Origin of the sequence: Kaistella faecalis, assembly GCF_019195395.1 — a bacterium.
In the GTDB taxonomy this organism is placed as follows: Bacteria; Bacteroidota; Bacteroidia; order Flavobacteriales; family Weeksellaceae; genus Kaistella; species Kaistella faecalis.
This window is the reverse complement of sequence record NZ_CP078067.1, coordinates 1131783-1189453: the sequence shown is the minus strand read 5'-3', so window position 1 is coordinate 1189453 and position 57671 is coordinate 1131783. Positions and strand designations below refer to the sequence as shown.

Here is a 57671-nt window from a genome sequence, read left to right as displayed (position 1 = left end):
CGAAGAAAAATGTATCCAATGTCGCGCAAGCCTTAACAGGTGAGGCCGCTGGTGTTAGAGTAATTACAACATCAGGCCAGCCAGGCTCAGAACCGTCAATCAGAATTAGAGGATTTGGTTCAGTAAGTGGTAACAGAGAACCATTGTATGTTTTAGACGGTATTCCTTTTAACGGTAACGTTTCTGCAATCAATCCCGATGACATCGAAAACATGACTGTACTGAAGGATGCAACTGCAACTGCTATTTACGGTTCCAGAGGTGCTAACGGTGTTGTATTGATCCAGACTAAAAAAGGAAGATCAGGAAGAGACGTGGTAACAATTGATACCAGAATCGGTTTCAATGCGCCGCTTATTCCTCGATATGACGTAATCCGTAGTCCAGAGCAATATATCGGTCTTTCCTGGGAAGCCCTTTATAACCAAGGGAAACTCAGCGGAAGTGCAGATCCAATTGCTTATGCAAACGCACGTTTGTTCTCTACCGCAGGTATTAGAACACAGTACAATATGTGGAATGCCAATGCAGCTCAACTTATTGACCCAACGACACGTACAGTAAGAGATGGAGTTTCCAGAAAATACAGTCCGGAAGACTGGAGAGATTACGGTTTCCAAACCTCAATGAGATCCGAAACCAACTTCAGCATCAGTGGTGGTGAGGGTAAAACTACGTACTATACAGGTATCGGTTATTTGAAAGATGAAGGATATACTATCAATTCTAAATATGAGCGTTACAGTGGTAGATTAAACCTTACTCATCAGGCAAAATCCTGGTTGAAAGGTGAATTCAACATGGGTTATGCCTATTCTGATACGGACAGAAACGGACAGACTGAAGACAGTGGAAGTATCTTCTGGTTCGTAGATAACATCCCATCAATCTATCCTTTATTCTTAAGAAATGCACAGGGAGGATTTGTTGCAGATCAATATTATGGCGGTAATCAGTTTGATTACGGTAATGGTAGAGGTTTCGGAGCTTTAACCAACTCTATTGCAGATGCGACGTACAATCTGGATAACAGAAAAAAACACGAAATCAACGCAAACTTTTTCTTGAAAGCTGATATTACCAAAAAATTGAGTTTCGAAACAAGACTTGGTGGTCAGTATTATAATAACTCCAGAAACGATTATAGTAACCCATATTATGGAAGCTCCGCATCGCAGTTTGGATCATTATATAAAGTGCGTACAGAGTTATTCTCTCATAACTTCTTACAATTGTTGCGTTATATGAACCGTTTCGGGAACCATGGTGTTCAGGCATTTGTGGCACACGAAAGTACAGACTGGAAGTACAACTACCTATCTGCATCTAAATACGGTCTTGTAATTCCGGACGGTGGCGAATTCAACAACGCTATTAACCAGAACCCGGCTTATTCTTACATGTATAACTATGCACTAGAAAGTTATTTTGGCCAGGCAATGTATGATTACGCAGGAAAATATTTAGTTTCTGCAAGTGTTAGAAGAGACGGTACTTCCAGATTCTTAAATGACAAATGGGATACGTTCTACTCCGTAGGCGCAGGTTGGGTTGTAAACAAAGAGAACTTTATGCAGGATAACAGCGTTTTCGATAAGCTTAAATTCAAAGCAAGCTACGGAACTGTCGGTGATCAGGCTGGTGTAGGTTATTACCCGGGATACAATGTATATAATCCTGGTAACTTTATGGGTATTCCAGGCGGTGCATTTGATAGAATTGGATATCCTGATTTAACTTGGGAAAAATCCAAAACTTTTGATGCCGGTATGGAATTCACCTTATTCAAAAGCAGAATCATTGAAGGTGCTGTAGATTATTATCACAAAACTACCGATAATTTGATTTTTGATAACAGACTTGCTCCTTCTACGGGTAATGCTATTATGAAAGTAAACGATGGTCTTTTGGTTAACCAGGGTATTGAATTTACTTTAACCGGTCACGTAGTTAATAAAGAAGACTTCTACGTAGATCTTTCATTAAACGGAGAATGGTTAAATAATAAACTTACCAGAATGCCGATTGATGCAACCACTGGTCAACAAAAAGTGATAGATTTAGCAGAATCAGGATTTGGTAGATCAATTGGGCACTCCCTGTATGATTTCTACATGAGAGAATGGGCTGGTGTAAATCCTGAAACAGGTGCGGCAATGTGGAACGTAAGCTATACAGATAACAACGGTAACGGTAAATTTGATTCAGGAGAGCAAATCCTTTCCCTGACTGAATTTTTGAACCAAAATCCAGGTGCAACTGTACTTAATGCTACTACTGAAAACTATACCCAGGCAACACAGAAGTATGTAGGTAAATCTGCAATCCCAGATCTAAGAGGTGCTTTTTCATTGAATGCTGGCTATAAAGCAGTATCTTTATCCGCACAGTTCCTTTACGGAATTGGTGGTTATTCATACGATGGTGCTTATGGTGCATTGATGCATAACAGTGTAATTGGCAATAATAACTGGCATACAGATATTATGGACAGATGGCAGAATCCTGGTGATGTAACCGATGTTCCTAGATTAACAAGTAACAGAACTGGTGATACCAACTATAACAGCATGTCAACCAGATTCTTAACAAAATCTGATTATCTTGTCCTTAACAACGTGAGGTTAGCATACAATATGCCAAACAAATATTTTACAGGACTAGGATTAAATGGACTTACTATTTCATTAACAGGTGATAACTTATGGATCCAAACGAAGAGAAAAGGATTCAACCCTACTACCTCTGAAACAGGAAACAGTAATACTTACAGATATTCACCACTTTCCACCATCACGTTTGGTGTAAAAACAAACTTCTAAATTTTACTCGAAAATGAAAAAAATACTTGTATTAAGTTCCCTAATGGGACTGCTTTTAACTACAACTGCATGTAGAGAAGAGTTTTTGCAAAGCGAGCCAACGGAGACATTGGCAAACCCACCAGCTCAGGCTAAACTGAACGGACTTTACCTAATGATGGTAAATACCGGTACAGGTGGTACTACAGGTCACGATGATTACGGACAAAAAGGTTACGACCTTGTATCCGATATGTTGTCAGCAGATATGGTACTTAGTGGCGTAACCTATGGTTGGTACAGAAATATCGCTAACCTTACAGCGACTACAGACTTTACCAATAATGCTAACTATCAGCCGTGGAGGTATTATTACCGAATTGCTTACGCTGCGAATGATGTTATCGCCGGCTTAGGTGGAAACGATTCTGTTCCGGCAACTGCTTCAGACAAATCTGCAATGGGTCAGGCTAAAGCAATGCGTGCTTATGCTTACTTTTACCTTACCCAGTATTTCACTACGAAATACGATCCGGCGGCTCCGGCGATTCCTTTGTATCTCGATGCAGGAGTACAGGCTCAGCCTAAGGCAAAACAGTCTGAAATTTATGCACAGATTGTAAAAGACCTTACAGAAGCGGTAACTTTACTAAATGGTTTTGGCCGCGCTAACAAAGGGGTGATCAATCAGGATGTAGCAAAAGGTTTATTGGCTTACACTTATGCGGCAATGGGCGAAAATGCGAAAGCAGCTACATTGTCCCAAGAGCTTATTACTAAGTTCCCAATGACAACTAAAGAGGGAACTGTTTATAACGAAGTGACGGCGTCCGGTGGTGGATTTAATGACCTTAGAACAAGCAGTTGGATGTGGGGCTTTGATCTGACAGAAGCTAATGATTTAGACTTAATTAGTTGGTGGGGTCAGCAAGACGTCTTCAGTTATTCTTACTCATGGGTGGGTGATGCAAAAGCAGTAGATTATGATCTTTATGATGCCATCAGATTGGATGATGTTCGTAAAAACCAATTTGCTACAGTTGTTGAATTTGACCCTACATTTGATCCCAAAAACCCTAATGCAGCAAGTTATTTGCTAAATTCCGATGGAACATTCGTTTTGAATGCAAGTGGAGAGAAAATTTTGTCCAGTACTAAATATCCAAAAGGATATGTGTTGGAACATGCAAAATTTGATCCTGTCAATAATACTGCTGATTACATGAAAGTTAGCAGAGGCGCAATTTCATATGAGGCAGTCCCTGTAAATAAATTTTATGCTCCAGAAAGAACGGTTGGAGGTCAACGAATTATAACTACAGACTACTTATTTATGCGTGCAGATGAGTTCCATTTGTTAGCAGCAGAAACGTTGGCTAAATCCGGAAACGCGGGTGAGGCAAAAACAATCCTTAAGAACTTCCTTACCCATAGAATTACTGACGTAAGTTACATTGATGACTTAAGTGGTACAGCATTGTTGAACGAAATTTATCTGCAGACAAAGATTGAACTTTGGGGTGAAGGTAAAAGTTACTTAGCAATGAAGAGAAATAAGGCAACCATTAAGAGAGGTCCTAACCACCTATTCTTTGCAGGTCAAACCTTTAGCTATGATGACGACAGATTGTCAATGGATATTCCACAAGCGGAGATCAATAACAATCCAAAACTTAAATAGTCAACCTTATTTGGTTAAATTTTTTCAAAGGAGCAGATTTATCTGCTCCTTTTCCTTTGAAATCATCACAGTTATAATTTATGAGCAATAGTATTTATAACATTTCTAAATTACTATATATGGAATAAAATTTCCTCAATAAAAACTAAACTTGAGCTTCGTAATTTATCAACAATACAAAAATATTATCAAATAAATGGGTTTTAGGTTTTTTAGCTACTATAATCCCATATTTTCACCTATTTTATTAGCAATATTAATTTAAACAGTTTGTAATGTTAAAAAAAATTAACATATTTGCCGCTATAATATTAAAAAAGTGTTAATATGAATGTGAAGTTAAGAGTATTAAGTATTGGGGCAATCTTTTTCGCGGCCCAGCACTTGTCGGCCCAGAGCGACACTACCAAAGTTCAGAATATTGATGAAGTAGTGGTAGTCGCTTATGGAACGCAAAAAAAATCAACATTAACAGGTTCTAACCTTCAAGTAGGTGCGAAACAAATTGAAAACAGGCCAGTTTCTAATGTCCTTCAGGCTCTGGACGGAGCGGGGGCAGGTATTCAGATTGCTGCATCCTCCGGTCAACCAGGCGATGCCCCTGCAATTAGAATCCGTGGCGCAGGTTCATTTTTAGCAAGCAACTCACCGCTGATTGTAGTAGATGGTGTACCGTTTTCAGGAAACTTAAATTCGATTAATCCCAATGATATTGAAAGTCTAAACGTTCTAAAAGATGCTGCTTCCACTTCATTATATGGTTCTTCGGCAGCTAACGGGGTAATCTTGGTAACTACTAAAAGAGGGAAGAAGAACTCCTCGCGGGTAACTCTCAATTCCAGTACTGGTATTATTGGTAGATTTGTACAGGAGTATGATCGTGTTGACCCGAAAGATTATTATTTGCTTACATGGGAAGCAATGCGAAATGGAAGATTACTGACTGCAGGGCAGACTTTGCCTACTGCTAATGCTTATGCGACAGCAAACCTTATTTCAGGTAATCTTAAAACTAATGTCTTCAATGTCCCGGATAACCAATTGATTGTTGATGGCGTTTTTAATCCAAATGCGCAACTGAAGTATGACGATTTTGATTGGGCTGATGCAATCATGGGAACAGGCTTGCGTAACGAACACAGCATCTCATACTCTGGAGGTAATGATAAAAGTACTTTTTACTCATCTCTAAATTACATGAAGGAAGAAGGTTATGTAATAAAATCCGACTTCGAAAGAATGACACTCCGTTTAAATGCTGATTCTCAAGTTAAACCATGGTTAAAATTGGGGACAAGTCTTAATGGATCTTTCTCTAGCGGTTCTAATGCAGTAGATGGCGAAAATAATAACGCAGCATTTGTAAACCCTTATAGATGGACACGTGGCATGGGCCCGATCTATAGCCCTTATAAACATGATCCTATTACAGGTCAAAGGATGTACGATGCTGATGGAAACGTAATGTACGATAACGGAGCTATGCGTGGACCTGATGCAGCATCCGGACGAAATGTTGTCTGGGAAACACTACTGAATGACAATATTACTGACGCCTACAATATTCAGGGTAATGTGTATGCAGAAGCACAGATTTTGGAAGGGCTAACTTTCCGTACTAACGGATCATACAATTATAGAGGAACTCTTAATAAGACCTACACCAATACTCTAATTGGTGACGCGATAGGAATTGGTTCTGCGGCCAGAACTGCCTATTTCCGCAGAGATTTTACATGGAACCAGATCTTGACTTACAACAAGTCTTTTGGAGATCACAACTTCACCTTAATGGGAGGTCATGAAAATTTTGAAGAAAAGTATGACTATTTATATGGCTACAAGAGGCAACAAATTCTTGAAGATCAATTCGAATTCGATAATTTCGTAGACAACTCATCACTAAGTTCATCATTCAACAGAAGAAGTAAGGAGGGTTATTTCGGGCGTGCGAATTATAATTATCAGGAGAAATACCTTCTTGAAGGATCTATCCGTTGGGACGGTTCCTCACGCTTCAGAGACGAGGTAAGATGGCAGTCTTTCTGGTCAGCAGGAGCAGGATGGGTAATTTCAAGGGAAAACTTCATGAACGGCATCGGTCAGATTAACTTCTTGAAGTTGAGAGGATCTTACGGCGAGGTTGGAAATGATACCCTGGCCAGCTGGTATGCATTTAAATCATTATACGGAATTGGTTATAATAACGGAACCGAAGCCGGAACCATACTTTCAACCGTAGCAGATCCAGATGTTCACTGGGAAACAAAAGCACAAAGCGACGTAGCGCTGGAGTTTGAATTATTCGACAGGAGAGTTACAGGTACTCTTGAGTACTACAACTCTGAAACACGTGATCTTCTTTTTGCAACGAAGAAACCGCTTAACGCAGGTGTACCTGGTAACGAAGTCGTGACAAATATTGGTGCAATGGTTAACAGAGGTTATGAAATTACACTTTCAGCAGACGTAATCCGTAATCAAAACTTAAAGTGGAATATTACCGCATTTGGTTCAACTTATGAAAATGAAGTAACCAAACTTGACGAATCCTTCATTAACGGATCGAAGAAAATTGAACAGGGGAAAGACATTTACGCATTCTATCTTAGAACCTGGGCTGGAGTAGATTCTTCTGACGGACAAGGACTTTTCGTGCTGGATCCTGCTAAATCTGTACTGAATGCTACTGATGAAAGAACAGTAAATGGACAGAAAGTTACTACCAACCAGAATAAAGCATTGCTGGAATACCAGGGATCAGCAATACCAGATTTCTTTGGAAATGTTTCTACAACAGTCAATTTCAGAAACTGGGAACTATCTGCAGCGCTTAATTATCAATTTGGCGGATTGATCTATGATACAAATTACGCAGCTCTGATGACAGCTTATCCTCAAGGTGGTGCGCTTCATGCGGATATGCTCGACAGATGGACGACCCCTGGTCAAATTACAAACGTGCCCGTAATGAACTCATCATATACTGCCGGTCCTGCTGCAGCTTCTTCAAGATGGCTGATCGATGCGAGCTATGTAATGTTGAGAAATGCAACGTTAGGGTATAACTTCAATAAAGATCTTGTAAAATCGGTTGGAATTTCGAATCTGAAACTTTTTGTAAGTGGTGAGAATATCTGGATGACAAGCAAGCGAAAAGGTTTGGAGCCTTATCAGTCATTCAACGGTACCACTACTAACAGATACTCCACTTCCAGAATTGTTACCTTTGGTCTTAGTACAACCTTCTAAATTTAAATTAAAATGAAATTTTTCAATAAAACATCAATTTTTGTAGCTGCCGCAACTGTAGTACTTTCCACGGCAGTATCCTGTGAGAGAGAGTATCTCGCAACAGATCCGACAGATTCGGTGAGTTCATCGACCGTATATTCCACCGTTGCTAATATGTCCACAGTGATTAACGGGATGCACCGTAATATGCACCTGCGTCAGAATGCAAGTCAGGGCCAAAATGGCGCAACCCATATCTTAATTTATATGGACGTAATGGGTGAAGATCTTATTTTTCCGGCAACTGGACCGAACTGGTTTGTAAGCACTATAAGATGGCTGGATAATGCGAACGCTAATTCTGCGAATGTCTTCTATCCTTATGATTTCTTCTATGAGCAAATCAGGATGGCTAACGACCTTATCAATTATGGTCCTGCAGCTGCAGGTGATGCTACCGAAAGAGAGCGAGTAATGGGTGAGGCTTACGCTTTCCGTGCATATTCTTACTTCATGCTGAATCAGATTTATGCTAAAAGATATATTCCAGGCAGTACAAACACTCACTTGGGGGTTCCTTTAAGATTGGATGATAGCATGGATGCTATTCCTCGTGCTACCTTGGAAGCTAATTATACCCAAATCAAAGCTGATCTTCAGCAGTCTATAACACTACTCAACGGTAAAGCAAGATCTAACAAATCACACTTTAATGTAAATGTGGTAAAGGGCCTTATGGCGAGAGTTGCGCTTACAACAGGAGACTACGCAAACGCTGCCACTTATGCAAATGAAGCAAGACAAGGCTTTGCACTAATGAACAACACTGTGTATAAATCTGGATTTAACAGCTATGCTGTAAGTGAATGGATGTGGGGCTATAAACCGGTTGCTGCAACTTCTGATTACTTCGGTAACTTCCATGCATATATGTCCAGAAATTACAACTCTTCTCAGATCCGTCAGGCACCGAAAGTTGTCAACAAACTTCTTTTCAATAGTTTCCCTGCAACGGACGTAAGAACACAGGTAATTGATCCTACGGGAGCGCATACTTCACTCAATTTGCCTTCAACTTATCTTAAGGTACCATACACCTCACAGAAATTTCTTTCTGTAAATGCAGAGGGTGCCATTGATGCAAATACAAGTTTAGGTGACATTCCTTTCATGAGATCAGCCGAGATGTATCTTATTGAGGCGGAAGCTTTGGCAAGAAACAATCAGGAAGCACAGTCAAAAGTGGTGTTCACACAGTTAGAGCAAAACAGGAACCCTGCCTATGTGACGAGCACAAAAACTGGTCAGGCATATATCGATGAAATTCTTACAAGCAGAAGACTTGAGCTTTGGGGTGAAGGTTTCAGATTCCTCGACTTAAAGAGGCTGAACTTGCCATTGGACAGAACAAATACGAACTACGCACCTGTTGTAGTGAATAACTTAATTACTGTTCCTGCAGCCGATAAGCTTTGGACATGGCTCATTCCTCAGGCGGAAATTGATGCATCGAAAGGACTTGTTGAGCAGAACGAACTTTAGAATAGATGTTAGGTAATATAATTTTCTCTTACCATCAATTGGTTAAAAGCATATGATAGTGAGAAAAATGTAAAAATCAATATCAAATGATTTTTCATCCGATAAAGCCACCCAAAAGGGTGGCTTTATCTTTTTATCGGCAAATAGCCAAAATTAATTATTTAACATTCGTTTTGCGTTAATAGTTGTCACTTCGAAAATTAAAAAGCAGTAAATTGGAAGTTATGTTAATAAAACAAAAAAATTATTAATGATATGGGAATTTTAATTTGGTTATGTTAAAATAAATTAACATATTTGCGAGATTAAATATTAAAATGTGTTAATATGAATGTAAAATTACGAGTTTTAACCATTGGTGTACTGTTCTTTAGCGGACATACTTTAATGGCTCAGAAAGCAAAGAAAGATACTGCTACAAAAACAAAGGATATTGAAGAAGTGGTACTGGTAGGGGGAGTAAAACTGGATCCTGCACAAAAAGTGGGTTCTTATAGTGTTGTAGGTAAAACCAATTTTGAATCTACACCATTTTCTACCGTTGACGAGGTATTGAATGGTAGAGTTGCAGGTCTTAACTTCTCTTCAGCCAGTGGTGATCCCGGATCTTCTAATATGGTAATTATTAGAGGTGTAAGTTCCTTAATTGGTACTCCAAATCCATTGTATGTGATCGATGGGATTGTAATCGGAAAAGGAGCAGATAATGCGCAGATGATGGAATCATGGAATCCATTAGCTGTTATCGATCCCAACTCAATTGAATCAGTTACAGTATTGAAAGATGCATCCTCTACCGCGCTTTATGGTTCCAGAGGTGCAAACGGTGTAATTATCGTGAAAACCAAGAAGGGGAAATTCAATCAAAAAACCAGATTCGAATTCTCAACTGAAACCGGTATACAAGACAGGGCCCATGATAAACTTGAGCTCATGACCGGAGATGAGTATATAAAATACGGCGGAATCCTTATGTGGAACAGCCAGCAGCAGCTGGGACAGACTTTTACCACGCTGGATCAGGCAACGCAGTATTATCTGGATACTTATATTCCCGATACTGAAAGTATAAAATATACAAGACAGTATACTGACTGGCAGAAAGTTGTTAACAGAGGGTCATCAATTGTTAATACCTACAATTTTGGTGCATCTGGTGGCGGCGAGAATACTTCATTCCGAATCGGCGGTTCTTATTACCAAAATGAGCCGTTGATTAAATCGTCTAAATTCGATAGAATCAGTGTAAACACAGCAGTAGATCATAAGGCTTCAGACAAACTGAGATTCGGTTTAAATGCCAACTATTCCAATGTGAAAAGAAATACGTACATGGGGGGTAGAGCTTCTGCAAACCCTGTGACCAACTCCATCATGTTGTCTCCTCTACGTTCTGTCTATAATCCCGACGGAACATTCAATCAGGAAGCATGGCCTGAAGCGACAGATATGACCTCGGGCTTCAACCCGGCATCTATCCTCGCCAATGCCTACCAGAATTCAACAATCAATACATTCCTGGCGTCCATTAATATGGATTACCAATTTGTCAAAAACGTAACGTTTAATTCATTGTTCGGTACTCAGTATCAACCAATGCGGGAGTTGCAGGTCATCGATAAGGGTCACCCGATTTATACCGCACAGACAGATTCCGATAATTTCGGAATGTTGCAGGATGCAAGGACTAATATTTGGGACTGGAACTGGTCAAACAGTATTTCTTACCGAAATACTTTTGCCGAAAGACATAATGTAGAATTACTCGGTGGAATGGAGTACCAGAATCACAAATATAATAACCTCACAAACTATTCATTCTTTATGACCGACGTGAGACCATACTTCCAGTTTGCACAGGAAGGATCGGTTCTTAGTTATGCTGATGATTATGACTGGACGCAGATTGGGTATTTTGGAAGGTTAAACTATATCCTCGATAATAAATATACCATTTCTGCACAGGTGAGACGGGACGGAAACTCAACATTGGGAACTGAAAAATGGGGTAATTTCTGGTCTTTAGGAGGTTCCTGGAATGTATTCAATGAGAATTTTCTGCCCAGTGCTTTCTCATCTTTCACACTTCGTGCAAGTTACGGAGTCCTAGGAAATATTCCTTACGCAGATCAATGGGGCTTGCAGTATAATGCCTATGCATTGATAGGTTATAACTCCAACACTGGCGGATGGGGTGGAAACGGTGGTTATGGAGGTATTGCTAATCCGGGTAACCCTGCGCTTATTTGGGAAGAAGCTAAACATCTGGACATCAACGCAGATATAGGATTTTTTAATGACCGCCTTAAACTTACACCTGCTTTTTACCATAAAATTACAGATAAAGCAATCGACAGCAGTTTTCCTGCTGTGGAGACTGGAGGTCCATCCTCTTTCTATGACAATATTGCCACAATTGATAACAAAGGATTTGAGTTAACTATTGAAGCTACACCGATCCAGTCGGAGAATTTCCGATGGACGATAAACGCAAATGGTGCATATTCAAAAACCATGTTGGACAAATATAATCTTACGTTGAGACAAAACGGATCTGAAGATCCGGGAGGAGCGGATAATGCTTTTGCAGCGTTGGCGCCAGGCCGAATATTTGGGGAATATTATGCCGTTCTATGGGCAGGTATCGCTCAGGCAGACGATCCTTCGAAAGGGATAAAAGCAGGAGATGCGTTGTTTTGGACAAATGGTGATAAGACTGACGTTACTAATAAAAGAGAGGAGGCTACCCCAGCGTGGATGGGCAAAAGCGCATTTCCGGTATACAACGTAGGTCTTACCAATGAATTGAAGTATAAAAACTGGTCTATGAGTTTCATGCTTTCAGGACAGTTCGATTATTACGTACAGAATGGGGTCCACTCCTATACCATCCACGATGGTGCTTTCCCTACACGTAATCAAATTAATGATGCGCTATACGATAGCTGGACTGATGCGCCTGGAGCAGAAAACTATGGGGCAGCTAATCCTAAAGCAATTGTAGGGAACCCAAGTACATCAAGACTAGAGTCCTCACGTTTCATCAACAAAGGAGATCATATACGTTTAAAGGAAATGAGGCTTGCATATACATTTGGCGAAAACTTCAAAGAAAGTACAGGACTTAATAACTTAACAATATATTTAAGAGGAACCAACCTGCTTACTTACGTCTTCGACAAAGATTTGGATTATGACCCGGAATCAAATTCCAATGCGTGGTCCTGGTTAGGAAAAGGAAGATACTGGTATGCTTCACCGGTACTAAGAACAATGTCGATGGGTATTCAAATTGGTTTTTAAAAGATAAATATTATAATAATGAAAAAGTTTTTAATAATAGTTTCGTCTCTATTGGTAATCTCAGCCAGTAACTCGTGTAGTAACAGGGAGTTGGAGCTGTTCCCGCCAAGCCAGGACGATATTCAGGATATAGATTCGGAGGATAAACTTCAGAAATTTGTAAATGCAGGCTATCTTACAATGGGTTCTGTTAGTGGGTTCGGAACAGATGCAATGGCTCTGGGAGATGTGCTTTCAGATAATTTATATGTAACAAGTGCCAAAGCATACACACTGACAGCGAACATGACTTACGGCCCGCTGAATAACGATACAGGAGGGCTTTACCGTACAATGTACGATGCGATCATGAACTGTAATATGGTGATCAACAACACCAAGGTTCCCAACTCCCCTAACGTAATCCGAATGAAGGCAGAAGCTAGAATTTTGCGGGCATTTGCATATTTTACTTTGGTGAATTATTTCTCGCCGGCACCTACCTCTGGCATCAATCAGGAATATGGTGTTCCTATTGTATTAGGGAATTACGATTCTTCAATACAACCGGCAAGAGCTACTGTGGCAGAGGTGTATACACAGATTATTGCGGATTTAAATGCAGGTTTGGCAGATGCTGATGAATCTCCTTCGTCTAAGGTATTCCTTAGCAAGACGGCAGCTAAACTGATCTTAACAAGAGTTTATCTTACCCGCAGAGCTGCAGGAGATGCTCAATTAGCCTTGCAGTATGCTACAGAAATCGTTAATAACGGCGGATCAGAGTTTGCACCAGTTGCTAAAGCCGATTATGTGAACTATTGGGCTGGAATTTCCGATGATTTTTCCGAAAATCATCCAGAGACCATCTGGGAACTGGATATGAACTCCAGTTCGAACTTAGTAACCGGTGTGGGTGCCAACCTTGCAATGCCAACACTTTATAACAGAGTAAGTGGGGACAGGCGTGCACTTCTTTTTACCAAGAGTTTCTTCGACAGTTTTCCGCATACTGATTTACCACCTCTGGCAAATGGAACTCCGCAAAGTACATCCCCGGATGTAAGAAGAGGAGATACCAAAACCAGTGCACCCGCTTTGCCCGCAGGACTTTTATCTACACTTACACTGCCGGCAACAGATAATCCTGCTGGAGCATGGACAAATAAGTATCCGAGGTTGACAAGCACTGGTAACTTCATGAGAAATATTAAAATATTCAGATTTGCTGAAGCGCAACTTAACAGAATTGAAGCGCTTCATCTTACAGGCCAGTCTGCTACAGCCCTTAACGAGCTTAACGCTTTCGCGCTGTCCAGAGGTGGCTATACCTATACAGGCGCTAATTTGTTGAATGATATTTTAACAGAAAAGGCTAAAGAATTTTATGGTGAAGGTCAAAGATTCCTTGATCTTAAGAGACATAATCTGCCTCTGATCAAGAACTCAAACTGTACTACGAACTGTAATGTTCCGGCAAATGATAAATTGTTTGTGATGCCATTGAGCCAAACATCGATTAACTTTAATGTGAACCTTAAGCAATATCCAGGATATTAAATTTAAGCTTTAAGCTTTCATAATAACCCCGTTTTTTACGGGGTTTTTTATTTCCCCATATTTCTTACATTTGTAACCTCAAGGAAATGAAACGGCTTCAGGTGACCAATGGTAAATTGAGTTTCATGCGGCTTAATCAACAATAAAAGCAAATAGATGAAATATCTTCTTCTCTGTATTCTGTTCTTCAGCTACGGTTTTAATGCGCAGGTGATCAATAAAACCGATTCCAACAGAGTGAAGCCGCAGGATACCCTCGTTATCGATTCCGGGCAGAAAGATTCACTTCAGATCTTTAAACCTAGCATTTACGATTATCAGTACCATACGCAGTTTTCCGAGAAGAAAATTTTCGATACCGTTTTTACCCACGACAAAACTTTTATTTTTTCGCAGTACAATAACCGCGATAATTTCGGGAGAATTCAGTTCGCGAATATAGGAGCGGGATTTCAGCCTTTGGTTTTTGAAGTGAATACAGAAAAGAATCTTTCGCTTCTGCCGACCAATAAATCATTCAATATTTTGGGCATCAACGATGTGAAATATTATGATGTAAAAACGCCGACTGCTGCTTTTATTTACCACAATTCAGTGAGCAGCGGGGCAGAACTTCAGTCAACTTACACTCAAAATATTGGTAAGAATTTTAATTTCGCAGTAGAGTATCTCGGATTGCGTTCCCTTGGGATGTACCAGAATTCACTGGCATCCAATAATAATGTTGTTTTCTCAGGGCATTATACATCGAAGAACAATAAATATGAAGCGTTCGCACACTTCCTTCATCAGAATGTCAACAATCAGGAGAATGGTGGAATCGCTGATACAGAACTCTTTTTAAGCGGCAACAGCAATTTCGACAACCGCCTGAATATTCCTGTGAATCTCACCTCTTCAGATACCCGTTTTGGTTACCGACGGTATTATTTCAGTCAGCAGTTCCGGCCGTTTGCCTCGGAAAAGTTTCCGTTCAAGATCCGCCATACTATTTTCCATCAGGGCAACAAATATTATTATAACCAACAGTCTCCGGAACCGTATTATTTTGACGAAGCTGCGGGTTTAATCGATTATCCGCTTTCTTCAAAAAAATATTCAAAGAATCTGAGCAACACGGTAAGTGTGCTTTTCGATAAAGAAAACTTCAAGCTCGATGCGGGCGTACGTCACCAACTTATCAAGTTGGGAATTGGAACGGCCTTACCGGCATCTTTAAATATTCCGCAGGAACTTTCAGAAAACAGAATCGGCGCTGTAGGAAATCTGCAGATCAGACTTTGGGATAAAATTGCATTGAATTCTAATCTTGAATTTTCCAACGGAAGTGAGTTCGGAACATTTCTCCGCTCCCAGAATTTAATGAAATTCGAACCTATTGAAGGTTATTTCGTGAATGCAAAGGTTAATTTTCAAAGTGCGTCACCCACTTTCAATCTGCTGATGAACCCTTCAGTTTACCGCCAATTCAACTATTATCTGGAAAACCCGAACAACGAAACAGTTACAGAAATCGGGGGTGATGTGAACCTGAGATGGTTTCAGAGTAAAGTTTTTGCGAATTACTTCAGAATTGATAATTATACTTATCTGGATTCTGCTGCACAACCTCAGCAAAGCGTTTCAGGACTCAATATTTCACAGATCGGTGGCGAGGCTACTTTTTCTTACGGTGATTTCCATCTCAACCCTAAAGTGTTGTTCCAAAGCGCAATCGGTAACAAAGATCTGTTGCCCATGCCGAATTTTATAGGACGTGCCAATCTTTTCTGGCAGGCAAAAGCATTTAAAAAAGCCGCCGAAATTCAGGCCGGGATCAAAGTCTATTATTTTACAAAATTTGCCTCCCGCGAGTATTTTCCGGTCCTGAATGAATTTATTCTTCCGGGTGCAAATTACCAAATGATCGGCGGGCAGCCGATTGCTGACGTATATTTCAATATGAAAGTGAAGCGCATGTTTTTCTTTATTGAAGCGCAGCACCTCAACACTACGTTTATGCAGAACAGGTCGTTTACCGCGCCCAATTATCCGATTTATGATTTCCGTCTGAACCTAGGAATCGTGTGGTATCTTTTCAGTTAAAATTATGGCCAAAAAGCACAGCAGCATATCTTTTCTGGATATTGAGAGCATCCCGTTGCTTATCAAGGATTTCCTGACACAGAAAATTGAAGGTTTCGAAAATCTGCTTTTTAATGACGGGAATATTGACAATCAGTTCAGCGTAAAAGCCAGGGAATTTACTTCCGAAAAAAGGACTTTGCTTTTCGATGTTTTAAAAGATCAGTATTCGGGAATTCAGCTGGCTGAAAAACAGAAGGAAAATTTAAATTCACTCCTTCTCGAAAACACTTTCACTGTGACAACAGGTCATCAGCTCAACCTTTTCACAGGGCCTGCTTTTTTCATTTATAAAATTCTGCAGACGATAAAACTGGCCAATTCGCTGAATGAGAAATTTCCAAACCGCAATACAGTTCCCATTTTTTGGATGGCGACTGAAGATCACGATTTCGAGGAGATTAATCATTTTAAAACAGAATCGAATTACTACGAAACCAAAGCGAAATCTGGTGGGCCGGTAGGCAGAATTTTGGTGGAAGATGATTTTTTCATTTCTGAATTTGAGCGTGAATTTAAAGATGCTGTTTATGGCACAGAGCTCGTTCTTCTGATGAAGAAGGCTTATAAAAAAGGAAATTCTCTTGCCCAGGCTACGCGTATTTTGGTTCAGGAACTTTTCGCAGATTACGGTTTGCTGGTGATTGATGGTGATGACCGGAAGCTGAAAAACCAGATGAAAGAAGTTTTCAAAAATGAAATGCTTCATCAGGAACTTTATCATTCTACCAAAAATACGGTGGAAGTTTTAGCTGAAACCTACGGAAAAGTGCAGGTAAATCCGCGTGAAATCAATTTGTTTTATCTCAGCGAAACAAGAAACCGAATCGAATTTGACGGTAGAAAGTACATCGTTGTTGATACTGATATTTCTTTTAGTGAAACAGAACTTCTGGAAGAGCTTGAAAACTATCCGGAAAATTTCAGTCCGAACGCTTTAATAAGGCCAGTTTATCAGGAAACCGTTTTGCCGAATCTGGCTTATATCGGTGGGAATGCCGAAATCATGTACTGGCTGGAACTGCAGGATTATTATACCAAAATCGGACTCGTATTTCCTGTTCTGATTCCCCGTGTTTCCCTCCTTTTTGTCACTGAAAAAACCTTGAACAAGACAGAGAAATCAGGACTGAAAATGAATGATTTCTTTAAAAACTTTGCAACCGTAACCAAAGATATTTTGCTTGAGAATAATGAGATTCTTCAGCTGTTAGATCAGCAAGAGCATGAATTAAAGAAGGGTTTCGATGATATTTCTGCCCAAGCGGCTCAAACCGATAAAAGCTTCGGAAGCCTCGTGAATGCAGAGAAAACAAGGCAGTTAAAATCATTTGAAAGGATGAGAAAACGTCTTTTGCGCGCAGAAAAAATTAAGCAGAACGAAAAGCTTGAGAGGCTGGAGAAAATGTTTTTAACTGTTCATCCCGGCAAAAACTGGCAGGAACGCGTGTATAACTTCTCTGTTTTTTATGCAGACTACGGTCACGAATGGCTTCAAAGTTGTTATGAGGAGATAGAGGTCCGGAAATCCGAATTAATTATTCTCAGCATTTAATTTTAAAGCAGTATTTTTGTAAATATTTATCATAACAGATGATCAGAAAACTTTTCTTACTATCAAGTCTCATCGCCTTTTCTGGGTTTTACGCCCAAAAGACACATACCGTTGTTAAAGGCGATAATCCGTATAATATTTCTAAAAAATACGGGATTTCCGTTGATGAATTATATAAACTGAATCCCAATGTAAAAGAAGGTAAAATCTCCATTGGCGAAGTACTGGTAGTTAATAAAACGGGTGGTGTAAAAAGTGCGGTTGCCGAGAAAACGGGAACTTCAGCATTAGGAAAAATTATTCTGCAGCCCAAACAGACTGTTTATGGGATTACCAAGCAATATAATATATCGGAAGCCGACTTGAGGAAACTGAATCCAAATCTGGATTCTCACATGAAAATAGGCGACGAAGTTATATTGCCGTTAGATAAAATAAATAAATTTGGTGGTACCCAACCTGTTGCTGCAACAACAACAGAAGTGAAAATCCCAGCCGCTACTGTAGAAGTGAAAAACACGGAAAACACTACTCCAGATGATTCTTATACCGTTCAGGAAAAAGACAATTACTATAAGCTGACCCGTAAATTTAATCTTACCCAAAAGGAACTTTTCGCTCTGAATCCAGGTTTGGAAGCAAAAGGACTTCAGCCGGGTGAAATGATTAAAGTGAAGGGGAATATTGCGACAACTACTACAACTGCTGAAGAACCAAAAGCGGTTCCGGCAGCTCAAACAGTTTCTACCAACACTTATGAGACCACGTCGGTAAGTGATGATTATGTAACTTATACCGTTCAGGCGGGCGATACGGTTTTCGGGATTTTAAATAAATTCAGCGTAAGTTTAGATCAACTCCTGAGCCTGAATCCGAACCTTTCACAAGGTCTGAAAACCGGAATGGTTCTCAAAATTAAAAAACTTGACGCCGGTTATGTGAAAAAATCCGGTGATGCACTGAATGTAGTTCTGATGTTGCCTTTCGGCTTTGATACCGATGATTCAAGAGCCAGAACACTTTCTCTTGATTTTCTTGCGGGCGCGAAATTAGCCATCGAAAGAAATGCCGCCAAAGGTCAAAAACTGGATGTAAAAGTAATCGATGCGGGAAATGAAAGCAGTTTCAAGAATTCTTTAACCCAGATCAATTCCGACAATACCGATTTAATAATCGGGCCGTTTTTCAAATCAAGTGTTCTTCAGGTTCTGGATTATGTGAAATCGAACAAAATTCCTGTAGTAGCACCATTTGCCAATACTGAAGATCTTTTGAAGTACGATAATCTGATTCTTATTGAAACCAACGAAATGGTTTATGCAGACAGAATTGTGAAGGAAGTGAAAAGTGCCTACTCGGATCAGAAAATATTTATCGTAGCCGATGAAGACCGATCCAAAGCCAATTATCTGAAATCAAATATTGAAAAGGAGATCAAAAATGCTTCGGTCGTGATTGTAAACTCTCCGCTCGATATTCAACTCGATAAAAATATGATGACGGGCCAGTCAGCACCTGTTATAGCCGTTTTGGCAAACGATAAAGACTCTGTTGGCGATTCATTTGCGAGCCAGATGATTGCGCTTTCTAAGGAAGTTGCTAATGTGCGGGCTTTCAGTATGTATTATTCGCCGGTATTCGAAAAGAAAGTTGATGATCTCAGCGCTGCGAATCTTGTTTATTTAATGGACAGAAAGATTGATACTGAAGGTGATTTTGAAAAACAAATTCTGGCAGCCTATAAAGCTAAATATTGCAAAACTCCGTCTAAATATGCGGTGATCGGCTTCGATGTTGTAAACGATATGCTGAGCCGCGAAAACAAAAAAGGAGAAATCTTCAAACAGATGAATAAAGTGCAGACTCAACTTGCCACTAAATTCGAGTTTGAAAAGACCAGAAATGGCGCATACGTGAACAAAGGGTACAGAGTTGTACGTTTGGTTCCCAACTAAAACACAAACAGTCTTTCTGAAGATCAGGAAAATAAAATCTAAAGAAGACGATGATTTTTAAATATTCGGTTGATGAGGTTCACCTGTCAGCTGATACAATTTTTTTCTAAATTATATATATGAAAGCACTTGTATTTCCGGGGCAGGGTTCACAGTTTGTGGGTATGGGCAAGGAACTGTACGATTCCCGCAAAGACATTAAAGATCTTATGGAATCCGCCAATGATATTCTGGGTTTCGATATCCTGTCGATTATGTTCAAAGGAACTGAAGAGGATTTAAAGAAAACAGAAGTCACACAACCCTCCATTTTTATTCATTCAGTTGCAGCACTTAAAACGATCAACGGGATCGGTCCAGAGATGGTTGCCGGCCACTCCCTGGGCGAATTTTCCGCTTTGGTTGCCAATGGTGTTCTGTCATTTGATGACGGTTTGAAACTTGTGGCTGCCCGCGCGAACGCGATGCAGGAAGCCTGTGATGCAAATCCCAGTTCTATGGCAGCCATTCTTGGTCTTGCGGACGACAAAGTAGAAGAAATCTGCGCATCCATTGATGGAATTGTAGTTCCTGCGAATTATAACTGTCCGGGGCAGCTCGTTATTTCCGGCGAAACCGCCGCGGTAGAATTGGCGTGCGAAAAAATGAAGGAAGCCGGTGCAAAGCGTGCACTGATGTTGTCTGTGAATGGTGCATTCCATTCCCCATTAATGCAGCCTGCACAGGAAAAATTAGCGGCAGCAATCGAACAGACTAAATTCAGAACAGCTATGATTCCTGTGTACCAGAATATTTCTACAAAAGCTGTAACTGACCAGGAGGAAATAAAGCAGAATCTTATTAAGCAGCTTACCGGTCCGGTAAAGTGGACCCAATCTGTACAGAATATGATTAAAGACGGTGCTGATAATTTTATTGAGGTAGGTCCGGGCAAAACGCTGCAGGGTCTTATAAAGAAAATCAACAGCGAGGTTACTTTTTCATCAGCAGTTTAGCAATGACGGGTAAAATATTCTCACCGGGAAAATTATTGCTCACCTCAGAATATGTCGTCCTCGATGGCGCTTTAGCTCTTGCCGTACCTACAAAATGGGGGCAGGAGTTTTTTTTTGAGGAAATTGAAAATGGAAATCCCGTTGTTTATTGGGAAGCTTTTCATCAGGGGCAACTTTGGTTAAAAGCAGCGATCAATTATAAAACCTGGGAAATCGTAAACGCCAATCTTCAGAAACCAGCGGACTTTGTTTTAAAGGTTCTTAAGCATGTGCAGCAACTTTCCTCCACTCAATTTCAGAGAGATTCCACTTACCATATAAAAACAAATCTTCAGTTTCCTGCTGATTACGGTTTAGGGAGCAGTTCTACTTTAATGAACAATCTTGCAGAATGGGCCGGGATTGATGCTTTTGTACTGAATGAACTCAGTTTAGGCGGAAGCGGGTACGATGTGGCAGTTGCGAAAGAAAAATCAGCGATACTTTATCAGAATACGGCCGAAAGCAGAATCATTCATCCCATACTTTTCAGTCCTAAATTTAAGGATGAACTTATTTTCATCCACCTCAATCAGAAGCAGGACAGCCGGGAGGGCATCAACCTCTACCGGTCAAAGGCAAAATCACCTCAATTAATAGAAATTTTTTCATCATTGACTTCTGAAATTATGAAAGCTGAGGATATCGGTTTATTCTCCGAATTAATGGAAGTTCATGAGCGAAAGCTTTCGGAATTTCTAGGAATTAAAAAGGTGAAAGAACACTATTTTGAACAATGCCCCGTATTCGTGAAAAGTTTGGGTGCATGGGGCGGCGATTTTGTAATGAGCAGAAAATTTCCAGGTTTTGAAGACTATTTTTCGGGAAAAGGTTTTCACCGTTTTTTTTCGTGGGAGGATTTAATAAGTTGATTGTAAGCAAGTTGCGTATTTTTAAATTTCTTGTGAATTCTGACGAATATCAGTAGTTTTAAAACCATTTTAATAACCTATAATAGGTAAATTTGTTTTATTAAAAAGAATCAGAAATATTAAGTCATTATGAAGAACATCAAGATTATCCAGCAATTACATGATTTAGGAATCACCGGTTATGAAGAAGTAGTTTACAACCCAAGTTACGAAGAGCTTTATAAAGCTGAAATGTCTGCTAAAAACCAGGGGTTTGAAAAAGGAGCATTGACAGAATCGGGTGCTGTTGCCGTAAAAACCGGAATTTTCACAGGACGTTCACCGAAAGACAGGTTTATTGTTAAAGATGAAGTTACAGAAAATACAATTCACTGGGATGGCAATGTAAATCTTCCTACGACACCGGAAATTTTCGAAAGCTGCAAACAGTTGGTTCTGAAACAGCTTTCTTCCTCCAAAAAAATATATGTTGTTGATGCTTTTTGCGGCACCAATCCAGATACCAGACTTAAAGTAAGATTTATTATGGAAGTGGCCTGGCAGGCGCATTTCGTAACGAATATGTTCATCCGTCCTTCCAATTTTGAACTTGAAACTTTTGGCGAGCCGGATTTCATCGTGATGAACGGTTCCAAAACTACCAATCCAGACTGGAAAGAGCAGGGACTGAATTCTGAAAACTTCGTGATGTTCAACCTGACGCAGAAGATTCAGATTATCGGCGGAACCTGGTATGGCGGTGAAATGAAGAAAGGAATGTTTGCCATGATGAATTATTACCTTCCACTGAAAGGAATGGCATCTATGCACTGCTCAGCCAACGTAGGTGAAGACGGAGATGTTGCTTTGTTCTTCGGTCTTTCCGGAACAGGAAAAACCACACTTTCTGCCGATCCTAAAAGATATCTTATCGGTGATGACGAGCACGGTTGGGATAACAACGGCGTTTTCAATTATGAAGGCGGATGTTATGCAAAAGTGATCGACTTAACTGAAGAAAAAGAACCGGATATTTATAAAGCCATCAGAAGAGATTCACTTTTAGAGAATGTTGTGGTGAACGAGTACGGTGAAGCGGATTACACTGATAATTCAATTACCGAAAACACGAGAGTTTCTTATCCGATCTATCATATCAGCAAAATCGTATTGCCTTCAAAAGCCGGACACGCAAAGAAAATCGTATATCTTTCTGCTGACGCATTCGGAGTATTGCCGCCGGTTTCCATCCTGAATGAAGATCAGGCACAATATCACTTCCTTTGCGGTTATACCTCAAAACTTGCAGGAACCGAAAGAGGTATTACAGAACCACAACCGTCCTTTTCACCGGCGTTTGGTGAAGCGTTTTTAACGCTGCATCCAACCATGTACTCTAAAACCCTCATCGGGAAAATGAAAGAGCACGGAGCAAAAGCTTATCTGGTAAATACAGGCTGGAACGGAACCGGAAAAAGAATTTCCCTGAAAGATACCAGAGCGATTATCGATGCGATTATCGACGGATCCATTGAAAAAGCTGATAAAACCATTATTCCGGTAATGAACCTTGAAATCCCAACCGCTTTGCCTAATGTTACCGACGGAATTCTTGATCCGAGAGCTACTTATGCTGAAGTTTCAGAATGGGAAGCGAAAGCAAAAGATCTTGGCGCACGTTACATCAAGAATTTTGAGCAGTATTGCGACACTGCAGAAGGTCAGAGACTGGTTGCTGCAGGACCGCAACTTTAGAATTAATTAATTGTTTTGTATTAGAAATTCCCCCGACCATACGGCTGGGGGAATTTTTTATACAAAAAAATAACCCACTTTTAATCAGTGAGTTATTATTGTTATGTGGAGTTGGAGGGACTATAAACCTTTAATCAGTCTAAATCAGGCTGATTTTTTTTATTCCTTATAAATAACACAAATGCCCTATTGATGAGGTTTTATAAATTGTTTCAATTTGATGAGGTGTTAAATGGATTAAAATAAATTAAATATTTGTGGACTAATTGCGGACTAACTGCGGACTAAGTTGTATATTTGTTATGTTCAAATCTTACAATTATGGCAACCGTTAAATTTATTCTGCAGTCTGCAAAAGACAACGCCCCTATTTATGCACGTTTTAAAGACGCTCGTATAATTGATGTTAAACGCAAAACCCGGGAAACCATAAACCCGGATCAGTGGAACCCAAAGACTGGGAAACCTAAAAACATTCAGTCTGCAGACAAAACCACCTTAAAACATATTGAGGACGTTAAAAAAAACCTCATCAAAATTGAATCTTTTATTTTGGAGCAGTACCGCAAACGGAATGAAACCGAAATAATTAACGGTATTTGGTTAGATGAGATTTTAACAGCCTATTATTCCGGTGGACGTCGTTTGGAGCAACTGGACTATTTAGATAACTATTTAGCCTATTACATTACCGACGTTTTACCATTCCGTAAAAACAGAGGGAAAAGGATAACCGACGCCACCACCAAAAAACAGATTACTGTAATTAATAAAATTAACGATTTTCTAAAATCACAAAACCAACGGTTAAAAGTATCTGACTGGGACGTATCAGTATCAAATAAATTTGAGATGTTTTTAGAGGGGCAGGGAATAGCCAAAGGAACAATAGGGCGTTATATCAAATATCCCAAAACCATTATAAACCACGCCAAAACCTTAAATATTGAAGTCAATAAAAATATTGATGAGATTAAAGGATATACCACGGAAACACCCACAATATTTATAACGGAAAAGGAACTGCAGGAAATACAGAAAATTACTTTTTTGGAACCTCAACTGCAGACCGCCAAAGACTGGTTAATTATTGGTTTTTATACCGGGCAAAGAGCGTCTGACTTACTTACAATGACGCCCAAAATGTTTACCAATATAGACGGGAATATATTTATTAATCTGCACCAACAAAAGACCAAAAACGGGGTTTTAATTCCTTTACATGATGAGGTTAAAAAGATAATTGATAAAAGAAACGGACAATTTCCCCCGGTATTTTCTGATAATATTGAGAGTGCAAAAACCATATTTAATAAACACCTACGGACAATAGCAAAAAAGGCAGAAATTAACCGTTTGGAATTTGGCAAAAAATATGATGACGAAACCAAAAGATTTATTTACGGGCAATATCCGTTACATGAAATAATTTCGTCGCACGTCTGCAGGCGGAGTTTTGCAACCCACAATTATATTAAAGTTCCCACCCCGATAATAATGGCAGTTACCGGACACAAAACGGAAAAGGAATTTCTTAATTATATTGGTAAGGATTTTAACGACCAATCAAAAGAAATACTGCAATACTGGAAAACAGCCCAACAGCAACCGGAGCCGGAAACCTCAACCCAAACCAAAACCGCAAATTAATTTTAAACCCTTACAGTTATGAACACGCCTAAACCAATTGATTTAAACGCTGAAACCCCAACACTTCCGGAAAATGTTAATTTTTTTAAAGTAATAACCTCCAAAATGCACAGTGGAAAGGCAGAGAGCATCTGTTTTAATGATGTTTTGTTTTGTAAAAAGTCAAAAATTGAAACACCCGGTTGTTTTGTCCTAACTAAAGACACAGGAAATAAATTAGGGATTATTCGGGATATTGACAAAGACGGGAATTTTGTTTTAGAAAGTAATCCCAAAGACAAACAGTTATTTCCTAATTATACCTATAATTTAGCAATGTTTGATGAGGTTTACTCCCTTAGTTCTTTATCTCGGGATAGACTGTTTTCTGTAGATCGAAATGAAAACGAAGACTGGGACAATTTCAATGAAGTAATAGAATGGCAACCGGAAACGATAGAAGACAGAATAACCTACAGGCATAATATTATAAAATATTTAGAAAATAATTAAGTTCAGCAACCGTTCAAACCTCGCAATTATGGAAATACCTATTTATGATAACCTTAAAAGTTTTTTAGAAAATTATGAAAATGATTTTTTTAATAATTATGCAAGTCAAAATATAACATACTTTAAGTATTTAACAGATTTGCACGATTTATATCATAATCACTATAAGAAATTAAAAAACAAACACGACCTTAATTATGACAATATTTTAAATATTGATTCCAACACTAAAACAGCATTAGCATTATTACAAAAAGAAACTGACGAATATGAAATTAAAAATCTTTCAGAGCAGATACTAAAGGGTAAATCATTTTTGAGTCAGCACGAAGCGTTATACTTTAAAACAGAACCGGAATTAAGGGAATTGACAGCAATTATTGAAAAAATAAAAACAGATGTTATTGTTCAAAAAGACAGGTTAAAAACCCCTTTTTATAACGGTCAGTTGCAAAGTCAGCCACCGGAAACCTCTGAAATTCCCGATAATGATTATTCCGGTAAAAACGAACTTAAACCGAAAGAGAAATTAATAGTACTGGACAAACTGGGAATTATTGATTTACTAATTAAAAAATTAGAATATTCAGATAATGCCACCCATTTAACCGAAATAATACAATCAATTACGGGAATAGATAACCAAAAAGGCACTTTAACGGGGTATTGTAATTATTTGATACGACCCGACCATGGTAACAAAAACAGTCCTTATTTCAGTGAAAACACAGTAAAAAAGGCAACCCAAATTTATAACACTTTTAGAATAAAGGATAAGACAGACTAAACAGTTTGTCTTTTTTATTTCAGTCGATTTAAAATAAGTATTACTTAACAATTACTTAGAAAATCTTTGTAGCGTTAAATTAAACACGCTACAAAATGGAAACAATTAATTTCGTCGGCATTACGCCCGATAATTTTCTAAACGAATTAGTAAGTAAAGTTAAAACTGCCTTATTAACTGATCTCGAAAAGTCTTTCAAAGACAATGAGCCGAACCGATACTATACTGCAGAGCAAATTTGCGAAAGGTTCAGCATTACCAAACCAACAATTCACGAATACCGGAAACGGAATATTATCAAAAGTTATAAACTGGGTTCCCGGGTTTATTACCGTTTAGATGAGATAGAGAACGCAATGATTATTAACGATTAATATTTATTGCGATGTTCTACCCTGACAATTATAAACTGGTTTACGGAATAGAAACCGTAAAAAAGACTTTCCGGCAATACCTTTTAAATTCTGCAGACATTCCCGGACTTTTGCCTGATCTGATCCGTACCGAAAAGAACAACGGTTTTAATTCTATTTCGGGAGCCGAAAACCTTTTAAGAATTCGGAACGCTACCAACTGGACTAAATGCACCTTAGCCGGGTTAAGACCAACGGGAACCCCTAATTTTTACTATTCAGATTTGCCCGTAAACGGTGTTAAATCTCTTATAGTGGTATTTGTACCCGATGACTGGGAAACGGTGGTTTTAAGGGTGTGCAAACAATTCTACCCAAAGGGAAACCCTGACTATAGAAACCGACTGATTAAACAGCTCATTAATAATTTTTAGAGCCAAAAAAAGGGATTGCAAAACTGCATTCCCTTAACGGTGTTCAAATCCTAACAACTGGTAAAACCATTGCTGTAACAAAGATAGATAAACAATGTTAGATTATATCAAATTTGAAATAAAAAATACTGATCTGATTAACAGAATTTGGAGCCATTCAGATTTGGTTTATAAGAGTGAACATAGTTTTGTAAACAAAAATACTGGTGAAATTAGAACGGTAGATAATAGACAGTTTGTAAATCTGATTTTGTCTAAACACCCAAATAAATTGGAGGTTTCCGGGAGTTTGCACAAACTTTTTAATAACGGTTTGCATAATGCTAACGATTTTACAGTTTCTGACTGCATTAGAACGCTCGAAAACCTTATTACCCGGTTCGGTTTGGTTCCTGATGACTGTTATATTAATAACCTCGAATTTGGAGTTAATTTTGAGACGCCAGGCAATGTTTCAGAGGTGGTGAAATGGTTAAGGTTTCACAATAAAAACCAATTTATAAAATATCCGGATTTGGCAGAATGTTATTTTGCAGGAACTTCTTATTTCGGAGTAAAGGCATATAACAAAACTTTAAATTTTCCTGACTATGCACAGCCTAATTTAATGAGATTTGAGGGCAAAACCCGACAAAGTAAATACTTGTTATCAAAAGGTATTAAAACCCTTTCAGATTTGCTAAAACCGACCACCTACAGCCTATTATCAAAAGTATTAATATCAGAATGGAATAACGTTTTAATCTTTGATAAACGGAGCAAAAAAGGGAAACGGTTTTGTAATACCGATTTTTGGTTAGAAATACTGGAAAATAACCACCGGAACACCTTTGTAAATACTAAAAAGAAATACTACAAAATATTAGGTGAAAAAGGACTGCAGAACCTCATCTATAAAAGGATTTCGGATAAATTAGATCAGTTAAAACTTTGTGCAGTTTCCACGATTTCAGCAACGGTAACACCGGAACACACCAAACCGCAAACCGCCCCAATTTCCACCAAAACCCTTGTGCAGTTTCCACCTATAGTAAAGATGGAATCTAACACACCCACCCACCGGGAAACCTTACGAGTTTGTGAAGTAACAAGTCTTAATATTTCGATGCAAAAACCTAACTCTAAATATTTGTGTTTCGCGGGTCTGAAATACTACAGTGAAACGGAGCCTGAAACATACCAAAGACTAAAGGAAAAATATTTGACCCCGAAAAAATGGAGTTTAGATTTACCCGATCAGTTTTATTACATAGCGCATAATGTACGGAATGAGTTTTTTAATGAAATACATAACCGGAAAAGATTTGAGCAAAGAAATTACCCAAAACACCAACTGCAATTTAGTTTCTGTTAAATAGAAATAAGATGATACAAAACGAAAAAACCGACGTAATCCGGGAAAGGTTACAAAGTATCTTAACTGATAATTTAGAGCAATTAACAAAGGATTTGCAGGAACTGGAACCCAAAGACCGCATAAAATGTTTACTGGAAATTTCCCGTTTTGTTTTACCTACCTTAAAAAGTATTGAGAGCAAAGAAAGTCTGACAGTAGAACAGCCGTTATTTGATATAACAACACTTTACAGGGGCAAAGATTAAAAAGTAATGTTCCCTAATAATTTAGGTTATTATTTCGGGAGCCGGGAAACTTTAGAACTTGAAAAAACTTGAAATTGATAAAATAATATAAAATCTAAAACATGATAAATTTAATTACAACCTCAGCGCCTGCAAACCCAAAGTACAGAGCAGAATACAAAAGTATTGACGGGGATTCAATTCGTTTGGATATTTGGGATAAAGATTACACCGGAGAAATTATTGAGATTCAGGGAAAGGCACGGCATGCATATTCCGAAAGGAAAGACATATTTCAACCGGTTGTACCCTCAACATTAGATATTTCCTTAGAGGCAAATGAGGATCTAACCCTTACTGATTTGTATTCAGAGAATGAAAGACAGTTTACCGTTAATTTTTACCGAAATAACCAAATAATCTTCCTGGGGTATTTGTTACCGGATGGCATTTGGGAGGATTTCGTGAGCAATAGATGGGAAATATCTTTAAATGCAATGGATGGTTTAAGTATCTTAAAAAACCTATCATTTGTAACTGATGAGGGGAATAAATACAAAGGGAAAATAACGCAATTTACAGCCCTCAGACAATGCCTAAAACGTATTGGATACGAATTGCCTATTAATATCAGTAATTCACTTCCAACGTATGAGGGATTTACGGGAATAGACACCGTTTTAAAGTCGGTTAAAATGAATGCCGATCGATTCTATCAGGATGACAACAGACGGGATTTAATGGACTGCGATGAGGTGTTAAAATCAATATTAGAACTTTATAACGCTACTATAATACAGATGCACGGGGAATGGTGGATATACCGTACTATTGATGTAAAAGGGGAAATGACTTTCTACAGATATGAAAACGGGGAAAAAACCGGGGATATAGTTTGGAATACTGAATTAAATATAGGCTCTCATATTGATCAGTACCCTATTTTCCATGTAAACGCAAATCAAAAAAAATCAATTATCCCGAGTAATCAGGCATTTAGAGTTCACTATAAGTACGGAACTGTTAGAAGTTTAATCGGAAATCCAGATATAAAAACTAACGGAGTATTAAGTGCTGATGGATTTTCAATATCAAGTCCAGAAGGTGCAGTTATAAATAATCCAAGTGGATCAGGATTAATAATAAATTCATTATTTACAGGTATTCAAGAAATTATAAGAGTAAATCCGTCGCCAACTGTTAAACTGAATGACTTATTAAATGTTTTAATAAACATAAGAAGCGGTGATAAGCCACTAACAGCTCATGTAAGATTAGAAACTGACAATTACTTTTTTAAATCTAATGAAGGTATTTGGAAGTCAAAAACAGCACCAGATGATGGATTTTATGGGTTTGTAGTTGTTGATTCTGTAAATATCAATGAAAATATTCAAATAAATATATCATTACCACCAATTTTAGAGGATTCTAACTTACTTGTTATTCTAAAAATTTATGGAGGTGCAGGAAATTTTACAAGTTCACCGACTGTTTATATAGATTCATTTGATATAGTTCCTAATGCAAACGGAAATTTAAAAGGTGAGTTCCACACCGCCCAAAGAATGACCCGTATTTCTTCAGTTACTAAAAACGATAAAGTAGTAAACAATGGGGATTCAATCTCTGATATTTATTACGGCACACTGTATAAAGAGAATGGAGAGCCTACCCAATTGTGGAGCCGACATGATGAGGTAACTGGTAAACCCTTATTGCGTATTATGGTAGAGGATATTTTAAGAATAGCGCCACGCCCGATGTACTATTTTGAGGGGGATTTATACGGTTATTACCCCTATTTGTCAAAGATTCAAATAAACAACATTCCGGGGGTGTTTCAGGTTGCTAAATACAGTTTTGATACCGTTAGGAATATTAATAAAAATACATTCATAGAATATGCCACAGAGTATTTAACAGAGGGAACAGATTTTACCTATGAACCAACTTTAGACCATGGAGCGGTTACAAAGGTTACAATTGTTAAGTAGAGTTTTTTTAACAACTACGCGCGCGCGAGGGGGCAACCTAACAAACCTCATCTTTCTAATCTATAGAACTGGGAACATGTTAGGAAATGTTAAGTATTTGAACCTTATAAAACCTGAGATTTTAAAAATATGGGACGCTGGGCAAACTATCCGACAACGGTAAACGATTTACGATGTATTGACATTTCGTTTTTATCAAAACACGAATATATCATACCAAACCAAAGTAAACTGGGGGCAATCATTTGGACTTCAGGAAACGGAACCAAAAATAGTATCAGTATTAGAACAGTAATAGGTGAAACCACCGGGGTTTTAACTGTAGATTACACTTTCAATAATACCGAAAAGATAAGATATGATATTCAACTGATAACGCGCCAGTCGAACTTGGGAACGGGTTTAATTTGGTTTTTTGTTTGCCCTTATACCGGTAAAGTCTGTAGGAAATTGCACCTAATAAAGGGGTATTTTAAACACCGTTCCGCCTTACCGGGGTTAATGTATCAAATTCAAATAGAATCTAAAAAATGGAGGGAATGGAACAGGATTTTCGCAAAGGATTTTAACGATAAACTTCATGCCGAATTATACAGTAAATATTTCAAACGGTATTATAACGGTAAGATGACAAAACGTTTTGCCCGTATCAGTAAGAAAATACAGGAAACGGAAAACAATTTTAATGCAGATGAGTATCTGAAATTATTTAAGAGTTATAAAAATTAACTGGGATCTGTTCCCGGTTTTTTTTGTGGAGTTTTCGGAAACCATAAAAGGGTAGAAAATGTTAAAATTTGAAGTTGCGGACTAACCGCGGACTAACAAAACAAAAACCGCCTTGAAAATCAGACGGTTATGTTTTAATTAGTGGAGTTGGAGGGATTCGAACCCTCGTCCAAACAAGCAACACATAAGACTTCTACATGCTTATTCTGCGTTTGATTTTCGACAGTAAACAGAGCACAGACACCCAATTTACTGCTTATCTTCTGAAGTTTTCGAGCTTTGGCCGAAGTATCCAAAACCTTATTTCCGCATTGCTATACCCCGGAATCAGACGTCGCGAAACAGAACTTCTGCGGGATATCTTACCTCCTTACTGTGCTTCGGGAGAGCGCTGAATCCTACTGTAATTCGGATTAAGCTGCAAGAGCAAACTCTTGGTCGCCAGTTAAAATTGTGTAGCAAGGGATTAAAGAGATCGCGCTACGGTTCTCTGCATGCTTACTTACCCATTGATCTTGCTGTCGAAACCAGTCAACCCCATGTTTTTGTAAGAGCACAAAGATAAGCAAAAATTATTCCTAATGGCAAACAAGTGGGGCGTGTCCTTCCGTCGGTCATTTTGCCGCGCCCGCTGGAGGCAGGCGCGGCATCATTTCCTCCTTCAGGCCGGGCTCTCCGCTTTATCTTTTTCTGTAGCGCCGGCGGAGCCGCCGCTACAGAAAAAGGATGCCTCTTCTATCCCTCACGCGGGAGCAGTGTTTCCCGATCACCCTGATTCCCAAAATCTTTAACGTTTACAGGAAGAGAAATTTCTAAAAAATTCATAAAAGCGTTAACGGAGGTTAAACTTTGAAAAGCGTAGTTAAAATAAAATTACTTTTAGTAAAAATTTTAAACCTTGAGAACAAAACTACTCCTGCTTTCCCTCCTTTTAACAGCCCTTTCTGCCTACTCTCAGGAATACATTTTCGGAAAAGTGCGTTCGGAATTTGGATCTGAACTGCCCAACGCGGTTATCATCAATACCCGGACGGACGAAAAGGTAAGTACCGATAAAGACGGTAATTATATGATTGGCGCAAAACCTTCAGACGAGCTCCGATTCGTAAAAAGCGGCTATGAAAGAGCCTCAACGAAGATTTCAATCGATAATTATTCCCAACCCCTTAATATTTCCCTCACGCAATCCGCTTATCTGATAGAAGAAGTTGAACTCGCCTTTCAGGCCACCGGTAATTTAAAGAAGGATGTAAAATCTCTGGATCCACCGAGAAAAGTTGTAGCGCTTAATTCTTCGATGGATTCTTATATGCGGACTTCTCCAACGGAACCCTCTCCTAAACTTTCCATTCCTTCTGCTTTTGCGCCGAAAGATTTCAATGCCGGACAGGTCGATGTAATAAAAGCGGTTTCTGCACTTGTAGGTCTTATAGGTAAAACGAGCAGTTCGCCAATCACCAAGGCAAATTATGCGGAAACGCAGGAGTTTTACAGAAGGGTAAAGAATGAAATCGATTTAAGTTTTTATACGTCGAGGGGCTGGACCGAAGAAGATCTTGACCGATTCCTGATTTATGCCGATAACAGTTATTCGCTTGCCAAAAAATACCGTAAAACTTTTAATATCGCTGCAATCAGTTCCGAGATGAAAATGGCCTATCAGGAATACATCAAGACGCATAAAGTTGGAACGTGATTTTATTAGATGAATTATAATTAATGAAGTTGCGTTTAATTTTTTCTTACCTTTAAAAATAAACCATTACCACCAATGAACAGAACTATTATTGCCATCGCCATTGCTGCCGCAGGTTTTATCATCGGTCTTGCATTTTTAGGAAGCGCGATCAAGAACCGCAACCAGTCGGAAAATACCATTTCTGTCACCGGTTTGGGAACCAAGAAATTCACTTCGGATCTTATTGCATGGAGCGGAAACTTTTCGCGCAACAGTTTTGAACTCAAAACCGCCTACGACGAACTGGCAAACGATAAAAAAGTAATTGAAAATTATCTGGCTTCCAAAGGGATCCCGAAAAACGAAATGGTGTTTTCTGCGGTAGACATCCAGAAACAGTTTAATTATGCTACTGATACTATGGGAAGAAGTCAGCAGACGTTTGCCGGTTATCAGCTTTCTCAGCGAGTTTCGATCGACAGTAAAGATGTTGCAAAAATTGAAAATCTTTCGCGAAACATCACCGAAATCATTAATCTTGGAATTGAATTTACATCATCTCCACCCAATTATTTCTATACCAAACTGGCCGATGTGAAACAGCAGATGATTGCCGACGCTACCAAGGACGCTAAAGAGCGCGCCGAAAAAATCGCTGAAAATGCAGGCTCAAAATTGGGTAATCTTAAGAAAGCAACGATGGGCGTGACCCAGATCACCGAACCCAATTCGACGGAAGAGTTCTCGTACGGCGGAACTTTCAACACTTCTTCAAAGGAAAAAGAAGCAAGTATTACGATAAAGCTGGAGTATCAGGTCGATTAGGTGGAGGTTAGCGCATGGCTTTTAGCCTATAGTTTCAGCGGATCATCTTTCCAACCACCTGTTTCTTTTTACTTTGTACCTTGGGTATGTGCTCAGCAGTACACGACGTCGTAAATTTCCTCCTTGATCCAGTCGGTTTTTTCCGGCTGCCAGTTGGCCAGAAGCCAAAGACTTAGTGAGTTTTTATCGGGTGCATAACATGGCTGAACGTAATTTTCATCAATCACCATAAATCCGTTTCTTTCATAAAAAGAAAGCCTTCTTGCGGCGGTTTCATCCTGATTTGCAGGTTCGGCTTCCAACACAATATGCGAGTAGTTTTTATAAAGATGACCAATGATTTCCGAGCCGTATTTCAAGCTGCGGAATTCTGAGAATATTTCGAAATGTTCGATGAACACAAAATTAGTGAGTTCCCAGGTAATGAGGTAACCGATGTTTTTTAAGTCTTCAAGTACGGAAAAAACTTTAACCCGCGGATGAGAAAAAAGCTGTCGGAACTGCTGTTCGCTCCGCCTTTCATCTTCAGGAAAAGTCTCACAATAGGACTTGTAAATTTCTTCAACGCGATAATCGTCGAAAGAGGTAATGTGTAAATATTCCATAAAAAATAAACGCTGTATCATTTATGCTCAATACAAGTTTCAAGCCGTTAAAAGATTACAATGATGCTGGTGCTGAAATATGTTTACAGATCGAAAACACTTGGCCGCCTGGTGATAAACATATCTTTAATCCACAGTGTAAAGGCGAGTCCGAGGTATATCAGAAAGAAAACACCTGCTGTTGCAAAAGTTGAGTAAATAAAGAATACGCGGAGTTTCGACACGGGGATCCCCAGTTTTGCGCCCATTCTTGTGAGGACGCCAAACCACTGCCTTTCCATGGTATGTCTGAAGTTTTTGAACATATCTGAATTTGGCAATAAAGATACAAATTTTCAGGGTTAAAACATTTACCCGCCTGCAGGTAAACCCTTTTAGTTTAGCGCAATTTTCTTTCTTGTGAAATGAAAAAATGTTTTGTCGGATCAATAAATATATTAACTTTGCAATTCAAAGTGCTTTTTTATGGAGTCAAAAAATTATCAGGAAGACCTTTCGCATATCCGCAGCATGATGGAGCGCAGTTCAAGATTCATCTCTCTCAGTGGGCTTTCCGGTGTTTTTGCCGGACTTGTCGCTTTACTGGGCGCAGGCTACGTCTATTATATTCTGAAACGTGAAGGCATTGATTATTTTGAAGGAAAGGCGAATCTCTACTCCGACGATCTGGTCTCTGAATTGATGCTTGCGGGTTTTGTTATTCTTGTACTTGCCATTTTATCCGGTTATATCTTCACTGCGAAAAAAAGCAAAGAGAAAAACCTGAAGATATGGGATCAGACTACCAAAAGACTGCTTTTTAACTTTGCAGTTCCGCTAGTAACCGGCGGTTTGTTTTGCCTGGGAATGGTGTATCATGAAATGTTTGTTTTTATTGCGCCGGCTACCTTAATTTTTTATGGACTTGCTTTAGTAAGTGCCTCAAAATATACATTTACGGATATTCAGAATTTAGGATATTGCCAGATCGCTCTCGGGCTTCTTTCTTTATTTTTCCTGGGTTGGGGATTGGTTTTTTGGGCTATCGGGTTTGGCGCTCTGCATATTGTTTATGGCCTGGTGATGCACAAGAAATATAAATAGCAGGGAACAAAATATTAGAACAGAAATCGGTAATAATCTATAATGATCAACATCAGTAAACTCAACAAAGAATTCGAAAGCCGTGTCAGGCTGGGCATTATGTCAGTTCTGATGGTAAATGAGTGGGTTGATTTTACCGAAATGAAAACTTTGCTGGAGATTACCGATGGTAACCTGGCAAGCCACAGCACTGCTCTGGAAAAGTCGAAATATATTGAAGTGAAGAAAGAATTTGTCGGTAAAAAACCGAAAACTTCTTACCATGTTACAGATGCCGGTAAAAACGCGTTTAAAGAACATCTTGCGGCTCTTGAAAAATTATTGGGTCGTTAAGCCTATATTTTTTTGTTTATTTGCTTTGTAATGCAAAGTACTTTGAAATTAGTAATTTTTAAAATAATATCATGAAAACACATCAGTTAATTCTTCTTACCACAGTTCTGTTTGTCACGCTCTTTTATGGTGAAGAAATGGGCGTTAATTTTGGACTTTTAGGCGTTGCGTATGCCTTACTTACCCTCATTCACACTCCGGAAGAAAACCGGACGCGTGCTTTTGTTATGGTTTTTGTTGCCGGTATTCTTTCCAGCGTAGCTTTTGCCTGGTACGGAGATTTTGCTTCGTTTCTGGCGGTATTCACTTCTCTCTTTCTGCTGTCTTTTAAATCGAAAAACCGCGATCTGAAGTCATTATTGGTGATTCCGGTGTTTGCGGTAAATTTCGGGACCTTTATTTACCGGTTTTTTAAGTTTGAAGACTGGCTTCCGAAAAGAAATATGCCGGAAACACTGAAGAAAGTAACCGCTCTTTTTTTGATTCCTTTATTTTTCGTGCTCGTATTTTTTGGCGTTTACGCTCTAGGAAGTGAACATTTCTCGGGCTTTTTCTCCGGTTGGAAATTCAGTTTCGATCTTTGGCAGTTTATTGTTCTCGGCACACTTGGATTCTTCGTTGCATTCAATTTCTGGAATTTTAAAATTGAAAAGTTCATCTTCAGTTTAAACCATCATTTCAAGAATGATTTTTTAAATGAGGATAAGGAGATTCCAGTCTCCGGCTCTTTTCTGGATATTGATTCTGAAAGAATGAGCGGCGTCATTTCCTTTGTCGCACTTAATATTTTGCTTTTGGTCTTTATTTTCACCTTTAATTATGAACAGTTTGTTGAGGTTCCCAAATCGCCCAGCGAACTTTCCGTTGAAATCCACGACAGGGTAAACGCCGTAATTTTATCGATTGTAATGGCAGTTTTGGTGATTATGTTTTATTTTAAAGGCAAGTTCAATTTCGACCGCAAAGCCGGAACCTTAAAACTTCTCGCTAAGATCTGGATATTCCTTAATGCGGTATTGGTGATTTCCGCCTTTGCTAAAAACTCTGAATATGTTCTCAGTTCAGGTATTACCTATAAAAGGCTGGGCGTTTATGCTTTTATGGTTCTTGCATTTATCGGGCTCATTTTTACTTTCATCAAAATCAAACATCAGAAAACCAATGCTTTTATGTTTAACCAAATGTCATGGTATTTTTATGGAACGGTTTTGGCCACGTCTTTCATCAATTGGGGAAATCTGGCGACGGTATATAATATCACCAATGATAAAGGCTCTTTTGATTTTTACAAAAGCCTGAATTACAATGATGAACTGCTTATTAAAACGTATCCTAATGAATTTGAAAAAACCACAAAACCAGCCGAAATCGCTAATGAGCAGAGCAAAACCTTCCTCTCTAAAATTATCTATTACCAAACATTAAAACCTCAGAAATAATGAAAAAACTGATCATGCTCATACCGATATTGCTTTTTTCCTGCAATAAGACGGAGTCTGTGAAGATCTCAACTTCTAAGGCTGATACTGTCGCACCAAACCCAATATCAGAGGACGATTCTGCGAAGGTCATTGGAACTGCCGGAGGAAGGCAGGGAATGATGAGAGAAGTTGAAGGAAATAAAATCATCAGAACCGCTGATGCGCAACAGATTCCTTTCAGTATCGGTGAAGAATTCACTAAGGAAGATCAGCAGTTTATTCTGAAGATTAAAAATTTCAAAGGCCAGAATATCACCGGAGAAATTACGCCTGAGAAACCTGAAATGAATATCCGTTTCAATCAGATCAAACTGCCTGATGGCTCATTCGACGGTCCCTTTGGAAGGCAGATTAATTATGCTATAAAAGGCGGTGGAGAATTGTGGCTCATCATCGGGCAAAGCAATATGGCTTCGGGAGATGTTAAAGGAAATTTTTCTGTAGAAATCAGGTAAATTATGAAAGCGAGCCATAGTTAATCTTCTGTTAATTCACTGAGTTGGTATAATTTCTGAATGAAAGACAGAAATCAAAATTTACTATTATGAAAAATTTATTTTTATCCGCGGTTGTTGCTACAGCTACTTTAGCGAGCTGTTCCACCGTTTCATCCATTTTACAGAACACATTTCCATACAATGCGACAGTTTTGGTAACTGCAGGTTCTCCGGCAAACACCACGTTGTCTAATGTGTCGCCGGCTCAGAGCATTAATCAGCTTACCGGCGCGGGAGCTAACGTAAGAGATATCAGAGTTTCCAGTGCTACGATGACGGTTCCGAATAATACAAGTATGGGAATTTTCAAGTCGGTACAGGTATATCTTTCGAATAACGGAAGCAATGAAGTTCTGGTTGCCTCCAGAGATGCGATCGGCGATAATGTTGGAAGTTCACTTTCACTAGATGTGAATACTTCTCAGGCTCTGGATAATATGATGAAATCGGGCGCGGTACAGGCAAGAGTCGTGTATGTTTTGAAACAGTCACCAACGTCTGATATTTCACTGAAAACTTCCATAGGGTTCAGCAGTGTTCCTGTTACCAATCCTTAAATTTAAGAGATTATAATATAAAAATGTCCGCTAAAAAAGCGGACATTTCTGTTTACATCTGTTATTTATTCTTTTTGAAGAATTCGATTCCACAGGTCAGGAAGTTTTTGAAATCTTCTTTCGGCATATAACCCGAAACCGGTGTATTAATCACTTTGCCGTCGGGCGAGACCAAAACATAATGCGGCTGCGAATTATTATTGAAATTTATCTGCTGGAAAAGGCTCCATTTGTCACCGATTGTCTTGATTTTTTTCTTCTGTCCGTTACCCATGTCTACAGAAGTCTGCTCGCTTTCAGGCAGTGCTTCCTTATCATCAACATAAAGAGAAGCCAGAACTACATCATTCTGAAGAATAGGTAAAATATCGGGTTCGCTCCACACGAATTCTTCCATTTTACGGCAGTTTTCGCAGCCGTAACCGGTAAAGTCAATCAGCAACGGCTTGTTTTCTTTTTTGGCAATTTCAATCGCTTCAAAATAATCATGGGAAGGATGCATTCCTAAAATACCGTCTTCTTCTTTGTGGAGATAACTCACATTAATCGGAGGCAAAATTCCACTCAGATGCTGAAGTGTTGGTCTTTCGGCAGGGAAGAGTCCCTGAACCAGATAAATGATAAAACCAATTCCGAGGAAGCCAAATATTTTTCGTGCTAAAGATATTTTCGGTTTTTTATCATCATGTGGGAAGCGGATCTTTCCAAATAAATAAAGAACCAATCCGATTGCGATTAAAATCCAGAGCGCAATGAACAGTTCTCTTTTCAGGAAGAATGTTTTGGAAACCAAATCTGCTTTAGATAAGAATTTCAACGCCAATCCGAGTTCGATAAAACCTAAAACCACTTTCACGGTGTTCATCCAACCGCCGGATTTCGGTAAACTCTGCAACGCTTGCGGGAACAATGCTAAAAGACCGAAAACGATCGCCCAGCTCAGTCCGAAACCTGCCAAAGCAAAAGTGAGCAACATCGGCACGTTGGCAGAACCTGTCACTGCGCTTCCGAGTAAACTTCCTAAAATAGGACCGGTACACGAAAAAGAGACGATAACCAGAGTTAATGCCATAAAGAATATTCCGATCAAACCTCCGGCATCTTCCGCCTTAGAGGATTTATTCGCAATGGAACTTGGCAGCGTGATGTCGTAATATCCGAAGAAACTTCCGGCAAAAAATATAAAGATGATGAAGAAGGTTACATTCAGCCATACACTTGTTGAAATCTGGTTGAAAATATTCCCGGCAATTCCGTCAATAATGTGGAACGGAACGCTCAGTAACACAAAAATCAGGAGAATAAAAAATCCGTAGATGAACGCATCGCGTTTTCCTTTCACCTTGTCTTTAGAACCTTTAGTGAAGAATGAAACCGTTAAAGGAATCATTGGGAATACGCATGGGGTAAGCAGAGCGATTAATCCGCCGAAGAATCCGAGAAGAAGATAAGTCCAGAAGTTTTCGGTGTTTTGCTGGGCTTCAATTCCGCAGTCGGTCTGTGGATTTTTAAAATCGATAGATTCTACCTTCAGACCTTTTTGCTCAGTTTTGATTGGCGAAACGGTAGTTGTATTCGCTGCAGTTACTAGAGCAGTTGAATCGGAAGCCGCAGAAATCTCTGCCGGAACTACTGTTTCTGCCGGAGTTTCAGTCTGTGTAATTGCAGACTCACCTGTAGAAGTTGGCGTTATTTTTTGGTCAAATTCTAAAGTATTCGGAGCAAGACAAACACGGTCGTTGCAGGTTTGATACGTTATTTCTGCTGTAACTGTTGCAGGTTTTGTATTGTCTTTAAGTTTAAATTTCTGTTTAAAGAGGACTAAATCCGAATAGTACACGATCTGAGCGCCAAAAGCCTCTGAGAATTCATCATGCTTTTTTCCGACTTCAATTACACTTCCTACCAGCTGAATTCCCTCTTTGGAGGAAAGAAGCATTTCTGTAGGAATTCCCGAATCCGGGGGCAAGTCCTTAGAGTAGATGTGCCAGTTTTTCTCGATCGTTGCTGTTAAAACAGCTTCATAAACACCGTTTGGTAAAGAATTAATATTGTATTTGAATTTTACGGGATCTTTGATCTGTGCAGAAATTCCCTGGATCAGAAAAACCAGGAACAGTACGAGCCAATTTTTAAATTTCATTTTTACTTTTTTGTTAAACCAGTTTTTGGTTAAAAGGTCATCGTTATTTTACTTTTTATATTTTCATCTGCAGAATATCTGCGGTCTTGTCGATAGGGAATGATTCCTAAAACGTTATCATTGCCGTCACAAAGGAGCCAGATTTTTTGCTGCGCTAAAATAGGGATTTTTTCATCCTTAAAAAATTTGCTGACGGTCTTTTTGCCCGTCATTCCGATTGGAAGAAACACATCACCGGGCTTTTTCTTCCTCATTTTTAAAGGAAACTGAAGTTTACGGGAATCATAAAACCAATTTAAATCAGATGAAGTTTTAAACTCCGGAGAAATAAACTTGGAAAGGCTGACAGTTTGGTTTTGGATATTCTCTACATTTTCTGCGATAATAATTTCATTTTCAGAATCATTTGACTCTGGTTTTTCGCCGGTTTTCTTAGTCAGAATAAAATTATCGCGGTCAACCGTCAACTGGAACTCCGGTGCGTGAAAAATCTTTCCTTTTTCTGCGCTGAATATTTTGGGAAATTCTTCAACATCATCGAAACCGAATTTTTGCAGGATTTCAAACTTTACAAAATCTGATTGTTTCTTGAATTCTGATTTCTGAATTTGAATAAAGTTTTCCTGTTCTGAAATAATTTTCCGTTCGATTTCTTTAATTTTTTCATCCGCGAAATCTTTAACCTGGTTCAGATAATTGAGGCTTTTAGCGAAGTTTTCCAGAAAATGGTCATTGGTCCCGAAAAGTTTCGGTGCAATTTCGTTTCGGATATAATTTCTGAGGTAATCATTTTTCTTATTGGAAAGATCTTCGCGGAAATTAATCTGATGTTCCTCCGCAAAAGCATAAATTTCATCTTTCGAAAACTGTAAAAGCGGACGCAGGATTTGGTTTTCGTTCGCAGGCATACCGCACAAACCCTTAATTCCCGATGCTTTTGAAAGATTGATAATGAAAGTTTCGAGCTGGTCGTTAAGATGATGAGCGGTTACTAAATATTGAAGTTTTCGCTCTTTCTGAATCTTCCGGAAAAATACGTAACGGAGATTTCGTGCCCAGTTTTGAATCGAATTTTCAGGCTGTTTGTCCTTTTCTGAGACTTCATACCCATGAAATTGTATCTGATTTTCCTTACAGAAATCTTCAACCGTTTTCTGATCCGCATCCGAATCTTTGCCACGAAGCTTATAGTTTACATGCGCTACTTCAAAATGCAATTCCGATTGGCTGAATAAGTGAAGAAGCACCATAGAATCTGCCCCGCCACTCACCGCAAGCAGATAATTGCCGGCGTCACAATTTTTGTGCAGACTGCTAAGTGTTTCTTCAAAAGTCTTTTGGGTAAGCAATTTTTAAGGAATATTTAGCAAAGATAATTCTTCTGTTTAAAATGAATTGGCTATTTTTGGCTTAAATAAACAGATTTTTATGAGAACAGGAACACTTTTGGCCATTGCAATCATGGCGCTTACGTTAACTTCTTGTGTAAGCAAGAAGCAGTTTGATGCTCTAAATTTAAACTACAACCAGTGTATTACCAATATTGGGGAGAGACAACGCGAAATTCAGGATCTGAAAGCGACGAATGCCGGACTCTCGAGCGAAAATAATCTTCTGAGAAGCCAGAACGATGCTTTGAAAACCTCTTTGGATGCATGTTTGGCTAACACAGGACAAGGTTCTAAAAATATCACAGAGCTTATCGGAGAGATTAATGCTTCCAACAAATACATTAAGCAGTTAATCTCAACCAATTCGAAAAATGACAGTTTAAACCTTGCGCTATCAAACAAACTGAAGAGATCGCTGGATAATATCGCGGATAACGATGTTCAGGTGAAAGTTCTAAAGGGTGTTGTAATGATTTCATTGTCTGATCAAATGCTCTACAAAACAGGTGATTACAACGTTTTACCGGCAGCTCAGGAAGTTTTGGGTAAAGTAGCTCAGGTGATCAATGATTACGATACTTATTCCGTATTAATTGAAGGAAACACAGATAATGTACCGTTAAATTCTGCAAATCTTCCGAAAGACAACTGGGATTTATCTGCATTGCGGGCGACTTCTATGGCGAAAATTCTTCAGACAAGATTCGGTGTGAATCCTGCAAGAATTACAGCGGGCGGACGAAGCGAATACAATCCTAAAACCACTAATGCGTCGGTTACCGGAAGAGCTGAAAACAGAAGAACTGAAATCATCATTATGCCTAAGTTAGATGAATTCATGAAGCTGATGGACATTGCTCCCGTTAAAAACTAAACCACCCGTTTACAAATAGTAAAATCCCGAATTTTCGGGATTTTTTATTTCATTAAATTTGAAAAAAAATTACAATGAGTTTTTTTGAAGAAAACTGTCCTGAAATGGACCGCTATCTGGAAAATCATGCTTCTTCTGAGCCTGAAATTCTAAAACGGCTGCGTAAAGAAACATTTCAGAAAACCACACAGCCTCACATGATTTCCGGCTATCAGCAGGGGAGATTACTATCCATCTTATCTAAAATGCTGCAGCCTGAAAAGATTCTGGAAATAGGAACTTTTACCGGTTATGCGGCACTTTGCCTGGCAGAAGGCCTGAAAAAAAACGGCAGGATTACCACGCTTGATGTGAACGAAGAACTGGCTTATCTGCCGAAAAAATATTTTGCAGAAAGCGAATTCAGTGAAAAGATTGATTTCATACTGCAGGATGCAAAAATATTTCTGAAGGAAACCGGTGAGGTTTTTGATCTCGTTTTCATCGATGCCGATAAGGAAAATTATGTGGAATATTTTAATCTCATTAAACCAAAAGTAAAATCCGGCTCAGTCATTATTTTCGATAATGTTTTGTGGTACGGGAAAGTGCTTGAAGAGAATCCGAAACAGCAATCCACAAAAAAAATCAAAGAACTCAACGATTTGGTGGCGCAGGATCAGGATTTTGAAAATCTTATTTTACCTTTGCGTGACGGGGTTAATTTGATCAGGAAAATTTAACAGTTTTCTCGCGGATCTAACTGATAGGGCTGATTTTGTTTAACGTAGAAAAATTAACAATCTATGACAGAGAATGAAATTTCATATCAGATAAGAAAAGCAATTTTTAATGTTTATAACGCATTAGGTCCTGGTTTGTTAGAATCAGTATATCAAAAAGTGCTGGTGTACGAACTTGAAGATCTTGGGCTACAGGTGAAATATGAAGTTCCGGTTCCAATAATTTATAATGATATCATTTTTGACTGTAATTTTAGCATTGATATTCTTGTTGAAAATTTGGTGATTGTTGAACTGAAATCTGTCAAAGGCTTAGAAGATATACACTATAAACAACTTTTAACTTATTTAAAACTAGCAGATAAAAGGTTGGGAATTTTGGTGAATTTTAATACGGATAATATTTTAGAATCTATTAAAAGAGTTGTTTATAAATTTGAGGATTGATTATCAGCAAAATTATTTAAATCAGCGAGAAATAATTTATGGAAAAAGGAATTTGTAATGTTTCAGTCGCTCCACTTCGGGCAGAGCCTGCGCATCAGTCGGAGATGGTTTCGCAGATTTTATACGGAGAGAGTGTTGATGTTTTAGAAATAAACGGAAGCTTTTCTAAAATCCGGATGCATTTTGATCAGTATGAAGGATGGGTAGATACAAAACAGATTTCTGAAATTAACGCCACTGATCTCGCAATCAGAAACACAATAATAATTACCGAGACTTTTAGATTTTATGATTTAGAGGTTGGGAAAACCTTACTTTCGGTGGGAAGCGAGATTTTTTCTGATGATGAGAATGTAATTGTTCCGGCCAGCCGGGAACGTATTTCAGAAACTGTATACATGTTTTTGAATGTTCCATACTTATGGAGCGGCCGCAGTTTTTTCGGAATCGATTGCAGCGGTTTAACACAGTTGGTTTACAAAATCAATGGTATTTCATTGCCTAGAGACGCTCATCAGCAGGCCGAGAACGGAAGAGTTTTAGATTTCATAGAAGAAAGTCAGCCGGGTGATCTTGCTTTTTTTGAAAACACTGACGGTAAGATTTCACATGTAGGAATAATGCTCGAAGATCAGAAAATAATTCACGCTTTTGGCAAGGTCCGTATTGATACTCTGGATTCCTCAGGGATTTTTAATCAGGAACTGAATAAGCACACGCACAAACTGAGGTTTGTAAAAAGCGTTTTGTAAAATGAAATTCTTCTATAACATATTCGTCTCGTTACTTATCTCCGGCATGAAAATCGGGGCAATTTTTAACTATAAACTTAAAAAGGGACTTGCCGGCAGGAGACAGAGCTGTGCTATCGTAAATTCAAAATTTTCTCCGGATGATAAAGTGATCTGGATGCATGCCGCGAGTTTAGGCGAGTACGAGCAGGGACTTCCTGTCCTAGAAAAACTTAAAGACAAATTTCCTTCTCATAAAATTTTAATTACCTTCTTTTCCCCCTCGGGTTACGAAAATGTTATTCACAAAACCCATATCGCCGACGCAGTTTGCTACCTTCCTTTCGATACCGAGAGATGGGTGAAAGAATTTACGTCTAATTTTACTGCGGATATTTTTATCACCGTAAAATATGAATACTGGTATAATCTTCTGACGGATTTAAAGGACAAAGGCGCCAAAATTTATGTCGTATCCGCCCTTTTTTACGAAACTCAGGTTTTCTTTAAAGCGTACGGAAGATGGTTTGTAGAAATGCTTTCGAAAAATGTAGACTGGTTTTTTCACCAGACCAAACACTCTACAGCTTTGGCAAAAAGCATTGGTCTTAAAAACTCTTCAACAGCAGGCGATACGCGTTTCGATCGTGTGAGACAGCTGCGGGAGCGTGATAATACTGTAGAATATATCGGGGATTTTAAGCAGAACCGTAAAACCATTGTTTTCGGAAGCTCCTGGGAATCGGAAGAAAGACTTGCAGAAATTGTTGCGTTAAAAAACAGAGCTGTGAAACTGATTATTGCCCCTCACGATTTAAAACGAGTTGAAAACCTGAAAAACCTTTTCCCCAATGCGGTTCTGTATTCAAGCGTTGTTAATGCGCAGATGCTTCATAATTCAAACGCACAGGTTTTGATTATTGACTGTATCGGTTTACTTTCCAAACTTTATTCTTATGCAGATATTGCTGTTGTTGGCGGCGGTTTTCATGCTAAAGGACTTCATAATATTCTGGAAGCTGCAACTTTCGGGATCCCAGTGCTGTTTGGAAACCAATACCTGAAGAATCCTGAAGCAGACGACTTAATAGCGCATCACGGAGGCAAATCTTTTGAAGACGAATTTTTTGCTGCTCCTTACATTTTAAACTTGCTTAATGACAGTGAACTGCTAAAAAAAATGAGCGAAAACGCCAGAAATTTCGTCGATTCCCAGCCGAACGCTTCAGAAATAATTTTGAGCAGAATATTATCTTACCAGGCTGCACCATAGTCTTTTCCGTTTCCAGGAATTGCAGCTTCTCGATATTTAAATTAAAATTTTGTAACCTTTTTGTTTCAGGTTGACTCTATTGTAATAGAAGTCAGAAATTTTAACTAAAAATCATTCAAAATGGAAGCAATTCATCAAGATTCAAGTATTCATTCCGTGTACAACACGCTGAAAGGCGTTTTCGTAATCGTTCCGATCGTTGCCGGACTTGATAAATTCACCAACATTCTTACAGACTGGAGCCAGTATCTTAACTCAACTCTTCTTCATATGCTGCCGTTCTCCGCAGGTACCTTTATGATGATTGTGGGAGTCATCGAGATCACGGCCGGTGTCCTGGTTTTTCTGAAACCCAGAATCGGCGGTATGGTGGTAGCAGCTTGGCTAACTTTAATTGCCGTAACTTTACTGATCGACTGGAAATTTGCAGATGTGGCCGTGCGCGATTTGGTGATGGCGATTTCTGCTTTTTCAATGGCTAAACTTGCCGGAGATTACGATCACAGATGATGGAAACCCAAGAAAAATACACCGACCGGGAGTTGGCAGATAGAATTCTTAATAACGAGACCGCCCTTTTTGAACTGGTGATCAGAAGAAATAATGCATCGCTTTACCGAATTGGTATGATGTACCGCTTTAGTCATGAAGACACCCAGGATTTGATGCAGGATACTTATATTGAAGCATTTAAACATCTCCACCAGTTCGAAAACCGGTCTTCTTTCCGAACATGGATTTCTAAAATCATGTTTAACCTTTGTTACCGGAAAACCCAGACATGGAGGTCGAAACATGTAGAAGCGATGACGGAAAAAACTCCAGTTTCAGACATTGAAACCAACGAAACGTCAGATATTGTGATGAATAAAGAACTGAATTCGGTGATCGAAAAAAGCCTGCTCAATATTCCTGAGAAGTACAGAATTGCTTTTGCCCTGAGAGAAATCAACGGTCTGAGTGTTGTGGAAACCGCCAATATTCTTGAGGTAAGTGAAGGCAATGTGAAAACCCGCGTAAACCGTGCAAAAACTTATCTGCGGAATGAGATCGAAAAATTTTATAATAAAGAAGAAATTTTCGAATTTAATCTTATTTACTGTGATCCAATGGTGGACCGGGTCATGCGGAAGATTTCAACGATGAGCAGAACACAGCAGCAGAAATAACAGTTTGAATTTTACCGAAGAAACCCCTGGCTTTTGATGTCTTTAATAATCAGATCTAAATGATCCGGGATGTATTCGCACTTCAGCCAGTTGAAATCAAAACTGTTGTTAATGCAGAGTTTTTCAAGATAAATGTTTTCATGGATCTGTAAATCGATAGCCTGTAGTAACTCATCAAACTCCATCCAGTAATCTTCGTCTGTTTTTTTGATGAGAATTAAGGCGCGGACTATTTTATTGATGAGATAGATGTAGAGTTTGTAGACATTATCAAACCTTTGCTGATTCAGTTTTTCATTACTTTCTAAAATCTTATTCACCAAAAGTAAATGCAGCGAAATTTCCCCGAATTTATCAGTCGTAATTTTGATGTGTTCCGTTATTTCGGCACTTATTTTCCGGATTAGCACCAAATAATATTTTGGATTTCCGATGTATCTGGAAGCTAATAGAACTTTCTCTGCTATATTTTCTTCCATCTGATTTCTTTTCTGATCAGTAGTTTCCGGATCAATCAGTTCGAAATACAGTTTTTTCGAGAGCAGCTTGTCCTTTTTCAGCAACCGGAAAATCAGTCTGTCTTTTTCAACGGACGAAAATTCACTTAAAGCCTGTTTAAATTCTTTAGAATATTCCATCAGTTAAACAGTTTTGAGTATTTCATAAATCCGTTCAACGCCCAGTTGGCGGTATAGTAAGCTGATTTCAGAGTAGAGAATTTCATATAATCTTTGTAAACAAGATATTGGTCTTTCATGATGTTGGTTTTCTTCCGCGAAATGCTTGCAGGGTGCATTCGGTATTTGGCCATGGTTTTGCGCAGCGGTTTTCCGGACGGGATTTTCTTTAATAAATTCAGCCACATCACATGATCCTCACGCTTGCTGCCCACGGGGAAATATTCTTTTCCAACTCTTGAGGAATCGTACATGGAACTTAACAGGGAAAGCCGGCAAGTTTTTAGTAAATTATTAAAAGTAACTTCTTTATCAGCGATGAAATCATCAATTTTTGGCTGTAAATTTTCGTTACAGCGTGCGTAATTGGAATAGGCGAGTTCTGCATTTTCTCTTTTCATGAAAGAAACCATTTCCTCCAGAAAAACAGGTTCCCAGAAATCGTCCGCATCCAGAAAAGTAATAAATCTTCCGCTTGCTTTTTCTAAGGCCAGATTTCGGGCATGTCCGGCACCGCCATTTTTTTCTGCTATAATTAATTTAATTCTGCGGTCATTAAGTTTTTGAATCATTTGCACCGAATCATCCGTCGATTTATCGTCCGTAATTACCCATTCCCAGTCAGAAAATGTCTGGCTAATGACCGAATCGATCGTCTGTTCTAAAAATTTTGATGAATTAAATACGGGAGTAATGATAGAAACTTCAGGCATTGACTTTTTTAAGTATAGTTTTCACAAATTTACAATTATTAGTTTGATTTAAAATTCATTGTAAAACCCTAAATTTGTGACTTACTTAAAAATAGAACATGTTTTACGACCATCAATCGATCGAAAAGAAGTGGCAGAAATTCTGGGAAGAAAATCAAACCTACAAAACCGAAAATAACACCGACAAACCGAAATTTTATGTTTTGGATATGTTTCCATACCCTTCGGGAGCGGGTTTACATGTTGGTCATCCGCTGGGTTACATTGCTTCTGATATTTATGCTAGATATAAAAGACATCAGGGATTTAATGTTCTGCATCCCGTTGGTTACGACTCTTTCGGGCTTCCGGCAGAACAGTATGCGATACAGACCGGAACGCATCCCGCAATTACCACCGAACAGAATATTACAAGATATGAGGAGCAACTCAGAAAAATCGGTTTCTCTTTTGACTGGAGCCGTGAAGTGAGAACATCTGATGCTTCCTATTATAAATGGACACAATGGATTTTCATTCAGCTTTTTAATTCATGGTATAACAAGTCGACCGATAAAGCAGAACCGATTGAAACGCTGATTCAGCATTTTGAAAAGCAAGGTACGGCAAACCTTTCAGCGGTGCAGAATGATGCTTTGAATTTCACAGCAGAGGAATGGAAATCAGCTTCTGAACTCGACAGGCAGGATATTCTGTTAAACTACCGTTTAGCTTATCGTGCAGAAACTACCGTAAACTGGTGTCCAGGTCTAGGAACAGTTCTCGCAAACGATGAGGTGAAAGACGGTAAATCTGAACGAGGTGGATTCCCCGTTTTCCAGAAGAAAATGATCCAGTGGAGTATGAGAATTACCGCTTATTCCGAAAGATTGTTGCAAGGTCTGAAAAAACTCGATTGGCCACAGCCACTGAAAGATTCCCAGGAATACTGGATCGGGAAATCACAGGGAGCACAGGTTTCATTTGAGGTGCTGAATTCTGATGAGAACATTTCTGTTTTTACCACACGACCTGATACCATTTTCGGAGCAACATTTATGGTTCTCGCTCCGGAAAATCCCTTGGTTGAAAAATTCACCACAGAAGAACAGAAAGCAGCAATCGATCAGTATATCGAAGATACTTCCAAAAAAACGGAGCGCGACCGCATGACGGACGTAAAAAATGTTTCCGGCGCTTTCACCGGAAGTTATGCTGTGAATCCTTTCAATGACGAAAAAATGCCCGTGTATATTTCGGATTATGTGCTGATGGGTTACGGAACTGGCGCTGTAATGGCGGTTCCGGCACATGATGAACGGGATCACCGTTTTGCTAAAAAGTTCGGATTGAACATTGTAAAAGTGGTGGAGACCGATGAAGATATTCAGGAGGCATCTTATGATTCAAAAGACAGTGTCTGTGTGAATTCAGATTTCCTGAACGGAATGAAGTATGATGAAGCCAAAGCCCGCATCATCGACGCGATTACCAACCGCGGGATCGGTCACGGGACCACCAATTACAAACAGCGCGACGCTATCTTTTCGCGTCAAAGATATTGGGGAGAGCCTGTACCGGTTTATTATAAAGAGGGAATGCCTTATGCGCTTCCGGTTTCTGCACTTCCTTTGGAATTGCCGGAAGTTGAGAAATATTTGCCTACTGAAGATGGAGATCCACCTTTGGGAAATGCGAAAAATTTTGCGTGGGACGAACTCAATGAAAAAGTTGTTGCAACAGATTTAATTGATCATCTCACCGTGTTTCCTCTGGAATTATCTACGATGCCTGGCTGGGCCGGCAGTTCATGGTATTTCCTGAGATATATGGATCCGCAAAACGAAGAAGTTTTCACTGATAAGAACCTTTCGGATTACTGGGGGCAGGTTGACTTATATATCGGCGGAAGTGAGCATGCAACGGGACATTTATTATATTCCCGTTTTTGGAATATGTTTTTAAAAGACCGAGGTTATATCAGTCATGATGAACCTTTTCAGAAACTCATCAATCAGGGAATGATTTTGGGGATGAGTGCATTTGTATATCGAATCGAGGGAACCAATCAGTTTGTTTCGAAAAATTTGGCTCCAAATTATGCTACTCAGAAAATTCACGTCGATGTTTCTTTATTAAAAGGAGCCACTGATGAACTTGACGTAGAAAAGTTCCGAAACTGGCGAGCTGAATATGCGGATGCTGAATTTATTCTGGAAGAAGGAAAATATATTACTGAAAGGGAAGTAGAAAAAATGTCCAAGTCCAAATACAACGTTGTCAATCCCGATGATATCTGTGAAGAATACGGCGCAGACTGTTTAAGGCTTTATGAAATGTTCCTCGGACCTTTGGAACAGTCAAAACCATGGAACACACAAGGGTTAAGCGGAGTTTACGGCTTTCTGAAGAAGTTCTATAACCTTTATTATAATGGTGACACTTTGGAAGTTACGGACGAAGAGCCGACGAAAGAAGAATATAAGGTGCTGCACACCTTGATCAAGAAAGTTGTTTCAGATATTGATAACTTCTCTTTTAACACCTCTGTATCGTCATTTATGATTGCAGTTAACGAATTCCAGAAACTCAAAACCAACAAAAGAAAAATCCTTGAACCATTGGCAATCGTGGTTTCGCCTTATGCTCCGCATATATCAGAAGAGCTTTGGCAGCAGTTGGGTCATGCATCTTCAGTTGAGTTTGAACCATTCCCGGTTTTTGAGGAAATGTATCTCGTAGAAGATGAGATTGAATATCCGGTGAGCTTTAACGGTAAAATGAGATTTAAACTTGCATTGCCGGCAGATTTAACTGTTGCAGAGATTCAGGAAATCATCTTGAAAGATTTACGTGTTTTAGATCAGCTTGCAGGAAATACTCCTAAAAAAGTAATTATAGTCCCAAAAAAAATCGTTAATATTGTGTGTTAAAAATAATTATGAAAAAAAATATCGTAGTGCAAATCGTAAAAAAAAGAGGGTAAATTGTACTAATTTTTAAAGGTATTTTTAAAATCAAAAATTATCATCAGTATTTAAATTAAAATTTACCAATTTGGTAATGTTAATGAATCTTAACACAAATGAAAATGTATTTCATTAAAGTCGAAACACTTGCAAGGTTAAATATTTTGACTTTATTTTACAGCTCGAAAATTTAAAATAACAATTATAATTTAGTTTAGTATGGAAATGAATGTTTCAAACAACGAGGAGCAAGTAGTTGCTAAAAAGTTAGGGGGATTAAATCCTGCATTAGTTATTCCTATTCTTATCGCGATAGGTATTGCTATTTATTTATTTGTTTTGGGTAACCCGGGAAACTTTAAGGCTGATCCAAGGCTGGAAGGTCTTTCCTCAGTAGGTTTCTCAGATTTGGAAACAAAAGAATTGCATCCTGATGGATTTATGGGGATTATCTATATGGGCGGACCAATTGTACCGATTCTTATTTCTTTCATGATTATCGTAATTGTATTTTCAATCGAGCGGGCTTTAGTACTTAGAAAAGCTTCAGGTAAAGGAAATGTAGATAATTTTGTATTGAATGTTAGAAGATTGCTTGATCAGAACAAAGTTGATGAGGCTATCGAAGAGTGCGACAGACAAGAAGGTTCTGTAGGTAATGTTGTAAAAGAAGGTCTTACTACTTATAAAGCATTATCTCATGATACTACAATGAACAAAGAGCAGAAAATGGTTGCGCTTAACAAATCTATTGAAGAAGCTACAACTCTCGAAATGCCAATGCTAGAGAAAAACATGATGATTCTTTCAACTCTTGGTACCGTTGCAACCCTTGTAGCACTACTAGGAACAGTAATCGGGATGATCAAGGCGTTTAGTGCACTAGGTGCAGGTGGTGGAACACCAGATTCTGCTGCGTTATCAATCGGTATTTCTGAAGCACTTGTAAATACTGCATTAGGTATTGGTACATCTGCTGTTGCGATTATCCTTTATAACTATTTTACTTCTAAGATTGACGGATTAACGTTCAAAATTGACGAAATCGCAATGTCAATCCAGCAGTCATTCGCAGAATTTCACTAAGAAATTTTCTGATGAACGCAGACCTTTTTTAACCTGATGGTTATTTGACGGTCTAAAAAAGTGAAGTATAATAAAAAAATTAAAATATAATGGCGAGAGTCAAACCAAAAAGACATAATATAAGGGTAGATATGACGGCGATGACCGATGTATCATTTCTACTCCTTACGTTCTTTATCCTCACGGCTCAGTTCAATGTTCCTGATGTCGAGACGGTAACCACGCCATCTTCTATATCTGAAAAGCTTCTTCCGGACGCCAGTTTGATGACTGTTCTCAGTACAACAGATGGTAAATTCTACTTTACACCAGTAGATAACGGAACCGAAAGAATGCAACTTCTTGATAAAATGGGAGAGAAGTATGGATTGAAATTTACGAATCAGGAAAAAGTGGAGTTCACCAAAGTGCAGTCCGTAGGAGTGCCGATGAACCAGCTTAAAGGTTATCTCAATCTTTCTGAAGAGGATAAAAAAGCATTTAAAAGCCAAACAGGAGTTCCGCTTGACAGCACAAACAAACAGTTAATCGACTGGGTACAGCAGAGTTTAGCAGTGAATCCTGGTTATAAATTGGCAATTAAGGGCGATGTTGAGACTAAATATCCTAAGGTTAAAGCACTGTTCGAAGGACTAAGAGATATTGATTTCTTGAAGTTCTGGTTAATAACAAGTCAGGAAGTAGCACAATAATAAAGAAATGGCAGAAGTACAAGTAAAAGACAGTAGCGGGAAAGGTGGAAAGGTGCGCTCGCAGAAGCAGCCGCCCCACGTAGATTTAACCCCAATGGTGGATTTGGCGTTCCTTTTGATCACGTTCTTTATGTTGGTTACAACTTTCAACAAACCGAATGTGATGGATTTAGGTCTTCCGGCAAAACCGAAAGATCCACAGCAACAGCCAGATACAGAGATTGATTTATCCAACTCAATATCATTGATTATAGGAAAAGACAACAGGATTTTTTATCACCAGGTAGCTGCGGCAGACCTTAATGAGCAAACGCTGCAGGAAACATCTTTTGATAGAGAAGGGATTACAAAAGTAATCGAGCAGGCAAAGGCAAGAGCGAAAGATCAAACGAAATTTACAGTGATCATTAAGCCGACTGACGATGCAGTATATAAGAACTTTGTAGACATTCTTGACGAAATGGCCATTACCAAAAATGAAATATACGGTATTACCGATGTTAAAAGTAATGAACAGGCTGTTTATGAGAAAAAAGTGGGTGCAACTTCAGCGCCGGCAGCTCCAGCAGCTGACACTAACTAGAATGTATTACTTTAATTTTTAAAGAAAGAATAAATGGCAGAAGACAATACATACAACAGTACTCCAACATTGGATGAAATTGTATTTGAAAACAGAAATAAAGCCTATGGAGCCTATGACTTGCGAACAAGTTACAGATCCATTTTAACAAAGTCTTTTATTTTTGGAACCATTCTGTTTTTGGTAGCTGCAATCACTCCGTTTGTCATCATGAAGATCAAGCAGATGAATGCAAAAGAAACTACCGAGGTAAATGCCAATTTAATTGACATTCTACCGGAAGAGCAGATCATTGAGGAAATAAAAGAAGAAGAACCGCCACCACCACCGCCACCACCAAAAGAAGAGCCTCAACAGGAGGTAATTCAGAACGTAGTTCCGGAACCGGTGAAAGCACCAAAAGTAGAAACTCCACCGCCGCCAATTACCAAGCAGCTTGAAACTACAACAGGTTTAGTAAATCAGGAAGGGGTTAAAACTCCAACGTATACACCTCCGCCGCCGCCGCCGGGACCAACCAAATCTACAACAGTAGAAGTTAAGCCACAGGTTTCTGAAACCCAGGTTTACACAGAAGTTGAGCAGTTAGCTGAATTCCCTGGAGGTATTAATTCATTCAGAAGTAAAGTAAACAGCAGTTTCGATACTTCGGTAATGGATGGTGATGAAGGAACAGTGAAAACTGAAGTTACATTTGTTGTTGAGAGAGACGGTAGCATTACTGATGTGAAAGCAAACGGATCTAATAAAGATTTTAATGCAGAAGCGATCAGAACTGTAAAATCAATCAAGAATAAATGGGCTCCTGCGAAAATAAACGGTCAGTCTGTTCGATACAGATTCAGAATGCCGCTTACCATGCAGTTCGAATAATTTATTAAAATTGAATTTAGTATAATGAAAGAGAAGCTGTTGCTTCTCTTTTTTTAATTTTTTGTATTTTTGCCCATGTTGTTTAACTGGTTATCATTAATAACGGGATTATTTTATATCGTTTTAGGGGTTGTTGTCATAATTTATAAATTTTTCATCATTTACCTTGAGCCTAATATCGCCTATTCTTTAGGTGGTTTATTAATCCTTTACGGAATTTTCAGAATCGTAAGAGCTGTTTACCGAATCCGACAGAATAGAGATGAAGAATAATTTTCAGATTTTAGTAATTCTCCTGCTTACCTTTTTCGTTTCCTGTAAAAAGACAGAGAAAGTTCTCGTCGATGACCCGCAGCAAGGTTCAATTACAATTGCTGCCGATGAATCTTTCCGAAGCGTTTCAGAGGCATTAACTCAACGATATATGGCGCTTAATCCTAAAACCAAAATTAATTTGGTGATTAAAAAGGAAGACCTGGCATTTCTCGATTTGCTTGAAAACAAAGTTAGGGTTATCGTGATGTCGAGAGAATTGAGTGACGAGGAAAAGCAGGCCTACAAAAATAAGATCGATATGGATCTGGTTCCCGCCAAATTTGCTGCAGACGCGGTGGTTTTTGTCGTATCAAAGAATTCGGTTCGTGAATCAATTTCTATCGGCGAAATTGATAAAGAATTAAATTCTGAGAATAAGAATATTATTTTTGATGGTACAAATTCCAGTAATTTAAATTTTGTAGCGCAGAAGCTCAACAAAAAACCATCTGAGTTGAAGTTTTCAATTATTAACGGGAACAGGAATATTATCGATGAGATTAACAAACATCCGGAAAAGATTGGAGCAATAAGTCTGAATACAATAAGCAGACCTTATGATAAGGAATCGCAGGATCTGCGAAATTCCATTAAAATTATTCCTGTAATTCAAAACCAAAAACCTGTGATGCCTGAATTGGCTAACATTAGAAATATGAATTATCCTTTTACAAGATTTTTATATTTTATTACCAACGAAGCATATTACGGTTTAGGAAACGGTTTAATACGGTTTTCATGTCAGCAGTTAGGACAGATCGTTGTGCAAAAAGAAGGTCTACAGCCCTATTATATTTTCAAGAGAGAGGTACAGATGCGTTAAAATTTACCAAAAAAAAGGCGGTATATTTTTATGGTATGAAAATTGGGTAATAGTAGTACAAAGTAGTTATATTATAAACAAATTAAAATGAAAGATAGAATGAATTTAACAAAAAAAGTTGCTTTAGGTGTTGCGGTAGGATTTTTCTCAAACTTTGCTTTTGCTCAAACACTGCAGGAAGGTGTTGCAAATGCCGACAGTCATAAATACGCAAAAGCTAAGACAGTTTTTACTGAGATGATCGCAAAATCTCCTACGGCAGAAAATTATTTTTATTTAGGTAACTCATATCTTACCCAGTTCGAACCTAATTTCGATATGGCGCAGGAAAACTTTAATAAAGGATTAGCTGCTGACAAAAAGAGTAATCTTAATAAGATTGGGTTAGCATCAGTTAAGTTAGGTAAAGGTGATAAATCTGCATTAACAGAAATTCAGAATATAGTAAAGGATGCTAAGGATAAAGATGCTGAAGTTTTATACAGAGCTGCTGAAGCTTTGACGATATTTGGCGGGGCTTCTCAAGCTGACCTTGCAATTGATTATTTGAACAGAGCTGTAGAGAAATCGCAGAAAGCAGGAACTCCTGCATATTATTACTATACTTTAGGAGATGCTTATCGTTTAAAACTAACGAATAGTCCGCAAGTTGCTGGATCAGCAATGACGGCTTACGATAAAGCTTTACCGGTTGCTAAGAACAAAGCCTCTGTGTATACCAGAATAGGTACACTGTGGATGCAGGCGCAGCAATGGCAGAAAGCAAAAGAAAGTATTGACCGTGCTATTGCGGCGGATGCTACTTATGCTCCGGCCTATAAAGCTAAGGCTGCTTATGATATCAGATATCAGCAGAACGCACTGGCGACTCAGGATCTGATGAATTATGCAAAATATGCTGATGAAGATCCGGATACCCAGTTAGAAATTTCAAAGTTATTCTTCACCAATGAAGATTATGCTAACTCAAAACTGTATCTTGATAAAGTATTCGATAAAGTGAATGATCCTATTAAGTATAAACTACGAGCTTATTTACTTTATGCTGATGGTAGTTATTCTGAAGCGAAAAGCAGTATGGATCAGTTTGTATCAAAAGCAGAGAAGTCAAGAGTTCAGCCTGCTGATCAGGGATTATTAGGTCTGATTTCGGCAGGATTGGCGCAGACAGAAACAGATGCAGCTAAGAAGACTGCTTTGAATGCAGATGCACAGCAAAAAATTGCGATTGCAAAAGCTGCTAAAGATGAAACAATGAACTGGGACTTAGAATTGGTTAAGATTAAAGGTGGCGGCGGTGTTAACCAAGCTGCGGTTGATGCAGGTCCAACAACCCCTGAAATTGAAACCCTTAAAAAGCAGGTTGCTACAAGTCCACAGGATACTGATGCCTTGTTTAAACTGGCGAATGCATATCAGGAAGCTAAAAACTGGAACGGCGCAATTCAATCATGGCAAAAGATGAGCGGTTTGCTCCCCGATTGGGCTCCTGCTTATTACAGCCAGGGATATTCATACCAACAGGCTGGTAACAATGAATTGGCAAAAATTGCTTACGAGAAATTCATCAGTACAGTAAAACCTGCCGATTTAGAAGCCAACAAAGAAACGCTTTCGTACGCATATTTTGCGGTAGCTTATTTGGTAAAAGACAGTGATCCGGCTAAGGCTAAGACTTATGCAGCGAAATCGGTTGAATTGAATCCTGCTTACCAGGATGCGGTAAACTTAAATAAGTCGCTTAACAAGTAACAG

The 57671-nt window shown here is 38.8% G+C and carries 48 protein-coding genes and 1 other RNA gene (1 of these 49 only partly in view); 42 read left to right on the top strand and 7 right to left on the bottom strand.

The window, feature by feature from the left end; translation table 11 throughout:
• The 21 genes from KTV93_RS05690 to KTV93_RS05590 form a co-directional block, all read left to right on the top strand.
• Nucleotides 1-2822 carry the 3' portion of a SusC/RagA family TonB-linked outer membrane protein gene (locus KTV93_RS05690; protein ID WP_218250334.1) on the top strand. Its footprint begins 184 nt before the window's first position, so only the last 2822 of its 3006 coding nucleotides appear in the window; the start codon falls outside the window, past its left edge; its stop codon occupies nucleotides 2820-2822.
• Nucleotides 2823-2835: 13 nt separating this feature from the next.
• Nucleotides 2836-4482: a RagB/SusD family nutrient uptake outer membrane protein gene (locus KTV93_RS05685; RefSeq protein ID WP_218250333.1), complete on the top strand. Its 1647-nt coding sequence runs from the start codon at nucleotides 2836-2838 to the stop codon at nucleotides 4480-4482.
• 327 nt (nucleotides 4483-4809) lie between these two features.
• Nucleotides 4810-7734, top strand: coding sequence for a SusC/RagA family TonB-linked outer membrane protein (locus tag KTV93_RS05680; protein ID WP_218250332.1), 2925 nt, complete (start codon nucleotides 4810-4812; stop codon nucleotides 7732-7734).
• A gap of 12 nt (nucleotides 7735-7746) precedes the next feature.
• Nucleotides 7747-9258 carry a RagB/SusD family nutrient uptake outer membrane protein gene (locus tag KTV93_RS05675; protein WP_218250331.1) on the top strand — a complete coding sequence of 504 codons (1512 nt, stop codon included), beginning with the start codon at nucleotides 7747-7749 and terminating at the stop codon, nucleotides 9256-9258.
• A gap of 327 nt (nucleotides 9259-9585) precedes the next feature.
• Entirely contained in the window at nucleotides 9586-12561 is a 2976-nt protein-coding gene (locus KTV93_RS05670) for a SusC/RagA family TonB-linked outer membrane protein (RefSeq protein ID WP_218250330.1), read from the top strand.
• A gap of 18 nt (nucleotides 12562-12579) precedes the next feature.
• Nucleotides 12580-14100, top strand: a complete 1521-nt coding sequence (locus KTV93_RS05665; protein ID WP_218250329.1) for a RagB/SusD family nutrient uptake outer membrane protein — start codon at nucleotides 12580-12582, stop codon at nucleotides 14098-14100.
• 156 nt (nucleotides 14101-14256) lie between these two features.
• Nucleotides 14257-16185 (top strand): putative porin, encoded by a 1929-nt coding sequence (locus KTV93_RS05660; protein WP_218250328.1) that lies wholly within the window; start codon nucleotides 14257-14259, stop codon nucleotides 16183-16185.
• 4 nt (nucleotides 16186-16189) lie between these two features.
• A complete protein-coding gene (bshC, locus tag KTV93_RS05655; protein ID WP_218250327.1) occupies nucleotides 16190-17779 on the top strand; it encodes a bacillithiol biosynthesis cysteine-adding enzyme BshC in 1590 nt (529 codons plus the stop codon).
• A gap of 38 nt (nucleotides 17780-17817) precedes the next feature.
• Complete coding sequence (locus tag KTV93_RS05650) at nucleotides 17818-19734, top strand: LysM peptidoglycan-binding domain-containing protein (RefSeq protein ID WP_218250326.1); 1917 nt, start codon at nucleotides 17818-17820, stop codon at nucleotides 19732-19734.
• Between the two features lie 119 nt (nucleotides 19735-19853).
• Nucleotides 19854-20729: an ACP S-malonyltransferase gene (gene fabD, locus KTV93_RS05645; RefSeq protein WP_218250325.1), complete on the top strand. Its 876-nt coding sequence runs from the start codon at nucleotides 19854-19856 to the stop codon at nucleotides 20727-20729.
• A gap of 2 nt (nucleotides 20730-20731) precedes the next feature.
• Nucleotides 20732-21640, top strand: a complete 909-nt coding sequence (locus tag KTV93_RS05640) for a GYDIA family GHMP kinase (RefSeq protein WP_218250324.1) — start codon at nucleotides 20732-20734, stop codon at nucleotides 21638-21640.
• Nucleotides 21641-21769: 129 nt separating this feature from the next.
• Nucleotides 21770-23374, top strand: coding sequence for a phosphoenolpyruvate carboxykinase (ATP) (gene pckA / locus KTV93_RS05635; protein ID WP_218250323.1), 1605 nt, complete (start codon nucleotides 21770-21772; stop codon nucleotides 23372-23374).
• Nucleotides 23375-23695: 321 nt separating this feature from the next.
• Nucleotides 23696-25024, top strand: a complete 1329-nt coding sequence (locus tag KTV93_RS05630) for a tyrosine-type recombinase/integrase (protein ID WP_218250322.1) — start codon at nucleotides 23696-23698, stop codon at nucleotides 25022-25024.
• 18 nt (nucleotides 25025-25042) lie between these two features.
• Nucleotides 25043-25516 (top strand): hypothetical protein, encoded by a 474-nt coding sequence (locus tag KTV93_RS05625; protein ID WP_218250321.1) that lies wholly within the window; start codon nucleotides 25043-25045, stop codon nucleotides 25514-25516.
• A gap of 28 nt (nucleotides 25517-25544) precedes the next feature.
• Complete coding sequence (locus KTV93_RS05620; protein WP_218250320.1) at nucleotides 25545-26303, top strand: hypothetical protein; 759 nt, start codon at nucleotides 25545-25547, stop codon at nucleotides 26301-26303.
• 95 nt (nucleotides 26304-26398) lie between these two features.
• Entirely contained in the window at nucleotides 26399-26677 is a 279-nt protein-coding gene (locus tag KTV93_RS05615; protein WP_218250319.1) for a helix-turn-helix domain-containing protein, read from the top strand.
• An 11-nt stretch (nucleotides 26678-26688) separates the two neighbouring features.
• On the top strand, nucleotides 26689-27090 hold the full coding sequence (locus KTV93_RS05610; RefSeq protein WP_218250318.1) for a hypothetical protein: 402 nt from the start codon (nucleotides 26689-26691) through the stop codon (nucleotides 27088-27090).
• Between the two features lie 94 nt (nucleotides 27091-27184).
• Nucleotides 27185-28444, top strand: a complete 1260-nt coding sequence (locus tag KTV93_RS05605) for a hypothetical protein (protein ID WP_218250317.1) — start codon at nucleotides 27185-27187, stop codon at nucleotides 28442-28444.
• 11 nt (nucleotides 28445-28455) lie between these two features.
• Nucleotides 28456-28692 (top strand): hypothetical protein, encoded by a 237-nt coding sequence (locus KTV93_RS05600; RefSeq protein WP_218250316.1) that lies wholly within the window; start codon nucleotides 28456-28458, stop codon nucleotides 28690-28692.
• 101 nt (nucleotides 28693-28793) lie between these two features.
• Nucleotides 28794-30668 (top strand): hypothetical protein, encoded by a 1875-nt coding sequence (locus KTV93_RS05595; protein ID WP_218250315.1) that lies wholly within the window; start codon nucleotides 28794-28796, stop codon nucleotides 30666-30668.
• A 501-nt stretch (nucleotides 30669-31169) separates the two neighbouring features.
• A complete protein-coding gene (locus tag KTV93_RS05590; RefSeq protein WP_218250314.1) occupies nucleotides 31170-31397 on the top strand; it encodes a hypothetical protein in 228 nt (75 codons plus the stop codon).
• A 139-nt stretch (nucleotides 31398-31536) separates the two neighbouring features.
• Here KTV93_RS05590 and ssrA read toward each other — a convergent pair.
• Nucleotides 31537-31936: a transfer-messenger RNA gene (ssrA, locus tag KTV93_RS05585) on the bottom strand.
• Nucleotides 31937-32295: 359 nt separating this feature from the next.
• On the opposite strand from ssrA, the gene KTV93_RS05580 reads away from it, so the two are divergent.
• Nucleotides 32296-33093 carry a carboxypeptidase-like regulatory domain-containing protein gene (locus KTV93_RS05580; protein WP_218250313.1) on the top strand — a complete coding sequence of 266 codons (798 nt, stop codon included), beginning with the start codon at nucleotides 32296-32298 and terminating at the stop codon, nucleotides 33091-33093.
• 75 nt (nucleotides 33094-33168) lie between these two features.
• Nucleotides 33169-33900, top strand: coding sequence for an SIMPL domain-containing protein (locus KTV93_RS05575; protein ID WP_218250312.1), 732 nt, complete (start codon nucleotides 33169-33171; stop codon nucleotides 33898-33900).
• Nucleotides 33901-33992: 92 nt separating this feature from the next.
• Here KTV93_RS05575 and KTV93_RS05570 read toward each other — a convergent pair whose 3' ends face one another.
• Together KTV93_RS05570 and KTV93_RS05565 are read right to left on the bottom strand one after the other, a co-directional pair.
• Complete coding sequence (locus KTV93_RS05570) at nucleotides 33993-34505, bottom strand: GNAT family N-acetyltransferase (protein ID WP_218250311.1); 513 nt, start codon at nucleotides 34503-34505, stop codon at nucleotides 33993-33995.
• A gap of 83 nt (nucleotides 34506-34588) precedes the next feature.
• Entirely contained in the window at nucleotides 34589-34810 is a 222-nt protein-coding gene (locus tag KTV93_RS05565; RefSeq protein ID WP_218250310.1) for a PspC family transcriptional regulator, read from the bottom strand.
• Between the two features lie 160 nt (nucleotides 34811-34970).
• Between KTV93_RS05565 and KTV93_RS05560 the strand changes: the two genes are divergently transcribed.
• From KTV93_RS05560 to KTV93_RS05540, 5 genes are all read left to right on the top strand, one after another.
• Nucleotides 34971-35588 carry a hypothetical protein gene (locus KTV93_RS05560; protein ID WP_218250309.1) on the top strand — a complete coding sequence of 206 codons (618 nt, stop codon included), beginning with the start codon at nucleotides 34971-34973 and terminating at the stop codon, nucleotides 35586-35588.
• 42 nt (nucleotides 35589-35630) lie between these two features.
• Nucleotides 35631-35921, top strand: coding sequence for a winged helix-turn-helix domain-containing protein (locus KTV93_RS05555; RefSeq protein ID WP_218250308.1), 291 nt, complete (start codon nucleotides 35631-35633; stop codon nucleotides 35919-35921).
• Nucleotides 35922-35992: 71 nt separating this feature from the next.
• Nucleotides 35993-37360, top strand: a complete 1368-nt coding sequence (locus tag KTV93_RS05550; protein WP_218250307.1) for a DUF4153 domain-containing protein — start codon at nucleotides 35993-35995, stop codon at nucleotides 37358-37360.
• The gene (locus tag KTV93_RS05545; RefSeq protein WP_218250306.1) at nucleotides 37360-37857 is read left to right on the top strand and encodes a hypothetical protein; all 498 of its coding nucleotides are present in this window, start codon (nucleotides 37360-37362) and stop codon (nucleotides 37855-37857) included. Before KTV93_RS05550 ends, KTV93_RS05545 begins: the two co-directional genes overlap by 1 nt.
• 89 nt (nucleotides 37858-37946) lie before the next feature.
• Nucleotides 37947-38456, top strand: a complete 510-nt coding sequence (locus KTV93_RS05540) for a hypothetical protein (RefSeq protein WP_218250305.1) — start codon at nucleotides 37947-37949, stop codon at nucleotides 38454-38456.
• Nucleotides 38457-38517: 61 nt separating this feature from the next.
• Here the strand turns inward: KTV93_RS05540 and KTV93_RS05535 are convergent, their stop codons facing one another.
• Both KTV93_RS05535 and tilS read right to left on the bottom strand, forming a co-directional pair.
• Entirely contained in the window at nucleotides 38518-40599 is a 2082-nt protein-coding gene (locus KTV93_RS05535; protein ID WP_218250304.1) for a protein-disulfide reductase DsbD family protein, read from the bottom strand.
• 29 nt (nucleotides 40600-40628) lie between these two features.
• Nucleotides 40629-41948: a tRNA lysidine(34) synthetase TilS gene (gene tilS, locus KTV93_RS05530; protein WP_218250303.1), complete on the bottom strand. Its 1320-nt coding sequence runs from the start codon at nucleotides 41946-41948 to the stop codon at nucleotides 40629-40631.
• Between the two features lie 79 nt (nucleotides 41949-42027).
• Here tilS and KTV93_RS05525 point away from each other — a divergent pair, with 79 nt between their 5' ends.
• The 7 genes from KTV93_RS05525 (at nucleotide 42028) to KTV93_RS05495 (ending at nucleotide 47206) form a co-directional block, all read left to right on the top strand.
• Nucleotides 42028-42864: an OmpA family protein gene (locus KTV93_RS05525; RefSeq protein WP_218250302.1), complete on the top strand. Its 837-nt coding sequence runs from the start codon at nucleotides 42028-42030 to the stop codon at nucleotides 42862-42864.
• A 74-nt stretch (nucleotides 42865-42938) separates the two neighbouring features.
• Entirely contained in the window at nucleotides 42939-43586 is a 648-nt protein-coding gene (locus tag KTV93_RS05520; RefSeq protein WP_218250301.1) for an O-methyltransferase, read from the top strand.
• A 63-nt stretch (nucleotides 43587-43649) separates the two neighbouring features.
• Entirely contained in the window at nucleotides 43650-44033 is a 384-nt protein-coding gene (locus KTV93_RS05515; RefSeq protein ID WP_218250300.1) for a GxxExxY protein, read from the top strand.
• Between the two features lie 38 nt (nucleotides 44034-44071).
• The gene (locus KTV93_RS05510; protein WP_218250299.1) at nucleotides 44072-44785 is read left to right on the top strand and encodes a C40 family peptidase; all 714 of its coding nucleotides are present in this window, start codon (nucleotides 44072-44074) and stop codon (nucleotides 44783-44785) included.
• 1 nt (nucleotide 44786) lies between these two features.
• Nucleotides 44787-46037: a 3-deoxy-D-manno-octulosonic acid transferase gene (locus KTV93_RS05505; protein WP_218250298.1), complete on the top strand. Its 1251-nt coding sequence runs from the start codon at nucleotides 44787-44789 to the stop codon at nucleotides 46035-46037.
• 120 nt (nucleotides 46038-46157) lie between these two features.
• Nucleotides 46158-46547, top strand: coding sequence for a hypothetical protein (locus KTV93_RS05500; protein WP_218250297.1), 390 nt, complete (start codon nucleotides 46158-46160; stop codon nucleotides 46545-46547).
• Nucleotides 46544-47206 (top strand): sigma-70 family RNA polymerase sigma factor, encoded by a 663-nt coding sequence (locus KTV93_RS05495; protein WP_218250296.1) that lies wholly within the window; start codon nucleotides 46544-46546, stop codon nucleotides 47204-47206. Before KTV93_RS05500 ends, KTV93_RS05495 begins: the two co-directional genes overlap by 4 nt.
• Nucleotides 47207-47217: 11 nt before the next feature.
• Here the strand turns inward: KTV93_RS05495 and KTV93_RS05490 are convergent, their stop codons facing one another.
• Both KTV93_RS05490 and KTV93_RS05485 read right to left on the bottom strand, forming a co-directional pair.
• Nucleotides 47218-47844 carry a deoxyuridine 5'-triphosphate nucleotidohydrolase gene (locus KTV93_RS05490; RefSeq protein WP_218250295.1) on the bottom strand — a complete coding sequence of 209 codons (627 nt, stop codon included), beginning with the start codon at nucleotides 47842-47844 and terminating at the stop codon, nucleotides 47218-47220.
• Nucleotides 47844-48596 carry a glycosyltransferase family 2 protein gene (locus tag KTV93_RS05485; RefSeq protein WP_218250294.1) on the bottom strand — a complete coding sequence of 251 codons (753 nt, stop codon included), beginning with the start codon at nucleotides 48594-48596 and terminating at the stop codon, nucleotides 47844-47846. Before KTV93_RS05485 ends, KTV93_RS05490 begins: the two co-directional genes overlap by 1 nt.
• A 98-nt stretch (nucleotides 48597-48694) precedes the next feature.
• On the opposite strand from KTV93_RS05485, the gene leuS reads away from it, so the two are divergent.
• The 7 genes from leuS (at nucleotide 48695) to KTV93_RS05450 (ending at nucleotide 57668) form a co-directional block, all read left to right on the top strand.
• Nucleotides 48695-51508: a leucine--tRNA ligase gene (gene leuS / locus KTV93_RS05480; protein ID WP_218250293.1), complete on the top strand. Its 2814-nt coding sequence runs from the start codon at nucleotides 48695-48697 to the stop codon at nucleotides 51506-51508.
• A 255-nt stretch (nucleotides 51509-51763) separates the two neighbouring features.
• A complete protein-coding gene (locus tag KTV93_RS05475) occupies nucleotides 51764-52630 on the top strand; it encodes a MotA/TolQ/ExbB proton channel family protein (RefSeq protein ID WP_218250292.1) in 867 nt (288 codons plus the stop codon).
• Nucleotides 52631-52719: 89 nt separating this feature from the next.
• A complete protein-coding gene (locus KTV93_RS05470) occupies nucleotides 52720-53322 on the top strand; it encodes an ExbD/TolR family protein (protein ID WP_218250291.1) in 603 nt (200 codons plus the stop codon).
• A 7-nt stretch (nucleotides 53323-53329) separates the two neighbouring features.
• The gene (locus KTV93_RS05465; protein WP_218250290.1) at nucleotides 53330-53905 is read left to right on the top strand and encodes an ExbD/TolR family protein; all 576 of its coding nucleotides are present in this window, start codon (nucleotides 53330-53332) and stop codon (nucleotides 53903-53905) included.
• Nucleotides 53906-53938: 33 nt separating this feature from the next.
• Nucleotides 53939-54778 carry an energy transducer TonB gene (locus tag KTV93_RS05460; protein WP_218250289.1) on the top strand — a complete coding sequence of 280 codons (840 nt, stop codon included), beginning with the start codon at nucleotides 53939-53941 and terminating at the stop codon, nucleotides 54776-54778.
• 262 nt (nucleotides 54779-55040) lie between these two features.
• Complete coding sequence (locus KTV93_RS05455) at nucleotides 55041-55916, top strand: PstS family phosphate ABC transporter substrate-binding protein (RefSeq protein ID WP_218250288.1); 876 nt, start codon at nucleotides 55041-55043, stop codon at nucleotides 55914-55916.
• Nucleotides 55917-56015: 99 nt separating this feature from the next.
• On the top strand, nucleotides 56016-57668 hold the full coding sequence (locus tag KTV93_RS05450; RefSeq protein ID WP_425256094.1) for a tetratricopeptide repeat protein: 1653 nt from the start codon (nucleotides 56016-56018) through the stop codon (nucleotides 57666-57668).
• Nucleotides 57669-57671: the final 3 nt, after the last annotated feature.

What these genes read in the sequence shown, in the direction of transcription:
- KTV93_RS05685 (WP_218250333.1), top strand. Translation starts at nt 2,836, where the DNA reads ATGAAAAAAATACTTGTATTAAGTTCCCTAATGGGACTGCTTTTAACT.
- KTV93_RS05680 (WP_218250332.1), top strand. Translation starts at nt 4,810, where the DNA reads ATGAATGTGAAGTTAAGAGTATTAAGTATTGGGGCAATCTTTTTCGCG.
- KTV93_RS05675 (WP_218250331.1), top strand. Translation starts at nt 7,747, where the DNA reads ATGAAATTTTTCAATAAAACATCAATTTTTGTAGCTGCCGCAACTGTA.
- KTV93_RS05670 (WP_218250330.1), top strand. Translation starts at nt 9,586, where the DNA reads ATGAATGTAAAATTACGAGTTTTAACCATTGGTGTACTGTTCTTTAGC.
- KTV93_RS05665 (WP_218250329.1), top strand. Translation starts at nt 12,580, where the DNA reads ATGAAAAAGTTTTTAATAATAGTTTCGTCTCTATTGGTAATCTCAGCC.
- KTV93_RS05660 (WP_218250328.1), top strand. Translation starts at nt 14,257, where the DNA reads ATGAAATATCTTCTTCTCTGTATTCTGTTCTTCAGCTACGGTTTTAAT.
- bshC (WP_218250327.1), top strand. Translation starts at nt 16,190, where the DNA reads ATGGCCAAAAAGCACAGCAGCATATCTTTTCTGGATATTGAGAGCATC.
- KTV93_RS05650 (WP_218250326.1), top strand. Translation starts at nt 17,818, where the DNA reads ATGATCAGAAAACTTTTCTTACTATCAAGTCTCATCGCCTTTTCTGGG.
- fabD (WP_218250325.1), top strand. Translation starts at nt 19,854, where the DNA reads ATGAAAGCACTTGTATTTCCGGGGCAGGGTTCACAGTTTGTGGGTATG.
- KTV93_RS05640 (WP_218250324.1), top strand. Translation starts at nt 20,732, where the DNA reads ATGACGGGTAAAATATTCTCACCGGGAAAATTATTGCTCACCTCAGAA.
- pckA (WP_218250323.1), top strand. Translation starts at nt 21,770, where the DNA reads ATGAAGAACATCAAGATTATCCAGCAATTACATGATTTAGGAATCACC.
- KTV93_RS05630 (WP_218250322.1), top strand. Translation starts at nt 23,696, where the DNA reads ATGGCAACCGTTAAATTTATTCTGCAGTCTGCAAAAGACAACGCCCCT.
- KTV93_RS05625 (WP_218250321.1), top strand. Translation starts at nt 25,043, where the DNA reads ATGAACACGCCTAAACCAATTGATTTAAACGCTGAAACCCCAACACTT.
- KTV93_RS05620 (WP_218250320.1), top strand. Translation starts at nt 25,545, where the DNA reads ATGGAAATACCTATTTATGATAACCTTAAAAGTTTTTTAGAAAATTAT.
- KTV93_RS05615 (WP_218250319.1), top strand. Translation starts at nt 26,399, where the DNA reads ATGGAAACAATTAATTTCGTCGGCATTACGCCCGATAATTTTCTAAAC.
- KTV93_RS05610 (WP_218250318.1), top strand. Translation starts at nt 26,689, where the DNA reads ATGTTCTACCCTGACAATTATAAACTGGTTTACGGAATAGAAACCGTA.
- KTV93_RS05605 (WP_218250317.1), top strand. Translation starts at nt 27,185, where the DNA reads ATGTTAGATTATATCAAATTTGAAATAAAAAATACTGATCTGATTAAC.
- KTV93_RS05600 (WP_218250316.1), top strand. Translation starts at nt 28,456, where the DNA reads ATGATACAAAACGAAAAAACCGACGTAATCCGGGAAAGGTTACAAAGT.
- KTV93_RS05595 (WP_218250315.1), top strand. Translation starts at nt 28,794, where the DNA reads ATGATAAATTTAATTACAACCTCAGCGCCTGCAAACCCAAAGTACAGA.
- KTV93_RS05590 (WP_218250314.1), top strand. Translation starts at nt 31,170, where the DNA reads ATGTATCAAATTCAAATAGAATCTAAAAAATGGAGGGAATGGAACAGG.
- KTV93_RS05575 (WP_218250312.1), top strand. Translation starts at nt 33,169, where the DNA reads ATGAACAGAACTATTATTGCCATCGCCATTGCTGCCGCAGGTTTTATC.
- KTV93_RS05570 (WP_218250311.1), bottom strand. Translation starts at nt 34,505, where the DNA reads ATGGAATATTTACACATTACCTCTTTCGACGATTATCGCGTTGAAGAA.
- KTV93_RS05565 (WP_218250310.1), bottom strand. Translation starts at nt 34,810, where the DNA reads ATGTTCAAAAACTTCAGACATACCATGGAAAGGCAGTGGTTTGGCGTC.
- KTV93_RS05560 (WP_218250309.1), top strand. Translation starts at nt 34,971, where the DNA reads ATGGAGTCAAAAAATTATCAGGAAGACCTTTCGCATATCCGCAGCATG.
- KTV93_RS05555 (WP_218250308.1), top strand. Translation starts at nt 35,631, where the DNA reads ATGATCAACATCAGTAAACTCAACAAAGAATTCGAAAGCCGTGTCAGG.
- KTV93_RS05550 (WP_218250307.1), top strand. Translation starts at nt 35,993, where the DNA reads ATGAAAACACATCAGTTAATTCTTCTTACCACAGTTCTGTTTGTCACG.
- KTV93_RS05545 (WP_218250306.1), top strand. Translation starts at nt 37,360, where the DNA reads ATGAAAAAACTGATCATGCTCATACCGATATTGCTTTTTTCCTGCAAT.
- KTV93_RS05540 (WP_218250305.1), top strand. Translation starts at nt 37,947, where the DNA reads ATGAAAAATTTATTTTTATCCGCGGTTGTTGCTACAGCTACTTTAGCG.
- KTV93_RS05535 (WP_218250304.1), bottom strand. Translation starts at nt 40,599, where the DNA reads ATGAAATTTAAAAATTGGCTCGTACTGTTCCTGGTTTTTCTGATCCAG.
- KTV93_RS05525 (WP_218250302.1), top strand. Translation starts at nt 42,028, where the DNA reads ATGAGAACAGGAACACTTTTGGCCATTGCAATCATGGCGCTTACGTTA.
- KTV93_RS05520 (WP_218250301.1), top strand. Translation starts at nt 42,939, where the DNA reads ATGAGTTTTTTTGAAGAAAACTGTCCTGAAATGGACCGCTATCTGGAA.
- KTV93_RS05515 (WP_218250300.1), top strand. Translation starts at nt 43,650, where the DNA reads ATGACAGAGAATGAAATTTCATATCAGATAAGAAAAGCAATTTTTAAT.
- KTV93_RS05510 (WP_218250299.1), top strand. Translation starts at nt 44,072, where the DNA reads ATGGAAAAAGGAATTTGTAATGTTTCAGTCGCTCCACTTCGGGCAGAG.
- KTV93_RS05505 (WP_218250298.1), top strand. Translation starts at nt 44,787, where the DNA reads ATGAAATTCTTCTATAACATATTCGTCTCGTTACTTATCTCCGGCATG.
- KTV93_RS05500 (WP_218250297.1), top strand. Translation starts at nt 46,158, where the DNA reads ATGGAAGCAATTCATCAAGATTCAAGTATTCATTCCGTGTACAACACG.
- KTV93_RS05495 (WP_218250296.1), top strand. Translation starts at nt 46,544, where the DNA reads ATGATGGAAACCCAAGAAAAATACACCGACCGGGAGTTGGCAGATAGA.
- KTV93_RS05490 (WP_218250295.1), bottom strand. Translation starts at nt 47,844, where the DNA reads ATGGAATATTCTAAAGAATTTAAACAGGCTTTAAGTGAATTTTCGTCC.
- KTV93_RS05485 (WP_218250294.1), bottom strand. Translation starts at nt 48,596, where the DNA reads ATGCCTGAAGTTTCTATCATTACTCCCGTATTTAATTCATCAAAATTT.
- leuS (WP_218250293.1), top strand. Translation starts at nt 48,695, where the DNA reads ATGTTTTACGACCATCAATCGATCGAAAAGAAGTGGCAGAAATTCTGG.
- KTV93_RS05475 (WP_218250292.1), top strand. Translation starts at nt 51,764, where the DNA reads ATGGAAATGAATGTTTCAAACAACGAGGAGCAAGTAGTTGCTAAAAAG.
- KTV93_RS05470 (WP_218250291.1), top strand. Translation starts at nt 52,720, where the DNA reads ATGGCGAGAGTCAAACCAAAAAGACATAATATAAGGGTAGATATGACG.
- KTV93_RS05465 (WP_218250290.1), top strand. Translation starts at nt 53,330, where the DNA reads ATGGCAGAAGTACAAGTAAAAGACAGTAGCGGGAAAGGTGGAAAGGTG.
- KTV93_RS05460 (WP_218250289.1), top strand. Translation starts at nt 53,939, where the DNA reads ATGGCAGAAGACAATACATACAACAGTACTCCAACATTGGATGAAATT.
- KTV93_RS05455 (WP_218250288.1), top strand. Translation starts at nt 55,041, where the DNA reads ATGAAGAATAATTTTCAGATTTTAGTAATTCTCCTGCTTACCTTTTTC.
- KTV93_RS05450 (WP_425256094.1), top strand. Translation starts at nt 56,016, where the DNA reads ATGAATTTAACAAAAAAAGTTGCTTTAGGTGTTGCGGTAGGATTTTTC.